Raw genomic sequence first — 57,671 nt, 5'->3', positions numbered from 1 at the left:
CTTGAATGTGTTCTTTATTTTAGCCGTTCTTGCCGGCTTTGGTGCAACACTGACACTTCCAGGTATTGCTGGTATTATCTTAACAATTGGTATGGCTGTCGACGCAAATGTCCTTGTAAATGAAAGAGTTCGCGAGGAATTAAAAACAGGTAAAACTATTAAAGCTGCTATCGACGCTGGATATTCAAAAGCATTCTCAGCTATTTTTGACGGAAATATTACAACATTCTTTACTGGTTTGATTCTTTATCAATTTGGAAGTGGACCAATTCAAGGATTTGCTTTAACTCTTATGATTGGTATCGCAGCAACTTTGTTCACCCAACTATTTGTAACTAGATTAATCTTTGATGTCTTTGTTGAACAAGGAAAGAAACCAAACTTCGGTTAGAATTCAGGAGAAAATATGAGATTATTTGAAAATATAAACATAGATTTTTTAGGAAAACGTAAAACATTTTATATTATTTCAATTTCACTCATTGTACTTGGATTAATCTCTGTTTTTGTGAAAGGTCTTGAGTATGGAATTGATTTCAAGGGCGGAACTGAAGTAATAGTTAGTTTTAATAAACCTGTGCAACTCGCAGATGTCCGTACAGCTGCAAGTCAGATTGGAATTGGAAATGTGGAAGTAAAAACTTATGGAACTACAGCAGAGAATGTTTTAATTAGAACTCCACTTCAAGAAATTTCTCAAGAACAATTTGACAGAATCGTTGTCAACATTAAAAAAGCTATTGAAGAAGTAATACCCGAAACTCTTTATTCAGTAAAAGATAAAGCAACTAACTCAATAGTCTTTACTTTTTCTTCTCCAGATACAGCAAAATTTATTGTCGATCAATTGCTTTCTAAAGGATTTCAAGCAGGATTATTTTCTCAGGAAGAAACAAATCGAGATATTATTGTAAGAGTTGGGGTGTCAGATTTAATTAGAGAAGGATTAAAAAATAAATTTACTAATTATTCATTTGAAGTCATTAAAGAAGACAAAGTAGGGCCAAAGATTGGTAAAGAATTAAGAAGAGATGCTGTTATTGCAATCTTCCTTTCTTTGATCGTTATTTTGATCTACTTAGGATTTAGGTTTAAGTTTGTGTTTGGTGTTGGAGCTGTTCTCGCTCTCTTCCACGATGTTCTTGTTACACTAGGATTTGTTTCTTTCTTCAATGGTTTGATACCAGGATTAAATCTTGAAATTACTCAATCAATAATAGCGGCGTTTTTAACTCTGGTTGGATTTTCAGTTAATGATACAGTCGTTGTGTTTGATAGAATTCGTGAAAATCTTAAGATCCATAAAACAATGGATTTAAAAGATCTTTTCAATATGAGTATAAACCGAACTCTATCAAGAACAATTTTAACTTCTGGTACTGTGTTTTTAGTTGTGTTGGCATTGCTGCTATTTGGTGGTGAAGTTAATCGTGGATTTGCCTTTACTTTTATGATAGGTATTATAACTGGTACCTATTCATCAATTTATATTGCTTCGGCTATTGTCTATGATTGGACAATGAAACGTAAAAAAGGAAAAATTGAGTTTTAAACTTGAAAGTTCATCTCAGCATAAATAAATTACAAATAAAACAATGGGTTTAATATGAAAATAAAACAAAAAGAAGTTTACAACGCTGTTGTTCTTGAACTTCATGGTAATGTGATGGGTGGTCCAGACGCCGCTGAGTTAAATACACTTCTTCATAAGTTGCTTGATGAAGGTAAAAAGAATGTAGTAATTGATCTTTCAAATGTTAAATTTATCAATAGTTCAGGTCTTGGTATTTTGATAAGTGCATTGACTACGATGAAAAATGGGGGTGGTGACTTAAAGCTTGCAAATGTGACAGATAAAATCGAAAGCTTGTTGATGATCACCAAACTTATCACAATTTTCGATCACTACAATTCCGTTGAAGAAGCTGTAAAAAGCTTTCAAAAATAACAAAATGATTTTCTCGTAAATTTTATCCGTATTAGTCAATGAACTAATACGGATTTTTTTTTGAATAAAAAGGAGTTGAAATGAGCGCGATTGTCATTATTGGCTCACAATGGGGTGATGAGGGCAAAGGTAAAATAGTTGATCTTCTAAGTGAATATGTAGATGTTGTTGTAAGATATCAGGGAGGTGCAAACGCAGGTCACACAATCATCGTAAACAACAAAAAATTTGTTCTTCATTTAATACCTTCAGGAATAATTCGAGATGACATACTTTGTGTAATAGGCAATGGAGTTGTTCTTGATCCATCTGCTTTCTTCGAAGAACTTGAAATATTGATTAACAATAACATTGAGATAAGTGATAGAATAAAAATCTTACCTAATACTCATATTGTGTTGCCTTATCATAAAATACTTGATCAATTAAACGAAAGCAGAGCAAATAAAATTGGAACAACCGGCAGGGGAATTGGTCCAGCTTATGTTGATAAATATTCAAGAATTGGAATAAGAGCAATTGATTTATTTGATCTAAACTATACTTTTTCTTTGCTCGAAAAAAATCTTGAAATAAAAAATTTACTTGTTCAGCATTATTATAATTCTGAAAAGTTTGTCTTCGAAGAATTAAAAGATTATTTGTTTGAAATAAGTCAAAAGCTGACGCCATTTATTGTCAAGGACTCAACCTTAGTATCAAGACTGATTGAAAATGGGAAAAAAATTTTACTTGAAGGTGCTCAGGGTTCTTTACTTGATGTTGATCATGGAACTTATCCGTTTGTAACTTCCTCAAATCCTTCAATAGGTGGAGCGCTGACTGGTTCAGGTATTAATCCAAAACTAATAAAAGAAATTTATGGTGTTACAAAAGCTTATTGCACAAGAGTTGGAGAAGGTCCTTTTCCAACTGAATTAAAAAATGAAATTGGAGATGTTATTAGACAGAGCGGTAATGAATATGGCGCAACAACTGGAAGACCACGAAGATGTGGTTGGCTCGATTTACCTGCATTAAAATTTTCATCCCAAATAAATGGATTTGATTATCTGGCAATAACTAAACTTGATGTGTTGAGTGAACTCGATGAAATAAAAATTTGTACTTCTTATAAAATTAATGGTGAGTTGATTGATTATTTCCCGGTTGATTCAGTTACGCTTTCAAAAGTAGAGCCGGTTTATAAAACATTTGAAGGATGGAAAAAATCAATTCTTGGATTAAAAAAATTTGAAGATCTGCCAGATAAAGCAAAGGAATATTTGAGTTTTATTGAAGAAAATATCGAATTAAAAATTAAAATAATTTCAACAGGATTTGAACGAAATGATGCGATTATCCTTTAATTCAATACTTCTTTACATTATTACTGCCTTTCTAAGCATAATTAATTTTAGTGTCGCTCAAAATAATGAGAACCAGAAAGATGAATTGATTATTGTATATCCAAAACCAAATCAAATTGTTAGTGATCAAGATGGATATTGCTTGTTGCTTGGAAGAATTTCGAATACTGGTAAGTCACTTTTTGTTAATTCTGAGAAAGTCCCTGTGGATAAAAATGGATCTTTTCTTTATTACACCAAAATTATTTTACCCGAAATTACAGACTCAATCTATCTTTCAGAAGAAAAATTTGTGACAGGTTATTTTATTTTTGAATTAGCAGGAAATACTACCAGAGATACTATTTTTTATCCTGTTAGAATTTCAAAACCACTGAAAAACCTTCCGGAAGATAAAATAAGAATAGACGAAAACTTTAAAATTGAACCTTCCGAAGATTTGATTTTGAATCCTGGCGAATTGCTGGAAATAAAAATTAAGGCAACTCCAAATTGCAAAGCAACTTTCTATATTGAAGGTGAAAAAGAAAAGTTCCCATTAGCTGATACTCCTCTGATGTATCAATTTTATCTCAGTGAAGCAGTATTTGGATCTGGTTTTAAACTTTCAAAGGATACCATTAAAGGAATTTATTCTGGACATTTAATTATTCCAGATGAAAAATGGACAAACAAAAAAATCATTGTTCAACTTGAACACGAAAAGCTTGGTAAAAAGGAGTTTACTTTAAAAACAAACATTACTGTTAATCAATCAAAACAGGTAAGAGTGGTAAAAGTCTTGTATGATCCAAATCTTGTAATTGGAAGAACAGGTCCAATGCTCGGTTATCGAATGTTTTTACCTGAGGGAGTAAAAGCCGTTTATGATGGTGAAAGAAGTGGATTTTATAGGCTAAAGCTTTCTCAAAATCAAAGCATTTTCGTTCCACAAAGTTCAGTTGAATTTATGCCAGAAGGAACCCCGCCTCCTAAAAGCACGATAGAGGTAATTAGAACAAAGAATGAGTCAAATTATGTTCGAGTAGAAATAGGTTTGCATGAGAGATTACCATTTGAAGTTCAAACTATAACAGATCCGCTCAAGCTTAAAGTAAAAATATTTAATGCGGTTTCTAACATCGATTGGATTTACTTTGATCCAGAACAGAGTTTAATTCAAAATATTACTTGGGAACAATTAAATAATGAAGAGCTTGGTATAACCATTTCGCTCAATCAAAAACATTTATGGGGATATTCATTTGAATATGAAGGTAATGTGCTTGTCCTTAAAATTAAAAAGACCCCTAAAATTCAGAAAAGATTTTTATTCTTTGGAAATCCTCTAAAGGATATAAAAATTGTTCTTGATCCCGGACACAATTCAGATGATGGTGCTGTAGGACCATCGGGGTTGAAAGAAAAAGATATCAATTTAATTCTTGCAAAAGTTACAAAGGAAGTTTTAGAGAAAGAAGGTGCCAAAGTATTTTTGACGCGGGAAGATAATCCTTTACCATTGAGAGAAAGAAAAGCAAAAGTTTTGTCTTTCAGTCCTGATTTTTCAATTAGCATTCACAATAATGCGGTTCCAGATGGTGTTAATCCCCTGAAACATAATGGTTTTAGTGTCTATTACTACAATCAAAATGCTAAAGAACTTGCTTTTTATTTGCATGAAGAATTGAAAAATAAATTAAACATACCCGACTTTGGTTTGTATTGGGATAATCTTTATATGTGTCGTATCTCCGAAACGATTGCTTTACTGGTTGAACCAACTTTTATTATTCATCCTGAACAGGAAGAGTTATTAAAACAAAATGAATTTCAATTAAAGATTGCAAATGCAATAAAGGATGCTTTAATAAAATTTTTAAATGAGATGAGAGAATGATAAAATTTAGAAGAGAATTTCCGCTTTACATAAAATTCATTTTGCTTTTCGTAGCTTCAATAATAGCTGTTGCCACTCTTTTATATACCAATAAAGTTGTCAAGCAACTTCAGGAAAGAGAAAAGAGAATTGCTACTCTTTACGCAAAGGGACTTGAATATATTGCTCAATCAAATGAACCAGAAAAAGATTATACATTTATCTTTGAAAATATAATCCAAGAGATTGACTTTCCACTTATTTTAACCGATGCAGAAGATAATTTTAATCCCGATGATTTATCACAAATACGAAATGTTGAAATTGATTCAAATTTAACTCGTGAGGAAAGAATTAAATACATTTCCGAATTAATTAAAAAAATGGACGAGACACATCAACCAATTCTAGTTACTTATGCTGACACTATTATCTTAAATAAGATTCATTTTGGTGATTCAAAATTAGTAGAAGAATTAAAATACTATCCGTATGTACAGCTTTTAATTGCAGCTGCTTTCATATTGCTTGCATACATTGGTTTTAGTTATGTCAAGAAAAATGAGAATAGTAAAATCTGGGTTGGCCTGTCAAAAGAAACTGCTCATCAGCTTGGTACTCCGCTTTCAAGTTTAATGGGTTGGATTGAACTTCTAAAAATAAATCTGAATGATCCTGTTATGATGAACGATTTAATCTCTGAAGTTGAGAATGATCTTGATCGACTTAAAAAAGTTGCTGATCGATTCTCAAAAATTGGTTCAACACCTGAAATGAAACAGGAAGATTTGGTAAAGGTGATTGAGAGTGTTATCTCTTACTTTGAACGGAGAATTCCTCAAAGTGGAAAGAACATTGAACTTCATGTTGAAATTAAAAATGAAAGTAAAAATTCTAAAGCTCATTTCTCAGCAAAAATTAATCCAGAACTCTTTGAATGGGTTTTAGAAAACCTGACAAAAAATGCAATTGATGCAATAGAGGATAAATCAGGAAAGATAATTTATCAACTATCTGAAGACAAGAAGCATATCTACCTTGATGTTATTGATACAGGCAAAGGAATAGACCTGAAATATAGAAAAGAAATTTTTAGGCCTGGATTTTCAACAAAGAAAAGAGGGTGGGGTCTTGGTTTGAGCCTTGCTAAAAGAATAATCGAAGAATATCATAAAGGACAAATTTTTGTAAAATCCAGCTCCCCCGGCAAAGGAAGTGTGATGCGAATTGTTCTAAAGAAATAAAGGATTTTTAACTTAAATCCAACATTCTTTTAATTGGAATGTAAGCCTTCTCAATTAGCTCATCTGGTAAAACGATCTCTGGTTCAAGATTTACCATACATTGATAAAGTTTTTCAAGTGTATTCTTTTTCATATGCGGACATTCATTGCAGGCACAGGTTGAATCCTCGGGCGGTGCGGGAATAAATATTTTATCAGGACAAGCTTTTTGCATTTGATGAATTATTCCAGTTTCTGTGGCTACAATAAATTTATTGTGATTTAATTCTTTGACAAATTTTAAAAGCTGGCTTGTTGAACCAATGAAATCCGAAATATCAAGGACTTTTTCTTCGCACTCTGGATGAGCAATAATTAAAGCATCAGGATTTTCTTCTTTAATTTTTTCGAGTTTACTTTGCACAAATTGTTCATGCACCATACAGGTTCCATCCCACAAAAGCATTTCTCTTCCAGTTTTTTCTATTAAGTATCGTCCCAGATTTCGATCAGGAGAAAAGAGAATTTTTTGATTCTCCGGGATTGATCTAATTATTTTTTCAGCATTGGACGAAGTGCAGATTATATCACTTAAAGCTTTAACTGCCGCACTGCTATTTATGTAAGTTACAGCTAAATATTCTGGATGTTCTTCCCGAAATTTTTTGAATAGAGGCGCGGGACAACTATCGGAAAGAGAGCAGCCTGCTTCAAGATCAGGTAAAATTACTTTTTTCGCAGGATTTAAAATTTTCGCTGTTTCAGCCATAAAATGAACGCCGGCAAAAACAATTACATTAGCATTAGTTTTTGAGGCTTGTTTAGATAATTCGAGACTATCGCCTACAAAATCAGCAATATCCTGAATTTCAGGAACTTGATAATAATGAGCCAAAATAACCGCATTAAGCTCTTTTTTAAGCTTAAGTATTTCTTTTGATAAATTAATCTCGGTTGTAATCATATCTTTTCAAATTTTTGCAGTGCAAAAGTAATTGATGAAATATTATAAAACAACAAATGTTTGGATAATTAAGAAAAAATTTTAAAATTTGCAGTGCGAATTTGAGTTGAAAATACCTCCTCCTTAGACCTCCTTAAATTCGTAATTCTCCTACTGCCAGAGTTCCCCTCCTCTCTGGCAGTCTTTTTTATTTCCTCGGTTATTTATCATTGATGAATTATTCCCCTTATTCTCACCATTTAGAAATGAATTATATTCTTTGCTTTAAAATTACGCTTTAATTAATCCTGATAACTTATTTTGTTTTATTAAGTTTTGTATACTTGACAACTTATATTTTTTTTACCAAATTAAAACCAAAAGTCAGGGTCATAAAAATGAAATATATTTCAAGAAAAAATTTAGTTTTTTTCTTTTTTATCCTAATAATTGTAGAAAGTCAAAATACAATAAAGGCTCAACAAGTCATCGAACTTAAATCAAAGTATAATTCACTCGAGAAATTCTGGGTTGCAACTTTTGAAGGAGGCGTTACTTTACCCTTTACGGATTTTCAGACTCCAGCTATTGGTTATATGGCAAGAGCAGGGGTAGAGTATTATTTACCTTCCAAAAGTTTGTTCACTTTTGGTTTCAGGTTAAATGGTTATTATGGTGAATTAAATGGTAACTCAAACACAGGCAGATTGAGTGGTGATGGTACATTAAAAAGAGTAATTTATGATTTTAATACACCTTTTGTTTTGCTTGAACCATCTGTTGTTTTAGCCGCGGGGAGAGGATTGGTAATTCCTTATTTATCAGTTGGTTTAAATTATTTTTTTAATTTCATCCCATTGGAAAAAAATGGTTATTCACTTTATACAAATAGTAAACGAAATCCATTTACCACATTCTCAGGTGAGTTCGGAATACGTTATTTCATTCATAATAATTTTAGTTACAATTTTTCAGTTAAGTATGTTAAGGGGAATAAGGATGAATTTGATGGTTTCGTTTCAAGAAAAAAGGATTCATTTTTAACTGCTTCAACTGGTATATCAATTCATTTATTTAGAAAACAAAGAATTAGGTGAGAATATGAAAAAATTTTTTTTACTAATTCTTTTAACCTTTCCTTCCCCGATTTTCTCACAGAATAGTTTTCATATAAATCAATTTAGTAATTCTTACTGGCTCGGAATTGGAGGAGGAGTAACATATGTCCTGAGTGATTTTAGCAAATCACAATTGGGGTTTTATAGTAAAGCTGAAATGGAATATTTTTTTGAATCTTATTCGAAGGGAATTTTTGGAGTTAAATTAGCCGGTGGATACGGAACTTTATATGCAAAAAGTTCTAATCCAATTTTGATTGGATCACCAACAAGAAATTCAGTTGACTTTTTGACATATTTCCTCGATGTCTATGTTGGTTTAAATTATATGTTAACTTTTGATGTACTAAGCCCTTATATAAGTATTGGCGGTTATTCTAATTATTGGTATAAAGTTTTGGATGATAGAAGGAATGAAGTTTATAATACAAAAAGAAATATAACTATTGGATTTTACGGTGAAACAGGTTTTAAAATAAAATTAGCTGAGGGTCTTACTCTCAATTTTGCAGGTAATTTTAATTATCCCAATACCGATGAGATTGATGGAAAAGTAAATTCGAAAAAAGATGTTTATCTCACAGGCTTAGCAGGATTTTCAATTTATTTTGGTGGAGTGAAAGACTCGGACAAAGATGGGGTAATTGACAAATTTGACTTATGCCCAAATACTCCATTTGGAATCAAAGTCGATGACTTTGGCTGTCCCTTAAAAACTCTAAATGATGCAGATGGTGATGGTGTTGAAGATAAATTTGACAAATGTCCAGATACACCGCACGGAGTTGTTGTGGATAAATTCGGTTGTCCGATCGATTCTGATAGTGATGGTATTCCTGACTATCTTGATAGATGTCCAGGTACTCCAACAGGATTTCCAGTTGATGAAAAAGGTTGTCCATTAGATTCAGATAAAGATGGTGTTCTTGATCCTTTTGATGAATGTCCAGATACACCAGCAGATGTAAGAGTAAATGATAAAGGTTGTCCAATTGATTCAGATGGAGATGGAGTTCCCGATTATCTTGATAAGTGTCCGGATACACCTGAAAATGTTGAGGTTAATGAGTCTGGATGTCCACGAGAGCAAAAACCAGAAATTGAGGAAACATCTTTTATTCTTCAGGGTATGACAACCTTTGAAGCTGGAAAATCTACTTTGACGGATAAAGCAAAAACTGAGATAAAAAAGTTAGCAGAAATAATGAAGAAATATCCTGATTCAAAGTGGAGAATTGAAGGTCACACTGATAGTCAAGGTTCATCAGAGTTTAACAAAAAACTATCTCAGGAAAGAGCTGATGCAGTAAAAAAGTATTTGATTAGTTTGGGAATTAAAGCTGAAAATTTAATTGCTGAAGGGATGGGTGAAAATTATCCAATAGCTGATAACAAAACAGAAGAAGGTCGACAGAAAAATCGTAGAGTAGTTATTACAAAAATTAGATAAATTTATTATATTAAAAACAAAAATTGGAGGAATAAAATGTTTAAGAAATTACTAACATTTAGTCTAGTGTTTTTTGTCCTTGTTGGTTTATCACAGGCACAGGACAAAACTTATAGCCCATTAAGTGGATATTTCGGAGCCACACTTGATGGCGGATTAAATATTTCTGTTGTTGATAAAGGCAATAAATTAAATTTCCCAACTGTAAGGGGAGGTTTAGAATATTTCTTCTCAACAAAGAGTGAACATGCATTTGGTCTAAGACTTTTAGGAAGTTACAATTTCTTAAAATTCAAAGATATGACTGGGAAAGCAGCAAGAAATTTTGTCTATGATGCTAAATTAGGATTAATGTATGCATATGGGACTTCTCAATGGTTGCCATATTTAAGTGCAGGTTTGAATTATACATTTTATCATTCCAAAAAAATTGCTGATGATAATAAAGCAATTTCCGTATATGGTGAAGGCGGTTTAAAATACTTACTCTCAGACAACTTTAGCTTGAATTTAGCCGCTGCATATAACTTTGGTGGGCAAGATTACTTTGAAGGAATAAAGAGTGGAAATTCTAATGATGGATATGCAACAGTATCAGTTGGATTTGGTTTTACTTTCTCTAAGGATTTAGATTCAGATGGAGATGGTGTTCTTGATAAGTATGATCAATGTCCTAATACTCCTAAAGGTGTGAAGGTTGATGAATTTGGTTGTCCAATTGATTCTGATAAAGATGGTGTTCCAGATTATTTAGACAAATGCCCAAATACACCTAAAGGTGTTCAAGTTGATAAAGATGGATGTCCTGTTGATACTGATGGAGATGGAGTACCAGATTACTTAGATAAATGTCCAAATACTCCAGCTGGTGCAAAAGTTGACAAAGATGGTTGTCCAGTTGATAGTGATGGGGATGGAGTACCAGATTACTTAGATAAATGTCCAGATACACCAGCGGGTGTACAGGTCGACAAGAACGGTTGCCCAGTTGATAGTGATGGAGATGGAGTACCAGATTACTTAGATAAGTGTCCAGATACTCCAGCAGGTGTTAAAGTAGATAAAGATGGATGCCCTGTTAAAGAGGAAGCATATAAAGTTACAGTTTACTTCGGTTTCGATAGATATGACCTTAGAAAAGAAGAAAAAGCAAAACTTGATGAAGCTGTTAAGTTCATGAAAGATAATCCAGATGCAATGTTCTCTATCGAAGGTCATGCATGTCCAATTGGACCTGCTGCTTACAATATGAAACTATCTGAGAGAAGAGCCAATACCGTTTACAAATATCTGGTAAGCCAAGGTATCGATAAGAATAGATTTATGACCAAGTGGTTTGGTGAGACTCAACCAGTTACTAAGGTTAGAAAAGAATACTGGAAGAATAGAAGAGTATTGGTGATTGAATTACTTGAGAAATAAGATTTGTGTAATTGAAATCAAAGAAAAGCCGTCTTAACGACGGCTTTTCTGTTTTAAATAATATCTTTGCATACAGAATTTTCAGTTTACTCTTTAATTAAAAATTTATTCTTTTTGACTTTTGATTAAAGTTTCAGAAAATAAAATTTAAGAATAATCAAATAAGAATTAGATTTGTTTGATTTCATAAAAACCAAATTAGAGTAATTTCATCTAATTAATTGAGTTGAAAATGGAGCAATAAAATGTTAGAAATGTTTGAAAAAGTTTTCAAAGAAACAATTGAAATCACATTAATCGTCGCATTAATGATGATTTTAGTTGATTTAATTAATACCTGGACTAACGGAAAAATAAAAACATTTCTTGAAGGGGAAGGCAAGTATAGACAGTATGTTTTGTCTTCTTTCATTGGTTCATTACCAGGATGTTTTGGTGGAATAACAAACGTTTCACTCTATATGCACGGATTAATAAGCTTTGGTGCATTGGCAGGGTCAATGATAGCAGTTTCTGGTGATGAAGCTTATATAATGTTGGCAATGATTCCTAAAACGGCTATTTTAATATTTGCTATACTTTTTGTCTTGGGAATATTTGGTGGAATTATTGTTGATAAAATTGTGAACAAATTAAAAATCAATGTTTGTGTGAATTGCGAAAATTTAGTCATTCATGAAAAAGAAAAATCATTAAAACATTTTTTACTTGAACATATTTGGGAACATATAATCAAAAAACATATTTGGAAAATTGCAATCTGGACATTCCTTGCGCTTCTCGTTGTAGAATTAACCCTTAAATATATCGATTTAAGTTCCTTTACTTCTAACTATAAGATTGCTTTTTTATTCATCGCAGCTTTGGTTGGGTTAATTCCTGAATCAGGCCCACACATCATTTTTGTGAAATTGTTTGCTGATGGAATGATTCCTTTTTCGGTGCTTTTAACGAGTTCGATCGTTCAAGATGGACACGGAATGCTGCCAATGCTTTCCTATTCAATCGAAGATACTGTAAAAATCAAAATATTTAATTTTACATTTGGAATAATTATTGGACTAATTTTCTTTTCATTTGGACTGTAAGAAAAATCCAAAAATAATCTTGAGGGAAAAATGGAAATAAAAGGGATTCAGGATTTTTATCCAGAAGAATTGAGTTATTGTTATGGTTGTGGAAGGCTTAATGAATACGGACATCAACTGAAAAGTTACTGGGATGGTGACGAGACAATTGCTCGCTTTACGCCAAAACCATATCACATTGCAATTCCTGGTTATGTTTATGGTGGATTAATTGCTTCTTTAATTGATTGTCATGGTACAGGTTCAGCTGCGCTTGCTGCATATAAGGCAGAAAATCGTCAACCTGGCTCTTTCCCACCTTTCAGATTTGTAACGGCTTCTCTCCAAGTAGATTATTTAAAACCAACTCCGCTGGGAATCGAGTTGGAACTAAGGGGCAAAATAGTAGAAGTAAAAGGTAGAAAAGTAATAACTGAAATTACTGTTTCAGCAAATGGGATTATAACTGCAAAAGGAAGAGTGGTAGCTGTTCAAATGCCTCAAGATATGATAAGAGATGAAATGAAATTGTAATATTTAAGTTACTTTGTCTTCAATCTTTTTTAATTTTTTAATTTCTTTTCTAACAACGGGTGCAACTCTATCGCCAAATAATTCAATTGATTTAAGAACTTTGTTGTGTGGTAGTGTCCCAACAGTAAATTGAATTAGAAATCTATCATGCTGAAAAATTTCATATTGAAATAAAATTTTTTCAATAATTTGATCTGGACTTCCCACGAAGTTAGCACCTCGTAAAGTTGCAGAAAATTCATATTGCTCTTTAGTCATTGGTGACCAACCTCTTTCTCTACCAATTCTGTCCATTTGGAATTTTACTGCAGGGAAAGAAAGATTTATAGCTTCCTGGCTGGTTTCAGCAATAAAACCATGAGAGTTGATACTTAATTTGGTTTTGTGACCGAGTTTTTCCGCCGTACTTCGATACAAATCAGCAAAATATTTAAATCGTTCCGGAAGTCCTCCAATTATTGCAATCGCAAGAGGCAAGCCGTATTTAGCAGCTCGAATTGCTGATTCAGGAGTTCCACCCATTGCGATCCAAACAGGCAAGGGATTTTGAAGTGGTCTTGGATAAACACCTCGATTCAAAATTGTTTGTGTAAAATTACCTTTCCAGTTGACAATTGTATTTTCTCTAATATGAAGCAACATCTGTAATTTCTCTTCAAACAATTCTTCATAATCTTGAAGGTCATAACCGAATAAAGGAAATGATTCGATGAATGAACCTCGACCTACCATTATTTCTGCTCGACCGTTTGAAATTAAATCAAGTGTAGCAAATTGCTGGAATAATCTGACAGGATCATCTGAACTTAATACATTAACAGCACTAGTAAGTCTAATTTTTTTTGTGATAGATGCCGCCGCAGATAAAACAACAATTGGAGATGAAATAATATAATCCGGACGATGATGTTCACCAATTCCAAAGACATCAAGTCCAACCTCATCTGCCAATTTTATCTCTTCAAGAAGTCTTCTATATCTTTCGGCTTCACTTATTAATTCGCCGGTCGTAAAATCTATTGTTCTATCACCGAATGAATAAATTCCTAACTCCATAATGTTCCTTTTTTGAGATATTAACAAAGTTCAAAAATTTTAAGTTCATAAGTTAATTAATTTCAAAACTATTCTTTTAAATTAGCATAATGATTAAAACAATTTTTCTTTAATTAAATGGAGAACAATCTTTTATGAAATACAATAAACTTATAATTGTTGCAGGTCATTCGGTTTATATTGGTAAGAGTTTTGAAAATGTGTATGATGACTCAAATTGGTTTTTATTTCCTTTTCAAAAAGGTGAACCAAAACTTTATATTGAACATATCAGAGTTGGATGTGAAATTGCTGAAGGTGATAAAGAGTCATTTTTAATTTTTACAGGAGGGCAATCAAGGAAAGAAGCATTTTTTAGATCTGAGTCTCAGATGTACTGGGAGATTGCCAATCATCTCGGATATTTAAGTGATGAATTGAAGTCTCGAACTACCACAGAGGAATTTTCAAGGGATTCATTTGAGAATTTATTATTCCCAATTTGCAGGTTCCGTGAATATCTCGGTTATTATCCAGAACACATAGTGATGGTTACATTTAAGTTTAAAGAAAGAAGATTTCATTTACATCGAGAAGCATTAAAAATTCCAGAGAGTATGGTGACTTTCATTGGACCAAATAATCCTGAAGATATTGAACTTGCACAAAAAGGGGAAGAAAAAGCAATAAAACTTATGGAGAATGATCCTTACTGTAATCACGGGGAATTACTTGAAAAGAAAAATCAAAGAAATCCATGGAAAAGACAACACGGTTATTCGATCAGTTGTCCTGAGTTAAAGGAGTTTTTTAATTATAACGGAAGAGAAATTTTCCCCGGCAAATTTCCTTGGGAGAAATAATGAAAAATTTAATCATTGGAATAATAGCTTTGTCTTTTGTTCTTATCTCCTGTACTAAAGAAAAAAAATCTTTACCAACCAAAATTTATTTTGATGATTTAGGTAATAGAATTGAGTTAACCAAAAATCCTGAGCGAATAATTTCTGCCGCACCAAACTTAACCGAAATCATCTTTGCCTTAGGTGCTGGTGATTTGCTTGTGGGAAGAACGAATTTTTGTAATTATCCAGAGGAGACAAATAAAATTCCGGTTGTCGGTGATATGTTTCATCTAAACTTAGAGAAGATAGTTGATTTAAATCCCGATTTAATTTTTCTAACTGTTGAAGGGAATACAAAAGAACTTTACGATAAATTGAAAAATCTTGGTCTGAATGTCTATGTAACTAATCCAAAAAATCTTAGCGGTATCAAAAAATCAATTAGAGATATCGGAGAAATCTTAAACAGAGAGAAAGAAGCAGACTCAATAATTTCGGATATCGAAAAAAGGTTGAACAAAATAAATTCGGAAAGATTTCAAAGACAGACGGCAATGTTCGTAGTTTCTTTTTCGCCCTTGATTATAGCAGGTAAAAATACTTTTATTGATGAAATCTTGAGTTCAGTAAATCTTGAAAATATCGCACCTGAAAAATCATTTTCAGCTTATCCGATGATTTCACGCGAAGAGGTCATTAATAAAAATCCTGATGTAATTCTCCTGCCATCGATCAATTTTTCAATTGAAAAGATTCTGGAAGTATACCCGGAGTGGAAAGAAATAAATGCAATTAAGAAGGGAAAAATTATTTATGTAGATCAAGATTTATTTTTCAGGCCTGGACCTCGCTTTATTGACGCAATTGAGTTTTTACAAAAAGAATTAAGTAAACACTGAAGAAGATAGAATTTATTTTAATTCTTGATCTGCGATTTAGAATTAAGAAATTTTATTCTAGAGGATTAATAAATTTTTGATAAAAACTTTTAAAAAACTCTTGAGGTTAACGTTTGATTAATATTATTCCTTCAATTGGTGGAATTAGTACTTTACCTTGATACACAATCTTTGCATCAATATCTGAATAAACTTTCGCTCCATCGACAAGCACAATCCATTCTCCTTCGGGTAATCTTATCTCACCTGCAGAAGTTTGACTGCCATTTACGATCACAACAACTTCATCAGTTAATTCTCCAACTTTCTCTGCTTTTTTGGTAGAGTGATAACCAACACAGAATTGATTTTTTGAATCAGCTAAGAAGTTCAAATCTTCAAGTTTTGAATTTCTAATCTGTGGAAGTTTTTTTCTGAGTTCTATTAATCCTTTGTAGTAATTCCAGAGTTCTTGATTCCAATCAACGTGATTATAGTTGATATAGTTTGTCTCGTTATCTTTATTGTAACTATTTTCATCGATAGTGCCGATGTGAATATCTTCGACATCGGTATTGGCAATTACTTTTGAGCGAGCAAATTCCTGACCTTCGTGAATCATAACTGGACCCTGTAAAGTAAACAATGTTAAGGCTGCAAGTTTGTTTATTTTGAGTTCGATTGGCGTTAATGAGGTATGTTTTTTCTCGTCTTTGACAACATCATTCCTTTCAATTTTACCAATTGCGAGTCGAATGAAATCACCAAGAGTATAATTATCATGAGATTCGAGATAATTAATTGAATGTTCATGAGTTTGAAACAGTCCGCCTAAAATTTCAAGAGTTCCAGAGAAAAATCTTTTCATTACATCTTGATTTACCCCGAAATCCCACTTGCCAAAAATGAAGCTCTGACGATTAAACGGATTTTCGCCTTTGATGCCGTTTCGTGCCTGGTCATTCCAAGCAGCCCATCCCATTTTTGAAAATCCTGCAGGATTATATCCACCGCCCCAGGGTTCTGCGATGATAATTACATCAGGATTGATTTTCCGAGCTTCTTCAATTATTAATCTGCAGGTTTCTTCATCAATTAAATTTGCAAGATCAAAGCGAAAGCCATCCACTTTGTATTCGGTCATCCAATATTTTATTGATTCTAAAATTAATCTTCTTACCATTGGTCTTTCAGTTTTAAAATCGTTTCCACAACCACTGAAAGAAAGAAAATTCTGGTCGGGATCGAGACGGTAATAATATTTTTTATCAATGTATTTGAAAGGATTATAATCGTATTGAGAGGTATGATTATAAACAACATCTAAAATAACAGCGATACCTTCTTTGTGAAAAGCTTTAATCATTTCTTTTAATTCGCGAACCTGTCGACCATCAGTTCCGTTCCACTCGCCAAATTTAGAAGTTCCGTTTGATGCATAATAACTCTCGGGAGCAAAGAAATAAGTTGACATATATCCCCAGTGATTTCGCTCATAAGGATTCCATGTATTATAATAACCGCGATAATGTCTTTTGTACGGAATTTCCCAATTTGCAAAATCGTGAATTGGTAAGAGTTCAACTGCATTTACTCCAAGTGATTTAATGTAGTTTAATCCACCTCTGATGTTATTCTCGATCATTCCTGTATAAGTGCCAGGTTGAGATGAACCCGAACTTGGATGAGCAGTCATATCCCTGACATGCATTTCATAAATCACGAGTTCATTCATAGGAATTTTGACCCAGTCAGTACCTTCCCAGTCGAAATCATCTTTGTAAATTAAAGTGCGGGATTCGTGTTCATAAGAATTTTTTGAAGCAACAGCAGTTGAATATGGATCGGCAACGAGGACATTAAAATTGAACATTTCAGTTTTATCAGAAGGACCATCAATTCGATAAGCATAATATTTCCCGTAGAGCTCACCTTCGATTTCAAAACTCCAGACACCGTCTCTATCTTTGCTCATAAAATATTCTTTGCCGTCGTAATCATCATAATTATCAAAAAGAACAAGTTTTACAAGTTTTGCTCTTGGTGCAAATAAGTTAAAATATGTTTTACCATTTTTGATTTCCCATCCAAGTTTTTTATGGGAATAAAACTTATCTAAGATGCCAGTTGGTTCTAATTTTTTCCGGCCGAATCCTTTGATTTCGATGTAATGAATCTCAGATAGATCAATCTCCGAAGTATTAATGAAAAGAATATCGTGATGCTGTTCAATACTTTTTATTGTAGAAATTCCAAATAACTTAATATCAGAAAGTTCAATCTTTACATCGTTCCTTGAGAGTTTAACGGCAATTGAATCCACATCAAGAATTTCTGCCGTTTCAATAAATTGTTGTGCTTGTATTTTTCGAGGCATAGGCAATATTAAAATTATTAGTGTTGTTAGAACTAAAGTTTTTTTAAGGCAGGAAAAAATTTTTGCTTTCATAAAGTTTACCGCCTTTTATGATTATATACTGGTTGAAGAATAAATTTAAACAAATAAAAAATTCATTTATTTAATGAAGCGGTCGACCTTTTAATATTTCAATAACTGATTGGCGTATCAATTGATCCTCATCGGTTAAATTGAGATCTATCTCATTATGAATTTCAGCTTGCTTTTCCGTTTTACGATTTATTTGATCGATTGCAATTTCAATTTCACCATTTGGTGCTTTTTCGGTCACAAAAAATTTGTAACCAATTCCAAAAAAATCTTTCGACTCTTTAAAAAGAAAATTGCGATAAGATATAAGAATTGATGGATTAGATGCTAAAATATTTGAGTAAATGTGAAGAATGTTGTTTTCAATTTTAACAACTTTTGAATTGCTAAATGCATCGCCAACTTGTTTTTGTTTAATGCTTAGATTTTGAACGAAATCGTTCCATTTGGAAATTACTTTGTCAATAGTGGGCGGTAAACTCTGGGCAGAAGTAGAGTTTATTACTATCTTGTTTTCAGATTCAGATTTAGATTGTTTTGAAGTAAGATTAAGCTTTGGTTCTGGTTCTTTTACTTCAGTTACTGGGCTTTTTTTTTCCATTGATTGAATTGGAGTTGATGAATTACCTGAAGTAGGTAAACCATCTTTCTTTAATTTTTTGATCTCTTGAATTAATTCATCAACTTCGGCGGCTCTGGGCAAATCGATCAATTGGGCAAGAGCAATTTCTAATTTCATTTTCTGATTGGCTGCTTGCTTCAACTCAAATTGAGTTTTTGAAAGGAATGAAAGAATTCTTAGCAAATCTCTAACGGTAAAATCTTTTGAAGTCTCTTTGTATTTCTCTTTTGTCGATTCAGATTCTTCAATTAGATCTGTATTTCCAGTCACAGCAACTGTGAGTAAGTTTCTAAAATGTTCAATCAAATCATTAATAAATGTATTCAAGTCCCAGCCATTGAAATAAATATCATTAACAATTCGGAAAGCTTCCTCGATTTCTCTATTCTTTATTGCATCTGAAACTCGGAAATAAAGATCGACATCGATAATGTTCAAAATATCTTTAACTTCATCAAGAACGACTTTTCCATTTGAGTAAACGACAATTTGATCGAATAAACTTTGAGCATCTCTCATTGCACCATCGGCTCGGCGGGCGATAAATCTCAATGCATCTTCATCGTATTCAATGTTTTCGTATTGAGCAATTTTAATAAGATGATTCTTTATCTCTTCAGTTGTTAATCTACGAAACTCATACCTTTGACATCTTGAAAGGATTGTCGCAGGAACTTTGTGAATATCAGTTGTCGCAAAAATAAAAATTATATGTGGTGGTGGTTCTTCCAAAACTTTTAGAAGAGCATTGAAAGATTCGGTTGTAAGCATATGCACTTCGTCAATAATATAAACTTTGTATTTAACAGTCGAAGGTGCGTATTGAACAGATTCACGAAGAGTTCTAATCTCATCTATTCTTCTATTTGATGCGCCATCAATTTCGATTACATCTATGTTTGAACCATTTGTGATCGATTCACATACTTCACATTGATTGCAAGGATTATAATCTTTTTGATTTGGACAGTTCAATGACTTAGCAAGAATTCTTGCTGTCGAGGTTTTACCAATTCCTCGCGGACCACTAAATATGAAAGCGTGAGCTATCTTCCCACTTTTAATTGAATTTTTAAGAGTTTGAGTTATATGTTCCTGACCAACAACATCTTCAAATTTTTGTGGTCTCCATTTGCGAGCAGTTACTAAAAAGTTTGTCATAGTAATTTGTAGTTAAGTTGTTTTAATTTTTTAGAAAGAATTGAGACTAAAGTTTCAAGATATTTTTGATCTGTCTCATCGAAATTTGAGTAATTATAACTATCAATGTCAAGTACGCCAATTATTTGATTGTCAATAAAAATTGGTACAACAATTTCCGATCTTGAATTTTCATCGCAAGCAATGTGACCTGGAAATTTGTTCACATCTTCAACCAAAATTGTTTTTCTTTCTTGAAAAGATGTTCCACAGACACCTTTCCCAATTTCAATAAATGAGCAAGCGACTTTGCCTTGAAACGGTCCAAGAATCAAGCGACTATCTTTCAGAAGATAAAATCCAACCCACGAAAAAGATTCGAATGTTTGTTTTAGTAAAGCTGAAAAATTTGAAAGCAATGAAATCCACTCTTGTTCGTCATTAACAAGTGACTCACAAATTGGAATTAACGATCGATAAGTTTCTTCTTTATTATTTTGATTTAGATTTACGCTTGGCATTTTTGACATTCTTCTTAGTTTGTTCTTTTATTTCAAAATTCTCAAAGACATAAGGAATTGCATCAATTATTTTATCAATTGGGATAATTTTCAGTGGCTTTTTTACCGATTCAGGAATTTCAGTTAAGTCAGTCAAATTGTCTTTTGGAATCAGAACGGTTTTAATTCCATATCTTTGGGCAGCCAGAAGTTTTTCAGTTAGTCCACCGATTGGTAGGACATTTCCTCTCAAGGTGATTTCGCCGGTCAATGCAACATCGGCACGAGCTGGAATTCTTTTGATTGCTGAGATCATTGCCATAGTCATTGTTATTCCAGCTGATGGACCATCTTTCGGAATTGCACCTTCCGGAAGATGAATATGAATTTCCTTCCCTTTATAGAAATGAGGATCAAGTCCGAGTAGTTCTGCATTTGATCTAATGTAACTTAGAGCAGCTTGAGCGGATTCCTTCATTACATTGCCGAGTTGACCAGTCAAAGTTAATCTCTCCGGTCCATCCATAATTGTCACTTCGACATTCAAAATATCACCCCCGACGCTTGTCCAGGCTAAACCAATTGCAGTTCCAATTCGATTTTCAGCTGGAATTTTTTTCACTTTGAATTTCGGAACGCCCAGGTAAGTCTCGATATTTTCTCCTGTAATTGTTCGAGTGATATTTCCAATATTTTTGTTTTTTGATTTTTCAAGAGCGATTTCTTTTGCAATTTTCCTTAAGATAGATGTAATTTCTCTTTCAAGATTTCTCACTCCTGCCTCTCTGGTATATTCACGAATAATACGGAGAATTGCCTCGTCACTAATTTGAATATCGTATTTATCCAAGCCATGTTCTTTAAATTGCTTTGGGATGATATGCCTTTTAGCAATTTCAAGCTTTTCGTGTTCAAGATAACCGGGAAGCTCAATGATTTCCATTCTATCCTGTAATGGAAGTGGAATGTTGTATCGAACATTTGCAGTTGTGATGAAAAGCACTTTTGATAAATCGTAATCAACATCGAGATAATGATCATTGAAGGCGTAATTTTGTTCTGGGTCTAAAACTTCGAGCATCGCAGCTGACGGATCACCACGAAAATCCATACTCATTTTATCAATTTCATCGAGCAACATAACTGGGTTAATTACGCCTGCTTTTTTCATTGATTGAATTATTTTACCCGGCATACTTCCAATATAAGTTCTTCGATGTCCACGAATCTCAGCTTCATCTCTTACACCACCAAGCGATATACGAACAAATTTCCTTCCAAGTGCTCGAGCAATCGATTTTGCGAGAGAAGTTTTACCGACTCCAGGAGGTCCACAAAAACATAAAATTTGACCTCTCATTTCTTTTACAAGATTTAACACAGCAATGTGTTCAAGAATTCTTTCTTTTGGTTTTTCGAGTCCATAGTGATCTTCATCTAAAATCTTTCTAACATGCTCAAGGTCAAGATTATCTTTTGTTCGTTTGCTCCAAGGTAAATCGATAAGCCAGTCAAGATAATTTCGAATTACAGTTGCTTCAGGTGACATTGGAGGCGTCTTTTTAAGTTTGTTTAATTCTTCGAGAGCTTTTTCCTCCACATCTTTTGGCATTTTAGCTTTTTTGATTTTCTCGCGAAGCTTTTGAAATTCTGGAGAAACATCTTCTTCTTCGCCGAGCTCATCCTGCAATATTCTGATCTGTTCTTGAATTAAAAACTTTCGCTGAGCTTTTTGAATATTTTCCTGAACCTTCATATCAATTTCTTTTTCAATCTTCAGGATGTCGATTTCGGAGTTCAGGATTTTAATCAATTTATAAAATTTGTCTTTGAGAGTAAGTTCTTTGAGAATTGATTGTTTGACTTCTACATTTTGTTGAATGTTTGCAGCAGCAAAATAAAGCTTGCGAGCAGGATCAGTAAGATTCTCGAAAGAAGCAATTATATCACCAGGAATATTTCTATTAAGTTTAATGTATTCTGTGAAAAGATTGGACATATGTCTAACAAGTGCATCAAGTTCAGGACCTTCTTCAATTTCGGTAGAAATGATTTCAATTTCAGCCTCGAGGAATTCTTGATTTTCAACAAAGTTTTTTATAATTCCATGAGCAACTCCATCAACAATAATTTTCAACAAACCATTTGGCAGTTTAAGAACTTGAATTATTCTTGCAATTGTTCCTTCTGAATATAAATCGTTCGGTTTTGGCTCTTCAATTTTTGGATCTTTTTGAGCGACAAGGAAAATCAATTTGTGTGTTTCGTTGGAATAGTTAGCAGCTCTCATCGATGTTTCTCTTCCGACGAGAACCGGGTAAACCATAAAAGGATAAATCACAACATCTCGCAATGGTAAAACGGGCAATCGATTATTTGTGGACGAAAGTTCCGTTCTAATGTCAATTTGAGTTTCTAAATTTTCCAATTTTTTCTCCTTTCTCCCATTTCTCAAGGCAAATTTACGAAAAATTAAATAGTAGTTGAGGAATAATTAAAGTTTTGAAATGGGTGTAGAAAAAGCATTAAATAGAATAAAAATTAAAAACTAAACTTTTGAAGTCTGAAAGAAATTGACTTTGAATTATATTGAAGAGAAGTAATGCATCAAAAATTTTAGCCATCATCATTTATGATGATTTGTTTGCAAAGCATTGCCATTTATGGCAATGCGGATTTATGAAGAAATGAAATAATCAATTTCTACCATACAGATCAATAAGTTAAAAAATATGAAACCCTAAATAAATTAAAAGTAAATAGACAAGGATGATGATAAATTTTTGTTTGATTTAATTTAATTGCATTTAAATACTTGTTAACTAAAGACGCAACATATTGACAATTAATTTTTAATTTCTTAAAATTTAACTGAAATTTTGGTCAATTAAATGAATCAGAATGAAGTAAATAATTTTTATCCCCTTCATTATTCCTTCCCCCCCCCCCGCCTACAATCAAACAAATAATATACTCATTAAAAAACTACAAAAACCTATTAAAGAGGTTTTTTATGTATAAGATTATAAAAAAGGTATTTTTTCTGTTACTTGTATTTATATTTTTCTTTACCACCCTCACTTGCAAAAAATCACCCTCTGAGCCTAATGGATCTGAAATGTTATGGTTAGAATTTGAAGATGCAAGCTGCACTGAAGCCTGGTTTAATTTAAGATTAAATAATCTCCCAAAACCAGTAAGAGTTGATGTTTATAGAGAAAATTATCTTACGAAATCTTTTACAATATCTACCACAAATGATACTATATTTTACATAGAGAATTTACTACCAAAGCGGAGGTATGATGTATATGTAAAAGTAAGAGGGTCAGATGGTAAGGAATACACAAGCGCAAAGGTAAACTTTGAGACAATGGACACAACAAGCCACGAGTTTACCTGGCAGATATTTGAGTTTGGTGAAAAAGGTAATAGCGTTCTTTATGATGTAGCAATAATAGATGAAAATAACATCTGGGCAGTGGGAGAGATTTACACAAAAGATACATACACATATGATTCACTTGGCAATTGGATTCAACCATACAACGCAGTCCACTGGGATGGTACTAAGTGGGAGTTGAAGAGAATATATTTCCCATCCGTTTGTGGAGGAACAAGTCTTTCTTCATATCCAGCAAAAGCAATATTTATATTCGATGATGGACAAATTTGGATAAGTTCAAGTGGAGATAAAATTGCAATTCTAAAAGATGGTATTCAAATAAACAAATTTTGCTTACCATCGAATGTTTCAATGTCAATCAACAAACTCTGGGGCAGCACGAGTGAGGATTTATACGCAGTAGGCAACAATGGCAACATAGCGCATTGGGATGGAAGGAAATGGACGAAGATAGAGAGTGGGACGGATATTCATCTAAATTCAATAACGAAAGGAATTGATACAACTGAAGTTTACATCAGTGGATACGATAATGGTAAGAGTATCTTACTTAAAGTAAAAAATAAGAAAGATGTAAATAAAATAAATGATTTAGAAAATATTCCAATATATAGTTTAGCAACCGGAACAAATTATTTATTTGTTAAAACAAATAATGCTATTTATCGCAAATATTTAAAAGCAAATGTTGGATATAAATATGTGATTTTTAATTCAATATATGATGGAGTAATAAATTCAGATAGTTATAATAATTTAATAGATGCAGGTATAAGGGGCAATATTTATCATTTTAATGGGTATACTCACACTTTAATTGGTAATCCTTTACAAAATCAAAGTTATCTCATTTTTGGTTTAGCCATAAAGAATAACTTAGTTGCTATTACAGGAATAAATAATTATGGTATTTATAACAATAGAGCATTTTTATTATTGGGTAGAAGGTTGAACAAATGATGGAAGATTGATCATAAAAAATTAGCCGTTAAGTGTGGTGGACACTTAACGGCAAAAACTACTTAAAGAAAGGCTGATCACTTTTATATAAAAAGTAGTTTTATTTTAAATCAATTTAGTTAAACAAAAACAAAATATAAAGGAGGAAAAAATGAAATCGTTAACTTTTATTTTTATTTTCACCTTAATAAATAATTTTCATTTATTTGGTCAAGATGGTTGTCCAAACCAACCTGATACATGGAAGCAAAACATAACTACAAATAATGTAACTTGGTCATTTATAAATTTTAATATTGACAAAGTACTAATTGACAGTGTAAAAAGTCAATTAAATACTACTAAAGTTCTTCAAGCAATTCGGTCTGCGGTAAATATATGGATAAGTCAAATTGGTCCTTATAGAAAAATAAATTTTACTGAATTACCAGTTAATTCTTTGGAAGCTGATATAAAAATATCTTTTGAAGAAAATTTATGTAGTTGGGGAATAACAAGTGAAGACTATAAAGAAATTAGATTAGGTTTCGGTAGATGTTGTGACCCTATTTATCCCAATATTTGTTATTCTCTAAATTGGGTCTATGAAAAAAATATATCACAGGAATAAAATGATCTTGTGACTGTAATTGCTCATGAATTAGGTCATATATTACTTGGAAAGGGTCATTATAATATTCCAGGACAGCAAACTTTAATGCAAGATAATTCTGGTGGTGAAACCAGAATTTTTAGAAGATTACATAGTTGCGAGGTTAATATTATAAAATATTTTTATTCTATCCCATTTTATAATGTTTATCTAGCAAATAGAACACTTGATAATCAAGATTTAGGTGATCAAATAAAGATTATTGGTAAAGGAATTTATCCATCAAATTCAACAGTCTCACTTTTAGAAGGAATTTATGATTTTGAGACTAATATTGAACGCAAATTCTTAAGTAGTTGGTTATATAAACATAATAATTGGAATTTAAATCGATTAAAATTTTATTTAAAAAACAGTGATAGCATAAAAAATAATAAAGACATGATAGCTTATTTTGATAAACTTTTTTATGCTATAATAAAAACACAATTAGAGAGTTATTTCATACCAGATAAAGGATCGTTTAAATTTCAAGATCCCTGGTATGTAAAAGAAGATGGAACCCAGCCAGGTAATTACTGGATAATAGCTAACGGGACTTATGAACCAACTGGGAAAGAAGGTGCAAGTGAAAAAGGCGTCTTCTTAAATCAAGAAATTGCATCAAACAAACCCTACTACTCCGTAAAAGCAGATGCAGTGCAGGATATTTATTTATCTCATACAGGTAAGATGCACAAATTTTATTTCCAGAACTGGAGTGCAAGTCCACAGGGCAGTGCAGATTTTCAAAATGCAAATTCACTTGAAACACCGGTTGTCTTTAAGCAGGAAGGTGCAGTTGTAAGTGCAAATTATAAGGGTAGTTTATTGAGCAATAATGTAAATGCAATATCAAATACATCACAGAGAAAAGTAATTAGAACATCGAATGGGGATTTGCATTTGTTTTATGTAAGTATGGGTAAGATATGGTATGAAAAGAGTGTAAATAATGGAACCAGCTGGTATGCACCAAAGATAATTAATGGAGCAGAAGAAGTAAAAAGTTTTTCAGTAGATGATTGGAATAATAAAATCTACATTGCAAGTCATCTAAAAGAAGGGAGTGAAAATGGAATTTTAATAGATATGATAGATGAAAATGGGAATGTTTCAAATGTTTATGTTTTTTCAACCGAAAATGATGTAGATTCTAAACCAGTAATTGGTGCTTATAATAATAATGTTTTTGTAGTTTATAAATTAAATAATAGTGAGCCATTAAAGTTTTTGAGATTACAATTTGATGGAGTAAGCTGGAGAATTTATGAGAGCGAAGTTGAAAATTCGACTAATTTATCTATAAATCCTTCATTAAGTCTTGTGAAGTCAACTAACAATTATGCACCTATGCAAGATTTTGGTCATTTACTGTGGGAGGAAAGAAGTAGTGATATCAGTTCAGAACTTTGTTACATAAGATTTGGATATACATCAAATTTAACTGAAAATTATTTTTCAAATTTTGATGTAATAACAAAGGGTAGCGGATATGAACTATGTACAAATGGGAATATAGTAGCCGTTAATGCAGAACTTGCTCATATTGGATTTTTAGGGCAAAGAAAATTTTATCCTGTTGAAAATAACTATATACCTGATGAAAGCCGAGCAGTATTTACATCACTTGCAAACAAAGGGATATTTTATTCATTTGGAGATGATGTTCAAAGTGTAAGTTTGAATAGATGTAATACACGATGGACATTTGCCTGGACAAGAGGGAATGATTTGCCAGTTCAATATGTAGATTCGAGAGATATAAAGACAATTTATCAACTCGGAAACTTAAGAGGGGTGGATGTTTATGTGACAAATGGAATAGTTCCTGAAGATATGTTTTCATTTTCCATTAACACATCAGTTTCACCATATCCGATTAATTTTAGGGCTATATATGGAGAATTAATACCGGAGGAATTAGTAGTTACAGAAGATAGTCGAGAGGGTGTAGTAAGCAAGGAAGGAGCAGATGTTTATTACTCAATAGGAGACATAAAAGTAGGAGATCAAAAAGTAGAATTTTATGAAGTTCCAGATACAGTTGGAATGATTACACTCGAGAATGCAAACAGATATTTAATCAGTAAGCCATTTATGGTAAATGATAACTCAGGATTTGTTTATACGATAAAATATGGGGTGACAGATTCGAGTGCGTTAAAAGAAGCATTAACAAATACAGATTACATTAAATTTAGAGTTGAATTGATAGATTATAACACAAAGGAAATTTTAGGTTTGTTTGATGAGGTTACATATAATTCAGAGAATGTATCGAAGTATGAGAACATAAATTATTATGTTAATACAGAGGGATTGGGAGAGAGGATGGTTCAATTAAGACTTGTAATAATTAATAACATTGATCCATACTATTCGCTTTCAGATAAGTTCAGTGATGCAGCTTACAACTTACAGAAGAAGCGAGCAATGAAACAGATAAGTTATAGAGGTATGCTTGGAGAAAAAGTTTATTCTTATGAGTTGATCCAAAATTACCCCAATCCATTTAATCCAGTGACAAAGATTAGATACTCGGTAAAAGAGACAAAGCCAGTGATGATAAAACTTTATGATATAGTTGGGAGGGAAGTTGCAACAATTATAAACGAGGTAAAAGATGCAGGAGAATATGAAGTAGAGCTTGATGCAGGGAGATTGGGATTAAGTAGTGGGGTATATTTTTATCAGATGAAAGCGGGAGAGTTTACATCTATAAAGAAGATGGTTGTATTGAAATAATTAACCAAAGTAAAGCCAGCCAAAAAGAGGCTGGCTTTTTTTATTAATAAACTAAAATCAAAAAGAAAGGAGAAATAAAAATGCCATATCAAAACATCAGTTATGAGTTAAAAGACGATGAAAAAAACGAAGTAATAAATTTAATAAATCAGATTTATCAAAAACTTCCGTTTTTGATAAATCTGACACCGGAGGAAAGGATAAATCTTCCCAAGATGGGAGATAAAACAATTCCATTTGTGGAGAAAGCACTTGAGCTGGCACAATCAAATCCAAATCTTGTCCCACCTTATATCAATGTTGAAGAGTTGAGAAAAGATTATGAGTTAAGTGATAAGTTGAGAGATATATTAAATTTAGTAGCTCAATTGTATGAGAAGTTAAGTGATACATATATAGCAACAGGGAGCGAGGCTTACATAGCAGCATTATCATTTTACAATTCAGCAAAGAATGCATCAAAACAAAATGTACCTGGAACGGATGTGGTAGTAAATGAACTTGGTAAAAGATTTGTAGGGCAGGGTAAGACAAAACCGAGCGGAAATACTCCAAATCCACAATGAGATATTGCATAAATAAAATTTAATATTTAATAAACAAATGTATTTTGCCAGAATGACAATTTAGTGCCAGATTGACAAAGTATTAAAAAAATGAGAAAAACCTACCTATCAGGGTATACCCCCCCACCTATGTAGGTGGGGGTACCCACCCCGATAGGTACCCCCCTCCACCTACATAGGTATCCCCCCCCACCTCAAAGGTGAACCAGTTCACCTAAAAGGTGAACTAATTCATCTCGGAGATGAACTAATTCACCTCAAAGGTGAAAAAGTTTATGTAAAAGGTGAACTAATTGACCTCAGAGATGAATTAGTTTAGGTTTAAGGTGAACAAGTTCAGGTTCGAGGTGAATTAGTTCAAGTTTGAGGTGGGTTAAGGGTGAAAATAGAGAATTTCGAAAATCACATTGAACCCCTTCTGGGTTCTATGATCTGGTTTTTAATATTTTCCACCAATTGCTATTGGTGGCTAATCAAATTGAACCCCTTCGGGGTTCTTTAATTTTTTTTTCATAGCAACGCCGAAAGGTTAAATATTTTTAGCCCCGAATTGTGTTCGGGGTAGCAGTTGAAAAAAAATTGCAATTCTGAATAGGTTGAATGAGGAATTTTATGATTTTCACTTTTTAAGAAATTTGTTCAACTAATAAAGAAAAGATTTTCTATCATCATTTATGATGATTTGTTTGCAAAGCATTGCCATTTTTGGCAATGCGGATTTATGAGAGATGAATTAATTTCTCTTTTCAAAATGATGCGAAGACATTTTTTTTTATTGATACAGTTGAATTATAGACAAAAAATTAAACTTATCGACTAAAAATGGCTTTAAGTAAATTTATAATTTTGATTTTTTGTAATCTCAATCATTAAATAAAGTTTTGAAGAAAAAATTAGCTTAATGAAAAATCGTATTTTAAATTAAAACTCTGATCAAATTTCTAAATAAATTCTAAATTCAATGGAACTTGAAAAATTACTTTTCGAAACATTTGGTTACACAAAGTTTAGAGATCCTCAAAAAGAGATAATTAAATCAATTCTCCAGAAAAATGATGTCCTTGCAATTCTACCAACTGGTGCTGGAAAATCAATTTGTTATCAACTTCCATCGATAATTTTGGATGGGTTGACAATAGTCATCTCTCCATTAATCTCTTTAATGCAAGATCAAGTTGAACAAATAAAAAATAAAATTCCTTCTGCTTATCTGAATAGTTTTCAAACCTTTGGTGAACAACAATCTGTTAATGGTAAAATTCTAGAAGGAAAAATTAAACTTTTGTATGTTTCACCTGAGAAGTTTATCACTCCAAATTTTCAGGACTTGATCAAAAAAATTAAAATTTCACTTTTAGCGATTGATGAAGCTCACTGCATCAGTCAGTGGGGACACGACTTCCGTCCAAGTTATTTAAAAATTTCTGAGGTGTTTGAACGAATTCCGAGATGTCCAATTGCTGCATTTACTGCAACTGCAACTCCAGAAGTAAGAGCAGATATTATTCAAAAACTTAATCTGAAATCACCAAAAATTTTCGTTAAAGGATTTTTCAGACCAAACATTTACATCGAGGTATTTAAAATTCGAAATCGATTTGAAAAAGTTTATGACTTGCTTGAGGATGTGAAAGGTACAAAAATAATTTATTGTCCAAGCAGAAAAGACACAGAAGAATTAAATGAGAAACTTGTTTCAAAAAATTTTTCTTCTCTACCATATCATGCAGGAATGACTAAAGATGAACGAAAAACCATTCAAGAATTTTTTATAAATAATAAATCAGAAATCATAGTTGCAACAAATGCGTTTGGAATGGGAATCAATAAGCCAGATATAAGAGCGGTAATTCATTTTGGAATGCCAGGCTCTATTGAAAGTTATTATCAGGAAATTGGTCGAGCAGGAAGAGATAATTTTAAAGCGTTTGCTTATTTGATTTACTCAAGTTCAGATCGAAAAATCTATGAATATTTTCTGGCTAATTCTTTTCCCGATAGAAAAAAAATCTTACACTTTTATAACAAACTAAATGATTTTCTCAAACTAAAAATTGGTGAAGAAAGCAAAAAAGTTTTTCCAATCGATTTTAAAAAAATCAATTCTATTCTTGGAGATAACTTCCCAGAACAACAGATTCAATCAATCATTGCAATACTTGAGAAAAATGAAATAATAAAAATCGTTTCTGAAAATGACTTCATAACTATTCGTTTATTTATTACTCCAAATGACTTTGAAAAAATAAAAAGTAATTTAACTGTAAACGAGATCTCACTTATTGAATATTTATTTAGAAAGTTTGGGACGCTTATTACAAAACAAGATGTTCGAGTTAATCTTTCAAACTTAATTCAAGAAACGGAGATATTTCGATCGCAGATTGAAAAAGTTTTAGATGAACTCGATCAAAGCGGTTTGATTGAATACAAATTGATAACATTCAACGAAGGATTTTATTTCACAAAACCAAGAATGTACTCCGAGCAATTACCAATAAATTTTGCTGAGATTGAAGAACATCTCGCACGCGGAATTACAAGAATAAATGAGATCGAAAATTTTGTCTTCTCAAACGATTGTCGATGGAAGTATATTTTGAAATATTTTGGAGAAGAAGTCCCTGAAAATTTTCAATGTGATAATTGTGACAATTGTAAAGCTTCGAAATCTAGAATTGATCTTTCATCAACAAACATTGAAAAAGAAATTTTGAAAACCATAAAGGAAGTAAATGGAAGATTTGGGACATCGACTATTGTGGACATATTGAGAGGTTCGAAGTCTAAAAAAATTATTGAGTATAAATTGTTTAATGTTTCGACCTATGGATTCTTAAGTGGTATTGATAAAGAAAAAATCAAACAAAAAATAAATGATCTAATTTTACAAGATAAAGTAGAAAAAGCAGCTTCTCTATATCCAACACTTTCGCTTACTCAAAAAGGGGAAGAAGAACTTGAAAATTTGAAAGTAATAGAATTGAAAATTGAACCAAAGAAACCTTCTCCATCACAAATTGATCTTAGAAAAAATCTTCCTCTGTTTGATCGCCTTAAAAATGTCAGAAAGCATCTCGCATCAAAATTTAACCAGCCTGAATTTTTAATTTGCTCTGATGAAATTTTAAGAGAACTTTCAATTAAAATGCCTAGAACAAAAGAAGAATTTTATCTTATCCCAAATATGACGGAAAAGATTTTTCTAAAGTGCGGCGAGGCAATGCTTGAGGAAATAAATAACTTTATTTTAGAAAATTTCTCATCGAATAATGAAAAAGATAAACTCCTTCCAGAAAATGTCCGCATCACTTTGAATATGATTAGAGAAGGTTTAAGTTTGATTGAAATTTGTGAAAGAAGAAATTTAAGCGATACAATTATAGGTGAGCACATCGTTACTTTAATTGATAATTCATATGAATTTGATATCTCGAAATTGATTCCCCAAGAACATATTGAATTAATTGAAAAAGTTGTGAATGAAACAAACACGAATTTTCTTCCCTTAATTAAATCAAAATTACCTCAAGATATTAGTTTTGCTGAAATAAGGATTTATCTCGCTCATAAAAACAAAAGTCAGAAAAATAAAAGTTGAGTTTTTGCTTGAAACAAAAAATTAAATTCAAAGATCAGGTTATGAAAAAATATTTTTTATACATCTTATTAATTTTATCAATCATTCATTTCGGGTGCTTTAAGATGAAGCAACATCAACAAAAAAATGAAAATATTTTACTCAACCACGATGACAACTGGGTTGAAGAAACTCTTTCTAAAATGACGCTGGAAGAAAAAGCAGGTCAGATGGTTTTTCCAAATGTTTATGGAACTTATATGAGCGATGATAGTCCTGAGTATCAACGATTAAAATTTTTAGTCGAGGAGAAAAAAGTTGGAGGTTTGATTTTCTTTTTAAGTGAGTTATATGAACAAGCTATTCTGACAAATAAAATGCAAGGGCTCGCAAAAATTCCTCTTTTAATTGCTGCTGATTATGAGCACGGAGTTTCGATGAGAATTGATGGGGCTACTGCATTTCCAAATACTATGGCAATTGGGGCTGCAGACGATGAAAAACTAACTTATGAACTTGGAAAAATCACAGCGCAAGAAGCAAGAGCAATTGGTGTTCATCAAAATTATGCTCCTGTTGCCGATGTGAATAATAATCCGTTGAATCCAATTATAAATGTCAGATCCTATGGTGAAGATCCCGAACTTGTTGCAAAACATTCAAATGCTTTTCTAAAAGGATTGCAAGAAAATGGGATGATTGCAACTTCCAAACATTTTCCTGGACATGGGAACACAAGCATTGATTCTCATCTCGATTTGCCGGTCATCACAGCTTCAATTGATGATTTGAATAAAATTGAACTTTATCCATTCAAAGAAAACATAAAAGCTGGAGTGATGTCAATAATGGTTGGGCATCTGGCAGTTCCATCAATTGAAGGAGATTCAGGAGTTCCAGCATCACTTTCAAAAAAGATTGTTACTGATTTATTAAAGAATCAGCTCGGATTCAATGGACTGATTGTGACTGATGCGTTAAATATGCACGGAATTACGAATTATTACTCTACAGCAAAAGCAACAGTTGAAGCGATTAAAGCTGGCCACGATTGTATTCTTTTCCCTGACGACCCAGTCGAAGCTATCGATGCAATTATTAATGCAGTGAAAAAAGGTGAGATTGACGAAAATAGACTTGATTATTCCATTCGAAAAATTTTAATGGTAAAGAAATGGTTGGGACTCGATAAAAATCGTTTTGTTGATCTTGATAAAATTTCTTCAATTGTCGGAAGGAAAGAGCACTTAAAGATTGCTCTTGATATTTCAAGAAAATCAATCACATTGCTTAAAAACGAAAATAATCTTTTGCCATTATCACAGAATCCTGAGATTAAATATTCTCACATTAGCATAATTGACAGCAAAAACGAAAGTGACGGAGAAAATTTCAGAAATTTGATTAGATCAAGGCTGCCGCAAGTTCAATCAAAAAAAATTTTGTTGAATAGCAGCGATGAAGATTATAACGAAGCACTTGAAAAGTGTAAACAATCGGATATTATAATTTTATCTATTTACTTAAAAGTCCGCTCTTACCAGGGTACAATCTGGCTGACCGAAAAACAAACCAATCTGGTCAAGTTGATTTTGAAACTTCAAAAACCTGTTGTAATGATTTCACACGGCAACCCGTACTTATTAAGTGAATTTCCCGATGTTAACGCATATTTAAATAATTATGGCGATACAAAATTTTCGGAACAAGCTGCAGCAGAAGCTTTATTTGGAGAGATTGACATTCAAGGGAAATCACCCGTTACAATTCCAAATACAGAAATTAAAATTGGTTCAGGATTGAATATCAAAAAGAGCTCACTGCTTGATGAGACTTCTTTTACTCAAAGTTTTACTGATAATAAATTTAGCAAGATCGACACAATGATTAATCAAGCAATTCAGGATACAACTTTCCCTGGCGGAGTTTTACTAATTGCCAGAGATGGTAAAATTATTTACCACAAAGCTTATGGGCATTTAGATTACAATCTTGAATCAAAGAAGACTGAGAAAAATACGATTTATGATCTTGCTTCGCTTACAAAAGTTCTTGCAACGACAACCGCAGCGATGATACTTGTCTCAAATAAAAAACTTGAACTTGAAAAGCCTGTTCAATTTTACCTTCCTGAATTTACTGGAGAAAATAAGGAAAAAGTACTTATTAGAAATTTGCTTCTTCATAATTCAGGTTTGCCAGCCTGGAAAAAATTTTATTCATTCTGTAAAAATGAAGATGATGTGATCAAAGATATCTTAAATACACCTTTAGAATATTATCCCGGTTCGAAAGCAGTTTATTCTGATCTCGGAATGATTTTGCTTGGAAAGATTATCGAGAAAATTTCAAATAAGAAATTAGATGAGTTCTGCAGAGATGAAATTTTTAATCCACTTGGGATGAGAGATACATATTTCAACCCGCCAGCTGATTTGAAAAATAGAATAGCTCCAACTGAACTGGATAATTACTGGCGGATGAAACAAATCCACGGTGAAGTGCACGATGAAACTGCTTATTTATTGAATGGAGTTGCTGGTCATGCTGGACTTTTTTCAACTGCTTATGATATTTCAATTTTACTTCAAATGATATTGCAAAAAGGTTTCTACCAGGGAAAAAGATTTATTGATTCTCAGGTTGTTGAATTATTCACAAAAAGATTTTCCGAAAGTTCTTCTCGAGCTCTTGGCTGGGATACAAAGTCTGATCAAAATTCAGCAGGTAAACTTCTATCCAATAATTCTATTGGACATACAGGTTTCACTGGAACATCTTGCTGGATTGATAAGGATAGAAATTTAATAATAATCTTTTTGAGCAATCGAGTTTATCCAACAAGAGAAAATACAAAGATTATTAATTTCCGACCATTGCTTCACGATGCGGTAGTGAAAATTTTAGATGAGAATTGAAATTGAGTTGATAATACTGATCATTTGAATTGCTTTTACGCTGATACAAGTAAATGTGATTTAATCTATAACAATTCCATTAGAGATTTTTATTTTTTGTACTTAGTGATGAAATGCTTAAAAAATTTACTGCAATTTTTGATGAACAAACCAAATAATTAGAAAAAATTCACAAAGAAACCTATCAAAGATCTTTTTTAACTTTATTTTTCCTCGACACGATCGGGTACTAATCAAATTAAACACCTTCAAGGTTTTGAGAAAAATCTCAAGAGCAATTACCAATTCAAAAATTAAAAATAAAATAATCTCAAAATCGAAATTTTAAAGAACAAATTTGTTCTTTAAGAATAGAATGTTCATTAGATTTATTTTTCAACTTTGAAGAATTTAGATATGAATATCCCCCAATTGTATCCACTTACACTCGTGAAATTTGTAGCTCGAAATTTAATCATTAATCACAATAATAACTTCGATAATTTAATGTTCAATTAACTACCAATAATATTTCAGATTTGAAATAGAACTTTCAATTAAATTGATTTCTTATCATACGTTTTTTGGTCATAACTTAAAAAACTAATTGCCTCCACATTTCGCTTTCATTAACTTATTGTAAAATATTCGAGGTTTTATAATGAAATTGGTAAAAATATTTTTGATTATCTCATTCGTTTTTTCTTTAGAACTTTTTTCTCAAAACAAGAATCTGGAAAAAGAGAAAACAAATCCGCCTATTTACATTGCATTTCTCTGGCATATGCATCAACCTATTTATTGGCCCTATGAAAGTATTATTCAAACAGAACAAAATAATCGTTATCCTTTTTCAGTTATTGATATTCATAATCAAAGATTTGGACCATACACATCCTGGCCAAAGAACGCAATACAAAAAGGAATTAATGCAAATCTTCCTCACTTTGGTGCTCAGGTTAGTTTCTCAGGTTCATTGATCGAAAATCTAAACAATCTTGAACAATCTGGAAATCAAAATTTTCAAAACTGGAAGTCTCATTGGAATTACATTAAAAATCAAACAACATCACTTGGTAATCCAAGACTTGATCTTGTAGGCTTTGGTTACTTCCATCCGTTAATGCCTTTAATTGATTACAATGATATTCGAAGACAAATTCAAAAACACAAACAAATTTTTAATCAAAATTTCCCCGGTAATTACTCAAAAGGAATTTTTCCGCCAGAAAACGCTTTCTCAAATCGTATAATTCCAGCTCTTGTAGACGAAGGTTTGAAATGGGTTTTGGTTGACAATATTCATTTCGATAGAGCTTGCGAAGGTTATCCGTACAGTACAACTGGTAATATCCTTGAACCAAATAAAGCTGATGTAAGAAATCCAAATCCAAATGATTGGATTCAATTAAACGGTTTATGGGCACCGACAAGAAATTCAGCACGATGGGGAAGACAACCACATTATGTTGAATTTGTTAATCCTTCAACTGGTGAGAAGAAAAAAATAATTGCTGTTCCAGCTGATCGATATCTCGGTAACGAAGATGGCAGAGGTGGATTTGGAGCTTTGAATTATGAATCTGTTCTTTCTCAACTTGAACCTTACAATACAGATCCTCAGCATCCAATTCTTGTTGTTCTTCATCACGATGGAGATAATTACGGCGGCGGAAGCGAATCTTACTACAATAACAATTTCCAAAATTTTGTTAACTGGCTTCAGGCAAATCCGAATAGATTTGTTTGCACCACAATTGAAGATTATTTGCAGATGTTTCCACCTGATACTAATGATGTAATTCACATTGAAGATGGAAGCTGGAGCGGTGCTGATAACGGCGATCCGGAATTTAAAAAATGGCTCGGTGATCCAGACGCAAATGGTTATAGTCCAGATCGAAACAGCTGGGCTGTTGTGACTGCAGCAAAAAATTTTGTTGAAACAGCATTGGCAAATAATCCTTCTCATCCAGATGTTCAGCAGGCATTAAATTATTTACTTGTAGCTCAATCAAGCGATTACTGGTACTGGGATGGTTCTCTGAATGGTATCTGGGATTCTCACCCAACAAGAGCTGCAAATCAGGCAATTAATCTAACTCAAAATATTGGTGGACTTGATAATACTCCGCCAACAATTTTCTCTCCTCAACGAGATCCATATAACCCAGGTGGAACAGAATTCGGAATTCAGCAGCCGAATAATTTTAAAATCTGGACTTATGTCTTTGATAAAAGCGGTCTCAAGTCGGTGAAATTAAAATATCGAATCGATTTAGACGGTGTGAATTCAAAAAATTCAATTGACAATGAAACTTACGCTGGCGGAAGTGAAGTCACAGACTGGATTGAGATTGATATGACTGGGGTTACTCAGACATCATTAACAAATCCTCAGCCTCTTTTCAAAGCAAAAGAATATTTTGCCGAAATCACTGGCTACACAAATAAGCTGATTGGATATTATGTTGAAGCAATAGATAGCTTTGATAATGTTGCAAGATCAGAAATTAAGGAAGTTTGGGTCGGAAGTTCTTCAACCGGAAATCAGAATCGTGTAAGCTGGACTCCTGAAAATCCAACCAGTAACGATACGATAACAATCAAGGTTTTAAATTCAACAATTGGAGCAAAACTCCACTGGGGAGTAAATAATTCTGGGAACCAATGGCAGACACCTCATCAAGTTTATTGGACTTCAGGAACAACTTTATTCAATGGAACAGGTCCAGCCGTCGAATCACCAATGACTGGTCCTGACTTAAACGGAACACTGACAATTAAAATTGGTCCATTCAACAAACCAGAACAAGTTATCAATCGAATTGCTTTCGTTATTCATTTTGATGACAATACCTGGGATAATAATAACGGTCAGGATTACCACATATATTTCGACAGCGGAAGTCAAACTCATCAATTCATAATGGATGGTAAGGTTGACTCAACCGCCCGTAAAATTGCTTCAAACCAGAATGTTGATCTATATGTCGATTGGAATGGTTCAGAACTTTATGCAGCAACACAATCCGCTCAGAGTCAGAATAAAGATGTTTTTATTTTCGTGACTGATTCTTTACGGAATCTAACCAATGCACCGTGGGCGAAAACTGGAAAAGTATCTCAATGGATTGCTTTTTTAGGAAACGAAAGCACCAACAACTGGTCGGGCTGGTTTGATGCAAGCGGGATTGTTCAGAATGCATCCGGCCAGATTTTAGAAGGGACGATCAATTTGAGCTCTGAACTTGGTTATATGCCCCAAAGAGTTTATTTAGCAATTGGGCTTTACCAAACTCAAGATGGAGGAACTTTGTTCGCTCAATGTCCTGCTGGTAATGGGAATGGTGATATCGAATCAAATGAATTCATCCAATATGATCTAACCGCAACTTCGGTGAAAGAAATTAAAATCCCGCTCAATTTTGAATTGAATCAAAACTATCCAAATCCATTCAATTCAAAAACCATAATTCGATTTTCTATTCCTCAAAGAGAATTTGTTTCTCTAAAGGTTTATGACATTCTTGGAAGGGAATTAAAAACATTAATTTCCGAAATGAGAAATCCCGGCATTTACAATGTTGAATTCAATGCGGATGATTTAAATTCTGGAGTTTATATCTACACTCTGCAGACAAGTTCAAGATCTTTGAGCAAGAAAATGATTTTAATTAAATAGTTAAAATGATAATCGCTTAGTTTAAATCATTCCTGTAAAGAGAAAAGAATGATTTATTTCTTGATTGCTTTAATTTTTTCACCTCCGTACTTAGACTTAATTTTGCAAGAAATAGATATGGAATTGGAAGATAATTTAATATGAACAGGAGATTACTTTACACAATTCTATTGATTGGTTTCGTAATCAGAATTATTCTGTCTTTTTCAATTGAATATTCAATTACTCATGGAATTTCTTCTGATGATAGTTATTACTATTTCAGAATTGCACAGAACATTGCAAATGGATACGGCTCGACATTTGACCAGATAAATAAAACAAACGGTTATCAGCCGCTTGTTCTGTGGTTTCTTGTGCTCATTTACTCAATTTTTAAGTACGACTTGCTGACGCCGGTAATTATCAGTCAAATTATTTTATCTGTAATTTCAACAATTGCAGCATATTTCACCTATCGTTTTATCAAAAATATTTCGCAAAGTGAGTTTGCTGCCATTTTATCGGTTGTATTTATGTTCTTGAATCCAGTCATTATTGCAATTAATTTCAAAAGCCTCGAAACAAACTTTTACTGGTTGTTTCTTATTCTTTCTGTCATTTATTATGAAAAATATCTGAGAAACGAAATCAGCGAAAAGAAATCTTTTCAATTATTTATCTTGGGTTCAATTATCTCTTTTGCAGCTTTTTCAAGGCTCGATGGAGGTTTTTACATCCTTGCAATTGCAATTTATTTGCTCTTTATTAAAAGGATGAATTTTGTTGAAAAGATTAAAAATATTTTCTCTATCGGTTTGGGTTTTTCAATTCTATTTATACCTTATCTGGTTTACAATTATTTAAGCTTTGGACATTTCGTCCCGATTAGTGGAAGAGCAAAAGTTTTTCACAATCATAAAGTTGTATTGAGTCAGGTAGGTGATTATTTCACGCTTGATTTCTTTCTATATGAAATAAGAAGATTTTTCTTTCCGTTTAATTTTGATCTTTTTGCAAATAGAGGTTTTGGAGTTTTCGAGCAAATAGCAGTTTATATTGTGATCGCTGTAATTGTCATACTGATTATTTTATTCTTAAAATCTGGTTATTTGAAAAAGGTTTTTCTTAATTTCAAAGGGTATGGATTTATTCTGATATTTTTGCTTCTTCATTATTCATTTTACACGCTTTATTTCTGGGAATATCGTTTCTACTATTTTCTGCCAGAGATCATATTTCTGGCAGTGATTTTTTCTTTATTAATTTCTGAGTGGATAAAAGATAAATTTTCTTTGTCTATTGATAGAACTAATCATTTAGTAATTGCACTTGTAATTATTGTTTTTACAATTGGCGGAATAAAAATTTTCACAGCTCAGCACGAACAGACGCTTGCATTTAAAACCGCACATTGGATAAAAGAAAATCTTCCTAAAGATAAAATAATGGGCTCTGCAAATACAGGCATTCTTTCTTATTTTACCCAAATGAGATTTGTGAATCTTGATGGTATGGTAAACAATGATGAATTGATCAATGCATACAAGCAGGGAGATGAAAAGTATATTGAGTATTTGAAGAAAAACAAAATCGAATATCTTGTAGATTATTTTTTGAGTGATAAGCCAGAAAACAAATATTACTTTCCAAAAGATTTGAATGATAAATATGAAGTTGTAAAAGTTTTCACTGACAGCAGATTAAAGTATCAAAAATTAAATCATATGCTTGTAATTAAATTAAAACTATGAAAAAGAAAATCATTTTAGTTGGGCCAGCATATCCATATCGCGGTGGAAATGCATTATTTGTTGCTCATCTTTATGATGCATTATCAAAATCATTTGAGATTGAAGTCATAAATTTCACTCGTCTTTATCCGCAAATACTTTTTCCAGGAACAAGGCAGGAAGATGTCAGCAAAGTTCCGATCAAAGTTCATCCCTCAACTCGGTTGATTGATTCAATTAATCCTTTTACCTGGATAAAGACAGCCAATTACATCAAGAGAAAAAATCCTGATCTGGTTGCGTTCATTTGGTATCAACCGTTCTTTGGATTTTCAATTGGAACTATTGGAAGACTTATTCGCAAATATTTTAAAGGTAAGATTTTATTCATTACTGAAAATATAATTTCACATGAATCAATGTTCTACGACAAGATTTTAACTCGCTATGCCCTTGCATCAGCTGACAAATTTTTGGTTTTGTCTGATGTTGTTGAAAAAGGAATTAGAAAACTATATCCTGACAAAAAAGTTTATCGTTCAACTTTGCCAATTTATGATTGTTACGGTTTCGATCAATCCCTTTCAAAATCCGGCGCAAGAAAAAAATTGGGAATTGATGAAAACAAAAAGGTTTTGCTTTTCTTTGGTTATGTAAGAGCTTATAAAGGATTAATGAATTTGATCGATGCAATGCCTTTGCTGTTGAAAGAAGATGAAAATTACTTTCTTCTTATTGTTGGTGAGTTTTATGAATCAAAAGATAAATACTTCAACAGGATCAAAGAACTTAATCTTAGTAAAAATGTTTTGATAATTGATGAATTTGTTCCAAATGAAGAAGTCGGATTATATTACTCAGCAGCGGATCTGGTTGTACTACCTTATAATTCTGCAACTCAAAGCGGGATTTTGAACATTGCGTATGGTTTTAGGAAACCTGTTGTAGTGACTAATGTCGGCGGTTTACCTGAGTTCGTTCAGGAGGGAAAGACTGGATTTGTTGTTGGACCTCAAAATCCAGCAGCTTTGGCAGAAGGAATCAAAAAATATTTTTCTGCATCAAATATTGAGGAATTTTCAAAGAATATTGAAACCTTTATTCGTGATAATAGTTTTATGTCAATCGAACGGGTTTTTAATGAAATTTTAGGCTAAATATTAAATTTTCTTTAGAAAAATTTTAAGAATCTGATATTTGTCCAGGTAGCCGAAAATTACTTTGATCAAATCCGAAACAAAATGAACAATTCAAAATTATGCTCAACTTAAAATTTCAAGTTTTAATATATTAGTAAACGAGGTTTTGATATGGTGAACATAGAATTGACGGAAAGAGAAAAACAGATTTTAAAGTGCATTGTTCAAAATTTTGTTTTGACTGCAAATCCGGTCGGTTCGAGGGTTATAAGCAAAAAGTATCAACTTGGCTTAAGTCCGGCTTCTATTCGTAATGTAATGGCTGACCTTGAAGAGAGAGGATTAATTTATCATCCGCACACTTCGGCTGGAAGAATCCCGACCGATCTTGGTTACAGGATCTATGTCGATTTATTGATGGAAGAACCTCATCTTGCACCACAGCTCAAAAGAAAAATTGATAAAGAGTTTAACCCCGAGAAATTTGAAGATGAAGAAGAGCTTTTAAAAATCGCATCAAGAATACTCGGTAAGATATCCTCCCAGCTTGCATTGGTAACTTATCCACAAATAATGAAGGCTACACTTGAAAGAATACAATTGGTCATTCTCCCACATAAAGTTTTGCTTGTTGTTTTATCACTTAAAGGCGGAATTATTAAAACAATTGATCTCGAATTCCCAATTGAAATTGAACAGGATAAAGTTGAATACATTCAGAATTTGTTGAATGAGAGAATCGCAGGCTTATCTCTCGAAGAAATCAAAAATACTTTTGTGGATAGGGTTGCTGATTTAAAAGATGAAAAAACTGGAATTGTGAGATTGTTCATAGATTCTCTGGATAAAATTTTCTCTGAGGAAAAAGAAATCGAGAAAGTTCACATTTCAGGTGTGAAGAATATTTTACAGATACCTGAATTCTCTGATACAGAACATATTCAAGCAGTAATTGAATTAATTGAAGATCGTGAAGTTATTCTTCATATTTTTGAAAGAACAAGCAAACTTGAAAATGACCAGATCCTGGTTTCTATTGGAAAAGAAAATGTTTATGAGAAATTGACTGAATTCAGTGTGGTTACAACTAAATATAAATTTGGTGATGCTGATGGTGTAATTGGAATGATTGGACCACGAAGAATGGATTATCCAAAAATAATTGCAATTGTTGGTTATATGTCAAAACTACTCACTAATATTTTGAGTAAGAAAGTTAACGAATAAGGAGGTGAAAATATGGCAGATAAAGAAAGATTTAATGATGAATTAGAGAAAGACTTAAATTCTGATAATAACCAAATTAATGACAATCAGAAAATTAATGAACAACAAGAACAGAATTCTGAAATTCAGAATAAAGAGACTTTAAGTGAAAGTTTAGAAACACAACAATCAGAATTAATCGAAGAACAAAAAGAAGAAGAGAAAGGAGCAGAAGAAATAAGCGAAATGGAAAAATTACAAAATGAAATTAATACTTTAAGAGAAGAAGTAAATCAATGGAAAGATAAGTTCCTTCGTAAAATGGCTGAATTTGAAAATTACAAAAAGCGAGTTGCTGAGGATCAACTTCAACTTGTGAAATATTCAAATGAGAAATTGATTAAAGATTTGCTTCCAATTGTTGATGATTTTGAAAGAGCATTAACATTCAGCAAAGAAGAATTGAAAAACAATTCAGTTCTTCAGGGTGTCGAAATGATTTATAATAAATTAATGAAAGTACTTTCTGATTATGGCTTGAAAAAAATCGAAGCAATGAATCAACCTTTCGATTTCAATTATCACGAAGCATTACTTCAGGTTCCGAAAGATGGAGTTGAACCATTAACCATAATTGAAGAAGTTGAAAAAGGTTATTTGTTGAATGACAAAGTAATTCGTCATTCAAAAGTAATTGTTGCTAGTGAATCGAATCTTCAAACAAATTCAAATGATAATCAAAATAACAACAACGAGGAGGTGAAATAATAGGTGGCAACGAAAAGAGATTATTATGAAGTTCTGGGTGTCCCTCGAAATGCTTCGCAAGAAGAGATAAAGAAAGCTTACCGTAAGCTCGCAATGCAATATCATCCTGATAGAAATCCGGGTAATAAAGAAGCTGAAGAAAAATTCAAAGAAGCAGCTGAAGCTTATGAAGTTTTAAGTGATCCAGAAAAAAGACGAAGGTACGATCAGTTCGGTCATGCTGGAATGCAGGGAACTGATTTTAGAGAATATACTGATATTAATGACATCTTTAATGCCTTCAGAGATATTTTCAGCGGGACAGGTTTCGGCGGAAGCATTTTTGATGATTTTTTTGGTGGTTCAACTTCAACAAGATCAAGAAGAACTGGTTCGGTTCAACGAGGCAGTGATCTAAGAGTAAAAATTAAACTAACCCTGGAAGAAATTGCAACGGGGGTTTCAAAGAAAATCAAAATCAAAAGATATAAGAAATGTTCATCTTGCAATGGCACTGGCGCTGAAAGTGGAAGCGGGCATAGGACTTGTCCAGTTTGTAATGGAACAGGTGAAATTAGACAGGTCAGTCGTTCCGTTTTTGGTCAGTTTGTGAACATTACAACCTGTAATAATTGTGGCGGTGAAGGCAGGGTAATTTCAAATCCTTGCAAAATTTGTGGCGGAGAAGGAAGGGTTCAAGAAGAAGCGACTGTAAATGTTGAAATCCCAGCAGGTGTGTCCACAGGAAATTATTTGACTTTACGCGGTGAAGGAAATGCTGGAAGACGTGGTGGCCCAGCGGGTGATTTGATTGTCGTTGTAGAAGAATTGCCTCACGAAATTTTTCAACGACAGGGTGATGATATTATCTATGAATTAAATTTATCAATTCCTGAGGCTGTTTTAGGTGGAGAAGTTGAAGTACCTACTCTAACTGGAAAAGCGAAAATAAAACTTGAACCAGGTCTTTCACCAGGAAAAATATTGAGAATGAAAGGTAAAGGATTACCGAACATAAATACAAAAAAACAAGGCGACCAGCTTATTGTTGTTAATATTTATGTCCCTCAGAAAATTTCAAATCAAGAAAAAGAATTAATGCAGACATTAATGAATAGTCCAAACTTTAAGCCAAAAGAGCGGACTAAAAAATCAAAAAATATATTTGAGCATTTCAAAGACATCTGGAATTAATGTCTATCTGGAGTAAACTCAATCCAAAAAATTTTTTTACAAAGGAAGAGATTACAATTCTGCTCTTCCTTATTTTGTTTACAATTGGAGGCGTAATTCTTAAGAATTTCAATTTAATCTTTCAAGTTGAAAAGCCTAAAAATCAATTTGAAAATACTGATATAGATAGTATATTAGTCGCAGTTTTTAGCGATGAAAAGATTGATAAATCGGAAACGATTATCAATCCTAAAAGAGATAATTCATTAAAAAAACAAAGCATTGACCTCAACAAAGCGACAGTTGAAGAATTAAGCAAGTTGCCAGGAATAGGTGAAAAAACAGCAATGAAAATAATTGAATATCGCCAGAGATTTGGTGGTTTTAAGAAAATTGAAGAGTTGATGAGAGTAGAAAGAATTGGCCAAAAAACTTTTGAAAAAATTAAAGATTATTTAATCATAACAAAATAGTTTTCGGAGGAAAGATGTCTACTGCTCAAAAATCAGAACCTGCATATATACACATCATTCTTATCTTAATTATTGTTGGACTTACTTATCTTTTAATTCAAGTAGCTATTCTTGAACCTCAAAGAGTAATTGAACAAGAAAAATACTTCAAAGAGGAATCAAGACTTAGAATGTTAAATCTCAAACAGCTTGAACTTTTGTACAAAGAAAAACACGGGAAATATACTGATAGTTTTGATTCCTTGTTTAATATTTTTAAGAAAGATCCCAATATTCAAGCAAAAGTTGATTCCTTATTCAGGCCGCTTAAGCATGGTCAATTCGTGCTTGATTCACTTAGATGGTCTCCTAAATCTCACCGTGAATATGTATTGCAGATTGATTCAACTTTAAGAACCGATTCAGTATTTACTCGAAGCGGACGCTTCTTAAGAATTGATACAACTATTGTTAAAGGGGAGTTGTATTATATCGAGTGTCCCGATGGTTATGGTTCGATTGGTGATCTAAGTAATCCATTAAAAGTTAACACTACAAGCTGGGGAGAAAAATAATTATTAATGGATGGGTTTCGAGTTAACTCAGTCGGATTTTTCATTGGTCGTGAAAGTCTCTACTGGGTTATACTCGAAACTCAATCCGATCAACGAATTGAACTAAAATCAATTGAAAAAATCCCATTCCATGAACCATTAGATCTTATAAATTACATATCGCAAGAAAATAGATTAAAGATTTACAATATCCTCCAAAAATTTCCCTTTGAGAACCTTGAATACAAAAAAATAAATCTTGCAATTGATTCAACTCTATCTTACGTTGTAAAGTTACCCGTCGAAAGAAACTTATCTCCTGAAGAATTAAAAGATCATTTAATCTGGGAATTTTCTCAACACTTCTATAACGAAAAACACGAGGATTATTCAATTGCATTTCACCCAATTTACCTTAAACCAGATAGTAAATTTGATTCAATCATTTTCCTCAGCATTCAAAAAGTTTTCTTGAACTTTTTCAAATATTTGTTTGAAGATTTGGGCATTAAACTTAAAATTACAGATATTGATCATTTTTCGGCAGAAACACTCTGCTTTGCTGTCTATCCAGAATTCTCTTTATCAAATAACTTTTTAATATCTCTTAAATCAGATTTTTTTGAGTTAAGTTTGATACAATCAGGAACTCTGGTTAATTACAGAAAAGTGACTTTCAATAATCAAGAAGAGGTTTTAAATTACTTCGAGAAAGAACTCGCACCAATTATTAAAAGTATGAAAAACAGAATTGGTAAAATTTATATCTGGGGCGAAAATTTAAAGAGCAGATTTGTCGAAGAGTTAAATTCGATTGTACCTGTCGAAGTGGTATTAATTAATCCATTCAAGAACTTTATTATTAACAAGAATGTGCTGAACTCTCCTGTTTATGAAAACTTCCACGAGTTTACCGCAGCTTGCGGAATAGCCCTCAGGAGATAATAAATGAGAATTATATCAGGTGAATTAAAAAGCAGAAAAATTAAAACCATTAAATCTCCTGAATTAAGGCCTGCCACAGATCGTTATCGAGAAACTTTGTTTAATATTCTAAGACATTATATCGATTTTGATGGAATAAGTGTGTTAGATCTCTACGCAGGTACAGGTGCAGTTGGATTTGAAGCTATTAGTCGTGGAGCAAAAATCTGTAGTTTTGTTGAAAAAGATTTTCAGACTTATAAACTTATTATTGAAAATGCAATTTCTCTTGGGATTGAGGATAAAGTAAAAGTTATAAAAGATACAGCGGAAAATTTTACCAAAAAGACCTCTGATAAATTCGATTTAGTTTTTGCTGACCCGCCTTATAATTCTGATACAATTTATGTCGTTTATCAGAACATTATTTATCGTGGATTGGTAAATGACGGTGGAGTGCTGGTTATTCAGAGAAGTCGATCTACAATTAAAGAAGACAGTGAGATATTTCAAATGCAGCCATACCGAAAAGTAGGCGGTGATGTAATTTATTTAAAAGTCTTTGGAGCTAAATAAAATGAAAAAACTAGTAATCTATCCAGGGACATTTGATCCAATTACATTTGGACATCTTGATGTTATTCAAAGAGCATCAGAATTATTTGACACGGTGATAGTAGCTGTCCTGGAAAATGCGTCAAAGAATCCGCTCTTTACAAAAGAAGAAAGAGTCGAGATGATTAAAGAAGCTGTAAAATCGATTTCAAATGTTGAAGTAGATGTGTTCGATGGATTGCTTGTTGAATATGCTAAACGGAAAGGAGCAATTGCAATCATACGAGGATTGAGAGCAGTCAGTGATTTTGAATATGAATTTCAAATGGCATTGATGAACAGAAAAATTTCAAGCGGGATTACAACGGTCTTTTTAATGCCTCACGAGAAATATACTTATTTGAACTCAAGTATTGTGAGAGAACTTGCACGACTGAATGCAAATGTTAGTGATTTTGTTCCTCAGTTTGTTGCAGAAAAATTAAAAGAAAAATTTGCTAAAAAATAGTCTTTTAGGCTGCTTTTCAATTCGTCAGAATTTATGCTTTAATTTTTTGAGAATTATTCAAGCCTAATTTCTTTGTCACATAAATGTAATCTTCAAATGAGTTCATATTATAAAACAAATCTTCATTAAAAAATGGCAGCGAAGAAGGATCAATAATCTCAGCTCCAAGTTTTTCAATTACATTTTGAATTGAAATATCTCTGGGTGAAAGTCCTTGCTGCAAATTTAGATTTAATATCACCTCAATCTCATCGACAATGCTTTTTGAATAAATTCCAAAAGTTGGTTCAATATAATCTCCGACTTTACAAACAACTATTTTTTTATCTGATTTATAATTGCAAATGTATTCTATCATTTCTTTGTTCATCAGAGGTAAATCACAGGAGATAATAAAGTTCTTTTCAGTTTCAGTTTCAATAAGTCCAGCATGAATTCCGCTTAAAGGTCCCATGTTTTTATAAAAATCTTCAACCATCGGAATGTGGAGGAAAACGAAATTTTCTGGTGAGTTGGTACTTAGAATAACTTTTGGAAAAAGTTCTTTAAGTTTTTCAACGAGTACTTGAATTATTGATTTATTGCCAATTGGAAGGAGCGCTTTTTCTTTTCCCATTCTTTTGCTTTTGCCGCCAGCTAAAACGATAGCAGTTATATCTTTAAACATAATTCCCCCGTATTCGATTACATTTAATTTTGATTTTTAGCTTTTAACCCATTTATACAGTATCTCTAAAAATTTTTGAAAATAAATTTATCTCTACTCTCAAAAGAAGAAATTAATTTCCAATCTTTCCAATTCAAATATAAGAGATGAGCCGATGCTTTTAAATACAAAGAAGAAACACAATAATTTTTATTTGCTGCTTGATCTTAAATTTAAATGAACTCTGTCCAATAAGTGATCTGATCTTTTTTCATTCTACTTCAATTTTTTGATTTAGTAATTTTGAAAAAATGAATTTTATACTTTGACGTTTTTATGGAAAAAATGAAGCAGCAATTAAAACTTCTATTTACAGACTCAGGTTTGGGTGGAATCAGCATAATGGCTGAAGCCGCTGATTTTCTTATAAAAGAAAAACCATTTGAGAGTGTTGATTTAATTTATTTCAACTCCACGCCTGACAAGAAGATCGGTTATAACAAAATGCCAAACGATGATGAACGAATTGCTGTTTTTAATTCTGCTTTGTATTCTATGAAAGAAAAATATAATCCGGATTTTATTTTTATTGCTTGCAACACACTTTCTGTTATTTATGAGCAAACAAGATTTGCAAAAGAAGAGAAAGTTCCTGTCGAAACAATTGTCAAGTACGGTGTGAATTCAATGAAAGAAAAATTACAGAGCGATCCGAAGTCGCAGGTGATAATACTTGGAACACCAACTACAATAAATAAAAACACTTATAAATTAAAATTAATTGAAAATGGTATCGATGAAACAAGAATTATAAATCAAGCCTGTCCAGATCTTGAGAGTGAAATTCAGATAAATCCAGAAAGCGATAAGACCAGAAATTTAATCCAGAAATATTTAGTTGAGGCACTGGAAAAGTTGCCAGATAAAAATGCCAAAACATTTCTTTCACTTTGCTGCACCCACTATGGATTTGCAGAAAAAGTATTTGAATCAGTGATGAATGAATTGAGATACTCTAACTATGAGGTTATTAATCCAAATAAAAGAATGGTCGAAAGCATTAAAGAAAAATTTAAGAATACAAATTGTGATCAAATACAAATGAGCAGTAAGGTTGTTTCAAAAGTAATTTTCTTTGAAGATGAAATAAGTTCAATAAGCAAGCTCCTAGAAAAAATTTCGGCTTTGGTTGCAGATAGTTTAAGAAACTATGAGCTGAAAGGGGATTTGTTTTAATTAAATGACAATACTAATGAGAATTATCAAAATACTTTCGACCGGTTGTAAAAATTATAGAGCAGGCTTTAGCTACTCTAAAAGTATTCTCATTAATTTTCCTAAAGTTATTAAAGCTTGTGGTGAATTTTATTGAAAATTTATTCGTGTCTATTAATATAAATCTGTCATGATTTAACTCCGAATTATAAAGATAAAATTCAAGCTCGATCGCTTTTTCTCCAAAAAATTCCCTTGCTCGGCTAAAAATTAATTCCTTTTTATAATCATTTAGTTGGTTATCTTCATCAAAGTTTATATGAAAAATTAGTTTATTTAATTTTTTAGATTTTTTTACAATGCTCAAAATGAAATTAAGATCGTCATCGTAATTTGGATTAATCATAAAATATTTATCACAAATTTCAATTTGCTGAGCTTCCCGCACATATGGGGAAAAAAGACGGAAATCAGAAATCGTTGTGCCTATGCTTAGTTCAATTGTTTTATTGTCTCTTAGCAAAAAGTTTTCAATATCATTGTTGTTATCACTGTTAAAATATTCTATGTCGTAAAAAATAATTTTATCCTTTTTTAGACTTTCGTACTTGATACCAATTTTTTCGGGTGTTTTTTGAGCTAATTCAAACAAGAAATTTTTTTGATCACTATTGATTATGTAGAATGCAAAGTTGAGATGTTTGGGATTGATATAATTTAAAAATTGAGATTCGTATTTGTTTTTAAGTGAATTTTTAATTTTTTCGAATTCATTTAGCCAAATTGATGTACCGCTGTTGTTGTCAAATACTATTATGTGATGTTGTTTTAAAATTTTTATCAAGCGAAAAAAATTGTACCCATTGTCTAAAACATCACGATTGTTTAAGAGCGTAAAAATAACATCTGGATCTAATACAATTGGCTGTTTCATTATTAATTAATCTTTTCTTTTTAATTGTGCTTTAAGTAGTGAAAATTCAAGTTCGGTTGATTCATCAAAAAAACCTTCCGGGAAAGGTTCCTTCAAAAAGCCATTATCAAGAATTTCAATTTCTTTTAGTTTTGTTATACCATTTTCATCGTTTTTATCAAAAAAATAAATCTTAACAAGGTCTTTTAATTTAGGTTTACTCACTTCATTATCAAAATGTGTAGGCAGCTCGAAATCATTTGCAATCAGTACTTGAAGTTTTTTAAGAAAATGCTCACTATGGGTTTCAATAATTAAGTAAGTAATTATCTGATTAAAAGTAAAATCCAGATATCTTAAAAAATAATCAACCAATTGTGATTGTAATTTTGGATGTAAATGAAGTTCAGGTTGTTCAATTGACACTATTACAAGCCTAGGTGAATTCAATGGATTTTCTTCTTTTTCAAGAATAACACCTAATATAGGTAAAATCTGAAGTAATCCACTGCAGGCTTCGGTTAAATTGGATTTACTTTTACCATCTATAGACACATATTCAATCCATCCTATGCCTAATTCGTTATTTTTATGCACGATTAGTTTACTTGCTAAGCCCATTTCTTTAATTTCAAAATTTATTAAAATCCAAGGATTATAGTATTCTAGATCACTATAAGTTTTTTGCAGAGTATTATGGTTTTTAGAAGGTTTTTCTATAACTTTTTTACGAATGGGTTGTTTATCATTACTAGTTGAAATGGTTCCCAATTTCTGATATTTTCTGTCAGAAGTACAATAAAGATAAGGTATGTAATAATAATCATTGTATTTAAAGACGTTACCTTCTAAATCAAAATATTTTTTAGGTTTCTCTCTTATAGCTGGAATATTCTCAAATGATTTTTTATCGCCAAAATAACTAAAGCATATGCTTGGAATTATATATCTAAATTTTATTAACTTCTTACAATAAGATTTAACTATTTTTATTTTTCTTTTGTATTCTTTTTGGTGTAAGATAATGTTTAATTCTTCAAAAACTAAATCAAAAGATGCATCTAAAAAGGGGTTAATAATTTTATTGGTATAATTATTCATGAATAGATGTTTATTTTGTAAATAAGACTCCAAATCATTGCAAGTATCGATTTTATCAAGGTAATATATTTCATTGGTTTTTAGGTCATAAATTCCAAAAGAAAAAAACAATTTTTCTTTTTCCTGAGATATTCTTAAAAAAACTTTAAAGCTTAAATTTTTTGTTTCTTCACGAAATTCATCTTCATTTTCATATATTTTATGTTTTTTAATTAAATGTCTTAAATCATTAGGAATAGAATAAAAAATACCTCTCGCATTTTTCATCGTCAATTCAAAAAACATTACTTTACTAACATCATTATTTAATACAGTATCCTTAAAAGAAAATAAATTTATATCTTCAAAGTTAAAACTTAAATTTTTTTCGTCAGATAATGGAGCTCCAGAATATCCTGCATTAAATAAATTATAAAAGAAAAATCTTGTAGCTTTTATAAGTGAGCTTTTACCTGAGCCATTATTCCCAAAAAAAAGCACTATTGGTTTAAGTTGAATCGTAATATCTTCAAAACTTCGAAAATTTCTTATTCTTAAAGATACTTCGGGCTGATTTTTTATCATTGTTTTTTACCTTTCATCTACTTCTTTAATGTGTACTAAAATTTTTTGACCCAAAAATCTTACTTAAATTTTTTATAAAGTTATATTCATCTCTTAATATTTCAAGATTTCTTTTTTTACTTAAAAATCCTGCCCATCATTCTGCCAAAAATTTTTCCAAGAATTCTGCGGCCAATTCTTTGGCCAATTTTTCCTTTTTGAACGGCGTTAATATCCCCAAGTATGCGGGCTATGAAATAGAGAATGGTGCGAATTTGATTGATAGACATAACCTGTCCTATGTTTACTTAATTTTACAAAAATATTTTTTATCTAAAAAGATATGAGTACAACTTTTTCGATTTTTCCAAATAAAAAAGCCCGACCATCTTTGATCGGGCTTAACAAATCAAATTCTTTTAGATTTAATTAAAACATTTCCTGATCTATTTCATCAGGATTTAATCTGTCTCGTTTTTCTTTATAGTTATTAAACTTATAACTAATTCCTAAAAATAGAACCCTTGTATCCATTTTTCGATTGAACTTGGAAGTGAAAGTCTCCCCATTTACTTCACCGCCAAATTTACGCGTATTGAAGACATCGCTTAATCGTAAGGTAACAGATAATTTGTCGTTCAAGAAATCTTTTCTTAATGCCAGATCCAATCCATACATTTCATACATTTTACCTTGAGCTATAATGGTGCTTCCGCCATAGCGACCGCCTCCGCCGCCAAATCCTCCACCGAACATTCCGCCCATTGTAATTGTTGGTGAGTTGTAATTGAAGACAATCTGTAATTGAGTTTTATCCCAAAATATAAACGAAGACATTATTCTAGTCATCCAGCTCGTTGCGTCTTGATTAACATTTAAGATTCCCTGACCGTCAACTTTTGTTTTGAAGTAAGAGAAGTTGGCAACGAGTCTCCACCATTTTGCAACTGGTTGTGTCCAGATAAACTCAACACCATAGTTTTCGCTTTTGGCTACATTGGCAAATGTGGTGTAAAGAACCCCATTTGGTTGAAGTGTTGTTAAAGATGAAATGACGCCGTTTGTGGTTCGGTAGAAAATACTTGTATTAAGAAATACAAATCCAAGAGCGTTGTTAAGATTCAGTTCATAAGAATTTGTGTATTGAGGATCAAGGTATGGATTACCTGCAAAGACATTAAGAGAATCAGAGTAATCTACAACTGGATTAAGCTGACGGTTGTTTGGTCTATCAACTCTTCGGCTGTAGCTTAGTTGCACTTCATTCATTGGTAAAAATTCGTATGAAATGTGTATTGAAGGATAAAGTGAAGTGTAATCTTTTTTAAATGATTGATTAGTTAAAGGCAGATTAGATTTTGTATAAACCTGCTCGCCTCTTAAACCAAACTGATATTTAATTCCAAACAATTGATGAGAAAAAATTCCATAAAGTGCATAAATCTGTTCATCGTATTCGAAGTAATTTTTAAGTGCCAGATTATCCACAAAAACTTGATTTGCAAAATCATAATTAAAGTAGTCGCTGTAAGTATTTACTTTTCTGATTGTTGCTTGAAATCCTGTTTCAAGTCTAATCCCAGATTTAAAAGGATGAATGTAGTTTGTTTGAGCAATATACATATCGTTTTTACCTTCACCAGAAAGTCTCCTCAATGAATGAACATAAGAAGTGGAAGGTAAATAAACATTATTCCATTGTTCAGCATCTTCGAGGCGGTTCATCTTAAAATTAGAATAAAGGAAATCGGCAGTAAATTCACGACCTTTTTCCTCAAAAGTTCTTTTGTATCCAAAAGAAAAGTTAAGCGAATTGAATGTTCTATCACCAGTATTGGAACGAATCATTTCAGATTCAAGAATATTACTTGCGTTGTAGGTTAAGTCATTGTTTGATGAGTTATTATCAAAAGTATTGTTTCGGTACTTTAGTGATGAGCTGAATGAATTGAAATCATCTAAGTTATAATCTGCGCCTAATGTAAAATTGTGAGAGTTCATTTTGTTTAAGCCAGACTGAGTCTGGTTTAAGAATGGTGATGTTGTTGATATACTCGATACTCTAATGTTTGTACCTGAAGAATTAAATCTATTAATTCTGCCATCATAACCAGCATAAACATTCACACCATCAAGTTTGTAGTTTATATTAAATGATGTATTGTATTTATCACCAGTTCCTGCGTTAAGTGTAATAATTCCATTTATACCGGCGTCTTTTCGTTTCTTAAGGACAATATTAATTATTCCAGCTGTACCTTCGGGATCATAACGAACAGAGGGATTGGTAATTAATTCAATCTGTTCGATTTGACTTGCAGGAATTTGTGAAAGGATGTCATAAGTGCTTACGCCTTCCATATTGGTTGGTTTACCATCAAGGAGGAGGCGAATGTTCGTGCTGCCTCTTAAAGCCACATTTCCATCTGCATCAACTGTTACCGATGGAATGTTTTGCATTACATCAAGCGCTGAACCTCCTACATTGGTCAGATCTTTTTCTACATTGATAACTTTTTTATCGAGATTATTGATTATTAATTCTTTTTCACCCTGAACTACAACATCACCGAGTTTAACTACAGCTGGTGAAAGTTTTATTACTCCAAGATCTACTTCAGGATTTCTTGGAGTAACAAGAACAGAGTCGATTACTCGAGTTTCAAATCCAATAAAACTTATTTTGATAAAGTATCTTCCAACATTTACATTATCAAGAACGAAATTTCCTTGAGAATTTGAGATCGTTCCTGTTGCCATTGATGAATCTCGAAATCTGTATAAAACAATATTTCCGTATTCGATTGGTTTCCCGGATTGCTCATCGATTAATTTCCCGGTAATTTTCCCATTAATATTAAGATTACCCATTGGTGATCTTCTTTGATCCTGTGCTTTTGTAATATTGAAAAACAAGAGCACAATAATTACGACTTTCAAAATATTTTTCATATATCTCCTCATTTTTATTTTTCTTTTGACAATAATTTGTGGTTCTGGTTTAAAACAAAAATATTTAGAATATTGTTCTTAAAATGCGAACTAAATTAAAAGAGGTATTTATGACAAATAACAACTGGCTTATATCTTTTTACCTGATTATATGTTTCCTTTTTATAAACAATTCGGTTTTTTCACAGATCAGTAGACTTGTAAATATTCAAGAACTAGATTCAACAATTTTAGTTGATGTTCGATACGCTACTGAAAATAACTTTACAGGTCAAAAACTTTATGAAACTAACAAAGTGTATTTGATCAAAGAAGCTTCCGAGTCACTTGTAAAAGTCAATCAATATTTAAAAAAGAAATACAATTTAAGATTAAAAATTTTTGATGGATATCGCCCGCTTTCCGTTCAGAAAAAAATGTGGGCAATTATGCCTGATGAAAGATATGTTGCAAATCCTGCAAAAGGTTCGAGGCATAATCGAGGATGTGCAGTTGATTTAACGCTTGTAGATTCGCTGGGGAACGAATTGGATATGGGAACGCCTTATGATGATTTCACAGAGAAATCACACATCGATTATAAAAATCTGCCTGAAAGAGTTTTGCAGAATAGAAAAATACTTCAAGAAGCGATGACGAAATTTAATTTTCTTCCGATGCGAACAGAGTGGTGGCATTTCGATTACAAAGGCTGGGAAAAGTATCCAATTTTAGATATCAAGATTAAGTAACTATAATCAGTTAAAATTAAACTAACCTGGCAAGATTATTTTTTCAATAAAATCACCTTTGATCGTTAAAAAATCCATTTACAATTAAAAAATTGCTAAAAGTAAAAGAATCATCCCTCTAGGCTTGCATATTATTCAAAAAATTTTATCTTTAATCTAACTCTTATTTTAACACAATGGAGGAGAATTACAATGTCAGAGAATCCCAAACCTAAGTTTGCGGTAATCGGTGCAGGCCATGGAGGACTAGCAATGGCAGGTCACCTTGCTATTATGGGTTTCGAAGTTAATCTCTATAACAGAAGTGAAGAGAGATTATGGGGTGTAAAATCTACGGGTGGAATTAGAATAGAAAGTGATTTTGGCCTGGAAGGATTTGGAGAGATTCGGATTGCAACTACCGATATGAAAGAAGCCATTGAAAATGTTGACATAATAATGATAGTGGTTCCTGCGACAGCTCACAGGTTTATAGCTGAACAGATGGGACCCCATTTGAAAGATGGGCAGATAATAGTTTTAAACCCTGGCAGAACTTTTGGGGCGTTAGAATTTAAACAAGTTTTGAATTCAATGAACATAAAAACAGATGTCATTCTAGCTGAAACACAAACTTTTATTTATGCATCGAGGGCTATAGGACCCGGACAGGCAAAAATTTTCAGAATTAAAAATTCTATCCCAATTGCATCAATTAGAGCTCATCTTATTCCAGAAGTTTTAAAGAAACTGAGGATTGCATATCCTCAATTTGTTCCTGGTGATAATATATTCAAAACAAGTTTTGATAACATTGGAGCAGTCTTTCATCCAACTTTGTGTATATTGAACGCAGGTTGGATTGAAGATGTATCTGATTTTCAGTTTTATGTTCAAGGGGTAACTCCTTCGGTTGCTAAAGTACTTGAAGAAGTTGATAGTGAAAGAGTCAAGGTTGCAGAAGCACTGGGAATAAGGTCTTTGACTGCCAGGGAATGGTTATACTTAGCTTATAGTGCATCAGGTGATACACTCTACGATGCTATGATGGCAAATCCAGGGTATAGAGGAATACTTGCTCCTAAACGATTAAATATGAGATACTTGACCGAAGATGTTCCAACAAGTCTTGTCCCGATCGCATCAGTTGGTAAAAAATTAGGTGTTGAAACTCCAACAATAAATTCCTTAATACATCTGGCTTCTTTGTTGAATCAGACAGATTATTGGGAGATTGGAAGAACAGTTGAGAGATTGAATATAGCCGACCTTTCTTTAAGAGAATTAAGACTATTAGCAATAGGAGAAAAGTTATGAAAAAGAAAATTATTATAGGTTGTGCACTCGGAAATTGTGTACACATTGGCGGTTTAAATCACTTTCTTCAATTAGCAGAACTCGAAGGCTTTAAAACAATCTCTCTAGGTCCTGCTGTCCCCCTTGAAAGACTCTTTAAAGAAATTAAAAAATATAATCCCGATATAATTGCTTTAAGTTATAGATTAACGCCAGAAGTTGCAGAGAATATTTTTAAATCTCTAGAAGAACTAATTAAAAAAAATCCATTTTTAAAAGAAAAGAATTTCATCTTTGGAGGAACAACAAGTGTTGCTGAGGTTGCCAGAAAATTTTCATTCTTTTCAAAAGTTTTTGATGGAACAGAGGATCAAAATTATGTGATTTCTTATCTCAGAGGACAAACCTTAGAACGAGGGGAACAGCTCTATCCTCAAACACTCGAGGAAAGAATAAAACAAAAATATCCTT

General features: G+C 32.3%; 45 protein-coding genes (2 of these 45 running past the window's edge). 34 read left to right on the top strand and 11 right to left on the bottom strand.

Annotation, left to right across the window (positions count from 1 at the left end; all coding sequences use genetic code 11):
- The 6 genes from secD to HPY57_12115 all read left to right on the top strand — a co-directional run.
- Positions 1–391 carry the end of a protein translocase subunit SecD gene (secD, locus tag HPY57_12140; protein ID NPV12527.1) on the top strand. Its footprint begins 1,511 nt before the window's first position, so the window shows 391 of its 1,902 coding nt (coding positions 1,512–1,902); the start codon falls outside the window, past its left edge; it ends in the stop codon at positions 389–391.
- A gap of 15 nt (positions 392–406) precedes the next feature.
- A complete protein-coding gene (gene secF, locus HPY57_12135; GenBank protein ID NPV12526.1) occupies positions 407–1,552 on the top strand; it encodes a protein translocase subunit SecF in 1,146 nt (381 codons plus the stop codon).
- Positions 1,553–1,606: 54 nt separating this feature from the next.
- The gene (locus HPY57_12130) at positions 1,607–1,948 is read left to right on the top strand and encodes an STAS domain-containing protein (GenBank protein ID NPV12525.1); all 342 of its coding nucleotides are present in this window, start codon (positions 1,607–1,609) and stop codon (positions 1,946–1,948) included.
- An 80-nt stretch (positions 1,949–2,028) separates the two neighbouring features.
- Positions 2,029–3,297, top strand: coding sequence for an adenylosuccinate synthase (locus tag HPY57_12125; protein ID NPV12524.1), 1,269 nt, complete (start codon positions 2,029–2,031; stop codon positions 3,295–3,297).
- Positions 3,278–5,176, top strand: coding sequence for an N-acetylmuramoyl-L-alanine amidase (locus tag HPY57_12120; protein ID NPV12523.1), 1,899 nt, complete (start codon positions 3,278–3,280; stop codon positions 5,174–5,176). Before HPY57_12125 ends, HPY57_12120 begins: the two co-directional genes overlap by 20 nt.
- Complete coding sequence (locus HPY57_12115; protein ID NPV12522.1) at positions 5,173–6,399, top strand: HAMP domain-containing histidine kinase; 1,227 nt, start codon at positions 5,173–5,175, stop codon at positions 6,397–6,399. Before HPY57_12120 ends, HPY57_12115 begins: the two co-directional genes overlap by 4 nt.
- Before the next feature lie 7 nt (positions 6,400–6,406).
- Here the strand turns inward: HPY57_12115 and nadA are convergent, their stop codons facing one another.
- On the bottom strand, positions 6,407–7,342 hold the full coding sequence (gene nadA / locus HPY57_12110) for a quinolinate synthase NadA (GenBank protein ID NPV12521.1): 936 nt from the start codon (positions 7,340–7,342) through the stop codon (positions 6,407–6,409).
- A gap of 377 nt (positions 7,343–7,719) precedes the next feature.
- Between nadA and HPY57_12105 the strand changes: the two genes are divergently transcribed.
- The 5 genes from HPY57_12105 to HPY57_12085 all read left to right on the top strand — a co-directional run bounded on the left by HPY57_12105 (position 7,720) and on the right by HPY57_12085 (position 12,912).
- Positions 7,720–8,418, top strand: coding sequence for a hypothetical protein (locus tag HPY57_12105; GenBank protein ID NPV12520.1), 699 nt, complete (start codon positions 7,720–7,722; stop codon positions 8,416–8,418).
- A gap of 622 nt (positions 8,419–9,040) precedes the next feature.
- Positions 9,041–9,889, top strand: coding sequence for an OmpA family protein (locus HPY57_12100; protein NPV12519.1), 849 nt, complete (start codon positions 9,041–9,043; stop codon positions 9,887–9,889).
- A gap of 36 nt (positions 9,890–9,925) precedes the next feature.
- On the top strand, positions 9,926–11,311 hold the full coding sequence (locus HPY57_12095) for an OmpA family protein (protein ID NPV12518.1): 1,386 nt from the start codon (positions 9,926–9,928) through the stop codon (positions 11,309–11,311).
- 245 nt (positions 11,312–11,556) lie between these two features.
- Complete coding sequence (locus tag HPY57_12090) at positions 11,557–12,399, top strand: arsenic efflux protein (protein ID NPV12517.1); 843 nt, start codon at positions 11,557–11,559, stop codon at positions 12,397–12,399.
- Positions 12,400–12,429: 30 nt separating this feature from the next.
- Positions 12,430–12,912: a PaaI family thioesterase gene (locus HPY57_12085; protein ID NPV12516.1), complete on the top strand. Its 483-nt coding sequence runs from the start codon at positions 12,430–12,432 to the stop codon at positions 12,910–12,912.
- A gap of 3 nt (positions 12,913–12,915) precedes the next feature.
- On the opposite strand, the gene HPY57_12080 is transcribed toward HPY57_12085, so the two are convergent.
- Entirely contained in the window at positions 12,916–13,968 is a 1,053-nt protein-coding gene (locus HPY57_12080; GenBank protein ID NPV12515.1) for an LLM class flavin-dependent oxidoreductase, read from the bottom strand.
- A gap of 134 nt (positions 13,969–14,102) precedes the next feature.
- On the opposite strand from HPY57_12080, the gene HPY57_12075 reads away from it, so the two are divergent.
- Together HPY57_12075 and HPY57_12070 are read left to right on the top strand one after the other, a co-directional pair.
- Positions 14,103–14,810, top strand: coding sequence for a hypothetical protein (locus HPY57_12075; GenBank protein NPV12514.1), 708 nt, complete (start codon positions 14,103–14,105; stop codon positions 14,808–14,810).
- Complete coding sequence (locus tag HPY57_12070) at positions 14,810–15,691, top strand: cobalamin-binding protein (GenBank protein NPV12513.1); 882 nt, start codon at positions 14,810–14,812, stop codon at positions 15,689–15,691. The genes HPY57_12075 and HPY57_12070 overlap by 1 nt, the downstream gene beginning before the upstream one ends.
- Before the next feature lie 106 nt (positions 15,692–15,797).
- Here the strand turns inward: HPY57_12070 and HPY57_12065 are convergent, their stop codons facing one another.
- From HPY57_12065 to lon, 4 genes are all read right to left on the bottom strand, one after another.
- Complete coding sequence (locus tag HPY57_12065; protein NPV12512.1) at positions 15,798–18,119, bottom strand: pullulanase; 2,322 nt, start codon at positions 18,117–18,119, stop codon at positions 15,798–15,800.
- A 70-nt stretch (positions 18,120–18,189) separates the two neighbouring features.
- Complete coding sequence (dnaX, locus tag HPY57_12060) at positions 18,190–19,902, bottom strand: DNA polymerase III subunit gamma/tau (GenBank protein NPV12511.1); 1,713 nt, start codon at positions 19,900–19,902, stop codon at positions 18,190–18,192.
- Entirely contained in the window at positions 19,899–20,411 is a 513-nt protein-coding gene (locus HPY57_12055) for a GAF domain-containing protein (protein NPV12510.1), read from the bottom strand. The genes dnaX and HPY57_12055 overlap by 4 nt, the downstream gene beginning before the upstream one ends.
- Positions 20,374–22,809: an endopeptidase La gene (gene lon / locus HPY57_12050; protein NPV12509.1), complete on the bottom strand. Its 2,436-nt coding sequence runs from the start codon at positions 22,807–22,809 to the stop codon at positions 20,374–20,376. The genes HPY57_12055 and lon overlap by 38 nt, the downstream gene beginning before the upstream one ends.
- A gap of 690 nt (positions 22,810–23,499) precedes the next feature.
- On the opposite strand from lon, the gene HPY57_12045 reads away from it, so the two are divergent.
- The 17 genes from HPY57_12045 to coaD all read left to right on the top strand — a co-directional run bounded on the left by HPY57_12045 (position 23,500) and on the right by coaD (position 47,824).
- Entirely contained in the window at positions 23,500–24,747 is a 1,248-nt protein-coding gene (locus tag HPY57_12045; protein ID NPV12508.1) for a glucosyl transferase, read from the top strand.
- A gap of 151 nt (positions 24,748–24,898) precedes the next feature.
- Entirely contained in the window at positions 24,899–25,357 is a 459-nt protein-coding gene (locus HPY57_12040; protein ID NPV12507.1) for a hypothetical protein, read from the top strand.
- Positions 25,358–25,366: 9 nt separating this feature from the next.
- The gene (locus tag HPY57_12035) at positions 25,367–28,126 is read left to right on the top strand and encodes a T9SS type A sorting domain-containing protein (GenBank protein NPV12506.1); all 2,760 of its coding nucleotides are present in this window, start codon (positions 25,367–25,369) and stop codon (positions 28,124–28,126) included.
- An 80-nt stretch (positions 28,127–28,206) separates the two neighbouring features.
- Entirely contained in the window at positions 28,207–28,692 is a 486-nt protein-coding gene (locus HPY57_12030; protein ID NPV12505.1) for a hypothetical protein, read from the top strand.
- 961 nt (positions 28,693–29,653) lie between these two features.
- Complete coding sequence (locus tag HPY57_12025) at positions 29,654–32,293, top strand: RecQ family ATP-dependent DNA helicase (GenBank protein NPV12504.1); 2,640 nt, start codon at positions 29,654–29,656, stop codon at positions 32,291–32,293.
- A 104-nt stretch (positions 32,294–32,397) separates the two neighbouring features.
- Positions 32,398–35,190, top strand: coding sequence for a serine hydrolase (locus tag HPY57_12020; GenBank protein NPV12503.1), 2,793 nt, complete (start codon positions 32,398–32,400; stop codon positions 35,188–35,190).
- A 640-nt stretch (positions 35,191–35,830) separates the two neighbouring features.
- Complete coding sequence (locus HPY57_12015) at positions 35,831–38,854, top strand: T9SS type A sorting domain-containing protein (GenBank protein ID NPV12502.1); 3,024 nt, start codon at positions 35,831–35,833, stop codon at positions 38,852–38,854.
- A 140-nt stretch (positions 38,855–38,994) separates the two neighbouring features.
- Entirely contained in the window at positions 38,995–40,587 is a 1,593-nt protein-coding gene (locus HPY57_12010; GenBank protein ID NPV12501.1) for a hypothetical protein, read from the top strand.
- Positions 40,584–41,723 (top strand): glycosyltransferase, encoded by a 1,140-nt coding sequence (locus HPY57_12005; GenBank protein ID NPV12500.1) that lies wholly within the window; start codon positions 40,584–40,586, stop codon positions 41,721–41,723. Before HPY57_12010 ends, HPY57_12005 begins: the two co-directional genes overlap by 4 nt.
- 153 nt (positions 41,724–41,876) lie before the next feature.
- Positions 41,877–42,932, top strand: coding sequence for a heat-inducible transcription repressor HrcA (hrcA, locus tag HPY57_12000; GenBank protein ID NPV12499.1), 1,056 nt, complete (start codon positions 41,877–41,879; stop codon positions 42,930–42,932).
- Positions 42,933–42,944: 12 nt separating this feature from the next.
- Entirely contained in the window at positions 42,945–43,679 is a 735-nt protein-coding gene (gene grpE, locus HPY57_11995; GenBank protein NPV12498.1) for a nucleotide exchange factor GrpE, read from the top strand.
- Positions 43,680–43,682: 3 nt separating this feature from the next.
- Positions 43,683–44,852 carry a molecular chaperone DnaJ gene (gene dnaJ / locus HPY57_11990; GenBank protein NPV12497.1) on the top strand — a complete coding sequence of 390 codons (1,170 nt, stop codon included), beginning with the start codon at positions 43,683–43,685 and terminating at the stop codon, positions 44,850–44,852.
- Positions 44,852–45,304, top strand: coding sequence for a helix-hairpin-helix domain-containing protein (locus HPY57_11985; protein NPV12496.1), 453 nt, complete (start codon positions 44,852–44,854; stop codon positions 45,302–45,304). The genes dnaJ and HPY57_11985 overlap by 1 nt, the downstream gene beginning before the upstream one ends.
- A gap of 14 nt (positions 45,305–45,318) precedes the next feature.
- Positions 45,319–45,858: a hypothetical protein gene (locus HPY57_11980; GenBank protein NPV12495.1), complete on the top strand. Its 540-nt coding sequence runs from the start codon at positions 45,319–45,321 to the stop codon at positions 45,856–45,858.
- Between the two features lie 6 nt (positions 45,859–45,864).
- Positions 45,865–46,782 (top strand): hypothetical protein, encoded by a 918-nt coding sequence (locus HPY57_11975; GenBank protein NPV12494.1) that lies wholly within the window; start codon positions 45,865–45,867, stop codon positions 46,780–46,782.
- A gap of 3 nt (positions 46,783–46,785) precedes the next feature.
- On the top strand, positions 46,786–47,337 hold the full coding sequence (gene rsmD, locus HPY57_11970) for a 16S rRNA (guanine(966)-N(2))-methyltransferase RsmD (protein ID NPV12493.1): 552 nt from the start codon (positions 46,786–46,788) through the stop codon (positions 47,335–47,337).
- A 1-nt stretch (position 47,338) separates the two neighbouring features.
- Positions 47,339–47,824, top strand: a complete 486-nt coding sequence (coaD, locus tag HPY57_11965) for a pantetheine-phosphate adenylyltransferase (protein NPV12492.1) — start codon at positions 47,339–47,341, stop codon at positions 47,822–47,824.
- Between the two features lie 31 nt (positions 47,825–47,855).
- Here the strand turns inward: coaD and HPY57_11960 are convergent, their stop codons facing one another.
- Positions 47,856–48,491, bottom strand: coding sequence for a molybdenum cofactor guanylyltransferase (locus HPY57_11960; protein ID NPV12491.1), 636 nt, complete (start codon positions 48,489–48,491; stop codon positions 47,856–47,858).
- A gap of 315 nt (positions 48,492–48,806) precedes the next feature.
- Here HPY57_11960 and HPY57_11955 point away from each other — a divergent pair, with 315 nt between their 5' ends.
- Entirely contained in the window at positions 48,807–49,706 is a 900-nt protein-coding gene (locus HPY57_11955; protein ID NPV12490.1) for a hypothetical protein, read from the top strand.
- A gap of 13 nt (positions 49,707–49,719) precedes the next feature.
- Here the strand turns inward: HPY57_11955 and HPY57_11950 are convergent, their stop codons facing one another.
- From HPY57_11950 to HPY57_11935, 4 genes are all read right to left on the bottom strand, one after another.
- Positions 49,720–50,619 (bottom strand): hypothetical protein, encoded by a 900-nt coding sequence (locus tag HPY57_11950; protein ID NPV12489.1) that lies wholly within the window; start codon positions 50,617–50,619, stop codon positions 49,720–49,722.
- Between the two features lie 6 nt (positions 50,620–50,625).
- Positions 50,626–52,263, bottom strand: a complete 1,638-nt coding sequence (locus tag HPY57_11945) for a DUF3696 domain-containing protein (protein ID NPV12488.1) — start codon at positions 52,261–52,263, stop codon at positions 50,626–50,628.
- Between the two features lie 116 nt (positions 52,264–52,379).
- Positions 52,380–52,532, bottom strand: a complete 153-nt coding sequence (locus HPY57_11940) for a hypothetical protein (GenBank protein NPV12487.1) — start codon at positions 52,530–52,532, stop codon at positions 52,380–52,382.
- Between the two features lie 139 nt (positions 52,533–52,671).
- Entirely contained in the window at positions 52,672–55,194 is a 2,523-nt protein-coding gene (locus tag HPY57_11935) for a TonB-dependent receptor (protein NPV12486.1), read from the bottom strand.
- Positions 55,195–55,304: 110 nt separating this feature from the next.
- Between HPY57_11935 and ddpX the strand changes: the two genes are divergently transcribed.
- From ddpX to HPY57_11920, 3 genes are all read left to right on the top strand, one after another.
- Complete coding sequence (ddpX, locus tag HPY57_11930) at positions 55,305–55,925, top strand: D-alanyl-D-alanine dipeptidase (GenBank protein NPV12485.1); 621 nt, start codon at positions 55,305–55,307, stop codon at positions 55,923–55,925.
- Between the two features lie 192 nt (positions 55,926–56,117).
- On the top strand, positions 56,118–57,221 hold the full coding sequence (locus HPY57_11925) for an NAD(P)-binding domain-containing protein (GenBank protein NPV12484.1): 1,104 nt from the start codon (positions 56,118–56,120) through the stop codon (positions 57,219–57,221).
- Positions 57,218–57,671 carry the beginning of a methionine synthase gene (locus tag HPY57_11920; GenBank protein NPV12483.1) on the top strand. Its footprint extends 1,184 nt past the window's final position, so only the first 454 of its 1,638 coding nucleotides appear in the window; it begins with the start codon at positions 57,218–57,220; its stop codon lies beyond the right edge, outside the window. The genes HPY57_11925 and HPY57_11920 overlap by 4 nt, the downstream gene beginning before the upstream one ends.

It is taken from the genome of Ignavibacteria bacterium (assembly GCA_013177855.1).
GTDB lineage: Bacteria > Bacteroidota > Ignavibacteria > Ch128b > Ch128b > Ch128b.
Note: the sequence above shows the minus strand (reverse complement) of the source record. Positions and strands in the feature narration are given on the sequence as shown.

Bases quoted from the DNA above. Each gene is read 5' to 3' on its own strand.
- HPY57_12025 (NPV12504.1), top strand. From the start codon at position 29,654: ATGGAACTTGAAAAATTACTTTTCGAAACATTTGGTTACACAAAGTTT.
- HPY57_12095 (NPV12518.1), top strand. From the start codon at position 9,926: ATGTTTAAGAAATTACTAACATTTAGTCTAGTGTTTTTTGTCCTTGTT.
- HPY57_11975 (NPV12494.1), top strand. From the start codon at position 45,865: ATGGATGGGTTTCGAGTTAACTCAGTCGGATTTTTCATTGGTCGTGAA.
- HPY57_11940 (NPV12487.1), bottom strand. From the start codon at position 52,532: ATGTCTATCAATCAAATTCGCACCATTCTCTATTTCATAGCCCGCATA.
- dnaX (NPV12511.1), bottom strand. From the start codon at position 19,902: ATGACAAACTTTTTAGTAACTGCTCGCAAATGGAGACCACAAAAATTT.
- HPY57_12080 (NPV12515.1), bottom strand. From the start codon at position 13,968: ATGGAGTTAGGAATTTATTCATTCGGTGATAGAACAATAGATTTTACG.
- HPY57_12055 (NPV12510.1), bottom strand. From the start codon at position 20,411: ATGTCAAAAATGCCAAGCGTAAATCTAAATCAAAATAATAAAGAAGAA.
- HPY57_11960 (NPV12491.1), bottom strand. From the start codon at position 48,491: ATGTTTAAAGATATAACTGCTATCGTTTTAGCTGGCGGCAAAAGCAAA.
- HPY57_12015 (NPV12502.1), top strand. From the start codon at position 35,831: ATGAAATTGGTAAAAATATTTTTGATTATCTCATTCGTTTTTTCTTTA.
- HPY57_12085 (NPV12516.1), top strand. From the start codon at position 12,430: ATGGAAATAAAAGGGATTCAGGATTTTTATCCAGAAGAATTGAGTTAT.
- HPY57_12115 (NPV12522.1), top strand. From the start codon at position 5,173: ATGATAAAATTTAGAAGAGAATTTCCGCTTTACATAAAATTCATTTTG.
- HPY57_11925 (NPV12484.1), top strand. From the start codon at position 56,118: ATGTCAGAGAATCCCAAACCTAAGTTTGCGGTAATCGGTGCAGGCCAT.
- HPY57_12070 (NPV12513.1), top strand. From the start codon at position 14,810: ATGAAAAATTTAATCATTGGAATAATAGCTTTGTCTTTTGTTCTTATC.
- HPY57_12130 (NPV12525.1), top strand. From the start codon at position 1,607: ATGAAAATAAAACAAAAAGAAGTTTACAACGCTGTTGTTCTTGAACTT.
- HPY57_11955 (NPV12490.1), top strand. From the start codon at position 48,807: ATGGAAAAAATGAAGCAGCAATTAAAACTTCTATTTACAGACTCAGGT.
- HPY57_12020 (NPV12503.1), top strand. From the start codon at position 32,398: ATGAAGCAACATCAACAAAAAAATGAAAATATTTTACTCAACCACGAT.
- HPY57_11980 (NPV12495.1), top strand. From the start codon at position 45,319: ATGTCTACTGCTCAAAAATCAGAACCTGCATATATACACATCATTCTT.
- ddpX (NPV12485.1), top strand. From the start codon at position 55,305: ATGACAAATAACAACTGGCTTATATCTTTTTACCTGATTATATGTTTC.
- HPY57_12105 (NPV12520.1), top strand. From the start codon at position 7,720: ATGAAATATATTTCAAGAAAAAATTTAGTTTTTTTCTTTTTTATCCTA.
- coaD (NPV12492.1), top strand. From the start codon at position 47,339: ATGAAAAAACTAGTAATCTATCCAGGGACATTTGATCCAATTACATTT.
- HPY57_12120 (NPV12523.1), top strand. From the start codon at position 3,278: ATGATGCGATTATCCTTTAATTCAATACTTCTTTACATTATTACTGCC.
- HPY57_12065 (NPV12512.1), bottom strand. From the start codon at position 18,119: ATGAAAGCAAAAATTTTTTCCTGCCTTAAAAAAACTTTAGTTCTAACA.
- HPY57_12030 (NPV12505.1), top strand. From the start codon at position 28,207: ATGCCATATCAAAACATCAGTTATGAGTTAAAAGACGATGAAAAAAAC.
- hrcA (NPV12499.1), top strand. From the start codon at position 41,877: ATGGTGAACATAGAATTGACGGAAAGAGAAAAACAGATTTTAAAGTGC.
- secF (NPV12526.1), top strand. From the start codon at position 407: ATGAGATTATTTGAAAATATAAACATAGATTTTTTAGGAAAACGTAAA.
- HPY57_12090 (NPV12517.1), top strand. From the start codon at position 11,557: ATGTTAGAAATGTTTGAAAAAGTTTTCAAAGAAACAATTGAAATCACA.
- HPY57_12045 (NPV12508.1), top strand. From the start codon at position 23,500: ATGTTATGGTTAGAATTTGAAGATGCAAGCTGCACTGAAGCCTGGTTT.
- HPY57_11935 (NPV12486.1), bottom strand. From the start codon at position 55,194: ATGAAAAATATTTTGAAAGTCGTAATTATTGTGCTCTTGTTTTTCAAT.
- nadA (NPV12521.1), bottom strand. From the start codon at position 7,342: ATGATTACAACCGAGATTAATTTATCAAAAGAAATACTTAAGCTTAAA.
- HPY57_12010 (NPV12501.1), top strand. From the start codon at position 38,995: ATGAACAGGAGATTACTTTACACAATTCTATTGATTGGTTTCGTAATC.
- HPY57_12075 (NPV12514.1), top strand. From the start codon at position 14,103: ATGAAATACAATAAACTTATAATTGTTGCAGGTCATTCGGTTTATATT.
- HPY57_12005 (NPV12500.1), top strand. From the start codon at position 40,584: ATGAAAAAGAAAATCATTTTAGTTGGGCCAGCATATCCATATCGCGGT.
- HPY57_11950 (NPV12489.1), bottom strand. From the start codon at position 50,619: ATGAAACAGCCAATTGTATTAGATCCAGATGTTATTTTTACGCTCTTA.
- HPY57_12125 (NPV12524.1), top strand. From the start codon at position 2,029: ATGAGCGCGATTGTCATTATTGGCTCACAATGGGGTGATGAGGGCAAA.
- HPY57_11945 (NPV12488.1), bottom strand. From the start codon at position 52,263: ATGATAAAAAATCAGCCCGAAGTATCTTTAAGAATAAGAAATTTTCGA.
- HPY57_12040 (NPV12507.1), top strand. From the start codon at position 24,899: ATGAAATCGTTAACTTTTATTTTTATTTTCACCTTAATAAATAATTTT.
- HPY57_11985 (NPV12496.1), top strand. From the start codon at position 44,852: ATGTCTATCTGGAGTAAACTCAATCCAAAAAATTTTTTTACAAAGGAA.
- grpE (NPV12498.1), top strand. From the start codon at position 42,945: ATGGCAGATAAAGAAAGATTTAATGATGAATTAGAGAAAGACTTAAAT.
- rsmD (NPV12493.1), top strand. From the start codon at position 46,786: ATGAGAATTATATCAGGTGAATTAAAAAGCAGAAAAATTAAAACCATT.